Below are 57,671 nucleotides of genomic sequence, written 5' to 3' on the forward strand. Positions count from 1 at the left end.
TCTACCCAAGTATTAGTATCGTGAACATGCGCATAAATATTAGGATTCCCACCTGCCAGCCCAATGGGGTCTTGAGATATATAGGTTCCCGAGTCGGCAGAATAATATCTAAACCTGTTATAATATAATCCGGTCTCAGAATCCTCGTATTGTCCTTGGTAGCGGAATGGTATGAAGCATTTTTCTCCTTCTAAAGTTTTTATTTTACCATATATATCTAAGGTGCAATCCCAAACTTTTTCACCTGTTTGGTTGTACGCCTGTACTGGTGTGCCCAAATGGTCGCAGGCAATACTATAGGTGTTACCATCTACTATTTTAGCTGCGGGTACAAAAGAGTTATAATCAAAAACCCATGAGACAAGTTTGTCTGTGTTTACAGGTTCTACTGCATCACTTACCACAAAACCTTTTGCATTTACCGAGAGTTTAGGACGGTCTTCTAATGTGTACTCCCATTCATGCAACAGAACGTTACCGTCGTATACAAATCTAGTAAATTATGTCAAAGAACAATTTTTAATATTTGTTTATGCATGCTAGTCACTCGTTGCAAACGAGCGCTAGCGGGGGTTAGTTTTTGTAATTGTTGATAACTTTCTTTAGAAAGCTACAAATCCGTATAAATGGTATGTCCTTCTTCTATGAAATTGACACCTTTTAGGTTAGCTTCTTCACAACGCCTTTTAAACTCTTCTTTTACAATGATATAAGATTTATGTTCTTCCATTCTCGCAATAGAAGTCTTTAACCCATCAGGAATAAAATATGCTTTTTTTATTGAATAAAAACCATCTTCATCTACTTCATAAATTGACCTCTCTTTATCTAGCATAGGTATGGTTTTAAGAATATTAAAAACATAGAAGCTATCATTTTTATTACCTTTTTCATCAAAAATAGTAGAACTCAAAAATTGAGCATCATTTTTACCAATTAAATCTTCAAAAGTGTTTTTGAATTTTGTACTAACAAGTGGACTTGTGAATGTTGGTAAAATATCATATTCCGATATATAATCATCTATTTTATCAACATCAAACCTTATTGGTTCTTTTGCTTCAATAATTTTACTATTTATAAGGTCAAATCTATCTATCAAGTTATATTCATTGTTAAAAACAAAATACGTATCTCTTTTATAAAAATCTGATAATCTGTACATATTATTAATGGCATTTTATTTTACCTTTTCTAAGTTTTTGCCGTGTGTCAATACTTAGTTTCTCTACTTCTGCTTTATATTTTGCTTTATCCCACCCTTGCATCATTCCTTTTTGGTCTAATTTATTTAGCTCTTCAAGCATTCCTTGATTATATAGCTTATGTTGCTTATTCCAACCTTTATGTCTACTTCTTGTTGGGTGTGTGCCTTCTTCTTTTGGCAAATAAATAAGATTACTTGGTTGATTTACATCAAAACCAGCTGCTTTAATTGCAGGATGATTTGCCATTGATTTTGGAATAACATGATGGTTTTGATAACCATCTATTGCAGGCATATTCCCATAGTTCCAACCGTTTTTAGGCATGCTTTTTCCTAGTGCTAAACCTAGAGGGTCAATATATATATTTGAATTATTAGCGTAACTATAAATATTAAAGTTTCCACTTTCAAGCCCAATCGGATCCTGAGAGATGTAAGTTCCAGTATCGGGCGAGTAGTACCTAAACTGATAATATCTACGTTAATTAAAAACACTAAACTTTTAGGTCAGTATTTTTAAAAAGTACTTTTTACTTAATCCACACACAAAATCAACCACAAAAAAACAAAGAACATAAACGATACAAAAAACCGCAAAAAGCTAAATCTACTTTCTACAGTAAAGATAAAAAAGTACAATGGATTATCGGCTAACGATATGCGTATAAATTTGGGTACTGGTTAGGCTGTTATGTCCTAAAAAACGTGCAATATTTTCAATAGGCATACCATTTTGCAGTAAATGGGTAGCAATTGAGTGGCGCAAAATATGGAACGATAAACGTTTGTTTTGTATGCTCTCATTTTTGCATTGCTTGTGCAAGTGCTGTAAATCTTTGGTTATGGTTATTTGCTGTTGCACAAACAAACGATTATGCCCACATTTTACAAGATTACGGAAGTTGTAAAGGTAATTTTGTAAGGCTTTGTAAATGCCCTCGCTCATGGGTATAATTCTATCCTTGTAATTTTTACCTTGATTTACAAACAATGTCCGTTTATTAAAATTCAGGTCTTTAGCGGTAAGTTTAAAGCCCTCACTTAATCGTAAGCCACAACCATAAAACAACACAAAAACAAGCTGTAATTGTTGTTGTTTTAACTCTCTGTGTTTGTAATCATAATTTGGGTAAAGTTCGTTTATTGTAGCTTGTAAAATCTTTATTTCTTGGTTGGTAAAAGGGTCTATTTTTCGTACTCTTTTATCATTATCAATCGTTATTCTGTAATTGGTTGGGATTGGTGTATTTGTTGCTCCCATTTGGTGTAAGAACTCCAGTAATTTATCAATGGCACTAAAATAATCGTTTAAAAAAGAAGCACTTAAACGTCCTTTAAATTTGCTGTCTGTTCGTGTTTCTTGGTAAGTAAAAAAAGTGGTAATATGGTTTTGATTGAGTAGATTTATAACTGTAATATTTTGAGTATTCAACCACTTAAAAAACTCATTTACTCGGTTACCATAATTGAGTATTGTTTTTTGATTAAAACCTAAAGTATCTAACCAAAAAATGTACTCTTGTTGTATGGTTTTATAACTACTATTCATAAATAATTGGGTGTCGAGCTTCGACTCAAAATGGATTGAACTTTGTAATATCTTCGGCTAAATCTTCTATATTGTTGGGTACATATTCTTCAGTACTAACAATACTTTTATGCCCTGCCAAGTACTGTGCTTTTCTAAGTCCGTAGGTTTTTATCCAATAGGTTATTACCGATGCTCGTAATTGTGATAGATTACTAAAATTCTGATCTATTTTTTTAAGGCTTGCAGCTAATTTTAGTAGTGCTGTTTTTGCTGTTCTTGCAGGCTTTACACTTTGCTTTACAGGTAAAAACAAAAGGTTACTTTCTTCATTTTTGGCAAGCTGTGGGCGTATTTCGTTTAGATACTGCATTAACGCACCTATTTGTGTAGCGTGTAAAGGTAGAGTTCTTGCCTTTCCTCTTTGCTTGCCTTTTGGTATTTGTATCGTAGCTTTTTGTAGTTGTATATCGCTTGTTTGTAATTCTAAAATTTCTCTTGTATTTAAGCCTTGGTGTATAAAAAATAATAGCAAAATATAATTTCGTTGCCTGCTTAAAAAAGAGGCTTTGCGTTTGTTTTTTGGTATGTGGTTATCGCTATAATCTTGTATGAAAAGTAAATAATAATCATCGGCAAGCTGCGATAGCTCTTCTAAATTATAAATATGCTTTAGCGTACGTTTTTTTAGTCCTCGTAGTTTTATGAGTGTGGTTGGATTGACAGCTACTTTATTTTGTTGTAACAAATAATCAAAGTAATGGCGTAAAGGTATTAAAGCATTATTTCGGCTTATAGCTTCTAATTTTTTACTGGTTTTTAAATAGCCCAGATAGTTTAAAATATCTTTTTTTTGAACATGGATAATCTCGTAATTATACCAGTTTGTAAACAACTCTTTTTGACGGTTGTATTCTTTTGCAGTTATAGAACTATAATTTTTGGATTGTAGATAGTGGGTAAAGTTTTCCATTTTTTTAATTAGGTGTCGAACTTTTCGACTTTGGTGTCGTCCTAGTGGGTAGCACCCACGGGCATTGGGTTTATAAGTTAGACATAGGCTTTTGGCTAACTGACCAAGTGCCTCGGCTGTCCTTTTCTTTTTTGTACTGCTCTTGTATTTTTTTAAGGGTCTCTTGGAGACCTTTTTCAATTTTGTTTTGTACGTCTGTTTGGTTACCAAACTCCGTTATTTTATACCTAAATCCTTCACGGTGTTTATTCCCGCCAACTACTTTTACATAACTATACAATTTAAGTTCTTGTAAATAGCGGTTTAGTGTTCTCGGATGGATTGCCTTTGCTTTTCTAATATCTAATGCCGTAAACTGAGTTGTTTTTGCTTCGGCTAAAAATTCAGTAAGCCATTTATAAAAACCTCTTGCGGTAGTACTTAATTCGTCTGCACGTCTAAAAAGGGAGTTTTTTAATAATTTAAAAGCCAGTGCTATATCGTTTGGATGTGTAATTACAAATTCTTCGCCTGTTTCTTTATCTACTTGCTTGCATTGCTGATGCTGAAAAAAATAAGTGATTACTTCTATAAAATTGAGTAATAACAGAAGAGATTTTCTTGGATGCGCAACGTCTTTGGGTAATTCTATAAGGGTAGCAAAAGGATTGATAACGGTTACATTTTCTAAACTAGTAATCAGACATTTTAGTTGGTATTGTGTTTCTTGTATTTCTTCGGTATTTAACAAACCTGCGGAAGCTCTACGCTGATAGTTCATTATGGCTAAGTCTTGGGCGTGGCTATGATTTAAATGCACCATTAAAAACGGAAGCGACAGACTTTCATAATTTTTGTCCGAATAGGCACAAGCTAGCAAACATAAATTACCATTTACTTCAAAAGTGGTAGAATGTAACATACCGTCTTTGTCTTTGGTGGCTCTTGTTTTTACCAATCTTCCCTGACTTTGTAAAGTAGCTAAAGGGGTAAGCATTTGCGTAGTCCATTCTAAATCTTCTATTAATAAAGCCTTATTACGTATATCGTGTGAATTAAAATAATACAACGCATTGGCACTTATTTGGGTGTGGAAGCTGTATGAACCATAAGGCATACAGTCCGCCAATTTTTGTAACATATAACTTTTACCTATACCACTTTTAGCTAAACACAATACCGAAAAAGGAGTACGGTATTTATGCGATGCCAAGGCTAAAAATAAAATCGTAGCATTTTCATCCTCGCCGATAATGCCTGTGGTATTTAATTTTTGAATAAGCTGTTTTAGAAGATTTTTGGATTTTAAAAGCTTTAAAGCTGCTTTTTTGTCTTCTATAGATAACTCAAACTTTGGTTTGCGGTGGATACCCTTAAATTGCAACTGTTCTAATCGGTAATCTTCCAATTGTAAGGTAAGATGGTATAAGGTCTTGGAAACATCTAATAATTTTACTTCCCACTTATCGCAAAGGGTTCGTATTAGTTTATCCGTTTGGGTATCGTTATAAAGGTCTAAAGTGGTTCTAAAAATACCTTGTTTGGCATGGGTAATACGAAGGGTACAAACCATACGTTCTACTTGGCTTAAATCTACACCAGCCAAAACATCAATCGTTAAAAAAGCATCTTTATAAACAATATAATTAGCGTTATGTATAATTAAATTCTTCATGGTAATTAACGTTTAAAAAACACAATTACGGAAGAAAATAAGGAGTATTAAAACGGAACTATTAACAATGTAAAACCCTGTCTATCTCTTATTTATACGGTTTTTTAGAGGGGTTTTATAGGTGTTCTTCTAGCGTTATTTTTTTGTTATCGTAAATTTTTCGGACTTAGATTGGTTGTTTTACTGCCATTGCAGTAAAAGGTTTTTTACCGCTTTTCGGTGGGCTTTTCTTTTTGCTTTATCAAAAAAAGACCTTTTATTTAGATAGGTATTATGGTGAACTTATGGAACTGCTTTTTTATGAATGTAAGAACTACAAAACAGTATTTTAAAAGACATTTATTAGGGTGCAAAATCCATTTTCTACACTTTTTTAGCAGAATTTTTAACATTGGTATTTGGAAGGCAAATTTTTAGCAGTACTGCATTACTAAAATTACAAGAACCTTACACAGACTAGTAAAGATTGGTCGCCATATTATTTTACTTTTTAATTACAAGGCAAATGTAGCTACAAGGTATTTACTGCTCAAAACTATACAAGTTTGCACATTTATTTTGTACGCATAATGTCTTTTGGTATAAATAACAAAGGCATTAAAGAATTGTTTTAACCAAAGACCTCTTAAGGGTAAAAATAAATGCGCAAAGTTTTGTGCTGTAAATACCTAGTAGCAGATAAGAGCCTATTAATTTAAAAAACAAAATAATATGGCAACAACAACATTTTTTCTAGTCGTTTCAGGTTCTTGTAATTTTAGTAATGCAGTACTGCTAAAAATTTGCCTTCCAAATACCAATGTTAAAAATTCTGCTAAAAAAGTGTAGAAAATGGATTTTGCACCCTAATAAATGTCTTTTAAAATACTGTTTTGTAGTTCTTACATTCATAAAAAAGCAGTTCCATAAGTTCACCATAATACCTATCTAAATAAAAGGTCTTTTTTTGATAAAGCAAAAAGAAAAGCCCACCGAAAAGCGGTAAAAAACCTTTTACTGCAATGGCAGTAAAACAACCAATCTAAGTCCGAAAAATTTACGATAACAAAAAAATAACGCTAGAAGAACACCTATAAAACCCCTCTAAAAAACCGTATAAATAAGAGATAGACAGGGTAAAAAACTAAAACCACTAAAAACGCTCGAAACTACCATAAATAAAGAGATTGAAGCATTTTTGCTTACTGTTAATAACTTTCTCGGTTTGAGCCTAAAAACAGCCTTTTTAGACTTAAAAACTTCATTTTTTAATATAAAAACGAACCTTTAAAGCACAAAAAAACCACAGTTTTTACGCTGTGGTTATGGTTTTTTATAAAATGAACTAGAAGTGCAGAGATACTACCAAGAAACATAATGTAGCAATACTGCTACATCTGATGAAGCATAATTATACCATTTACGCTTTACAGTCATAATATGTTTAAAATCTGTCGGACTTAATTTTAGCACATCTATTCCATCATTTCCACTCAATGTAAGACCATCTCCAACATTGGGTATTAATTGTTTCTCAGTAAGGTATATGCTTGTTTCAGGAAGTAACTTCCAATCACTACCTTCTTCTGAATAATATGCTTCTATTTTTAAACTCATAGATTATCCTTTATCCTTTGTTCTATTTGATTTGGAAACCAAACCCTCCATGATTCATACTTTTCTGCCTCTATCTCTGAGATAGGGACACTTTTATTAGTTCCTAGATTGACCAATTTTAAATCATCTCCAAATCCTGATACTAAATAAACTTTATCATAATTAGAATCTTCATTTTTATTATAAGAACTGTCCGAACTAATGACTCTCCACCTCTTTTTCGTAAACTCTAATCCCGAAACAGAAACAGGGGAGAAAAGCCTTCCTGAACCAGTGATTTCTTCAAATGAAAAATCATCCAAAGTTGAAGTTTTAGAAAAAACCTCTATAATTACACCACTTCCCTGCCTATCTTCTATAAATCGACCAAAAGCATAATGCTTGTCTAAGGGGAATTTAGTTCTGCTATAACTTTTAGTTGGTTTTTCATTAAAGTCTATGGTAAGAGGTATGAAAAAAATATCCCCTGACTTTAAAATATCTTTATAGGTATCGCTCATAATACTATCCGCACTTGATTTTTGGTTTGTCTGTTGCTTTTGCTTTGTCGTATTCCGATTTAAAGGCTTTACCTCGGGTATCGGTACGGGTCGTGTCGAAAGAATTAACTTTGTTCCCCTTATTATTCGGACCGATTTCCTGACCTATCGTTCCCGTTTTCGTTCCGTGTTTTTCAATAAGGTGTTGCTCTTGTCCTCTAGCTTGTGCATAAGTCAAATCAGTATCATTAAAAACTTTCATACTAGTATTCATATCCGCTCTTCCCGTGTCAATATGTTCACCAAGTCTCCGATTAGTGTCATAACTGATACCTATGTAATATGGTTCTTTTGCGCCAGCTTCAAAGAGTCCATAAACGGAGAATCCTTCTTGTCCTAAAGGAGTCAGCCCAAGAGGATCTATAAGTACATTGGAGTTTCTTGTATATGCGTAGAGATTGTCGCCACCACTAAGCTTTATAGGGTCTTGGGATATATAGGTTCCCGAGTCGGCAGAATAATATCTAAACCTGTTATAATATAATCCGGTCTCAGAATCCTCGTATTGTCCTTGGTAGCGGAATGGTATGAAGCATTTTTCTCCTTCTAAAGTTTTTATTTTACCATATATATCTAAGGTGCAATCCCAAACTTTTTCACCTGTTTGGTTGTACGCCTGTACTGGTGTGCCCAAATGGTCGCAGGCAATACTATAGGTGTTACCATCTACTATTTTAGCTGCGGGTACAAAAGAGTTATAATCAAAAACCCACGAGACAAGTTTGTCTGTGTCTACAGGTTCTACTGCATCACTTACCACAAAACCTTTTGCATTTACCGAGAGTTTAGGACGGTCTTCTAATGTGTACTCCCATTCATGCAACAGAACGTTACCGTCGTACACAAATCTAGTAATTTTTTGGTTATAAATTTTGGCAGTTCGCCTTCCTAAGGCATCATACTCAAAAGAAATTTCTTTTCCATTGGGTTTTGCTATGCTTTTAAGCATACCGTTGCCATAGTACTTATAGGTTTCGGTGCCTTTTAGGGTTTGTTTGTGGCTTAAGTTCCCTTCGGCATCATACGTATAGGTTGTTTTTTCGTCTTTTAAAAGCTGCCCGCCTTTGCCATAGGTACGGTCTTTTCTGCCTTTGGTTTTAAAGAGGTTCCCCACAGCATCTGGCATTTTATAAATGGTTTCGGTATTGCCTTTATAACTTGCTGCCAGAAGACTTCCTGCGGTATCGTAACTGTAGTTTACGGTTTTACCTGTTAGTTGGTCTATGGTACTTCGTAAACGGTCGCCACTTGCCCATTGGTATTGCATGCTACGACTTTGGGTAGTTTTGCCGCCTTCTACATTTTTTGCTTGTATGTTTTGTTGGGTTACACGTCCTTTTTTATCTCTTTCGGTACGCATGTCTAATAGGGTAGTGCCTTGGCTTTGTACCATACGACGGAGTTCTAGTCCTAGGTCGTCGCGTTCAAAGGTTGCTCCCCATGTCTCGACTCCGCTCGACACAGGTTCTTTTCCGTTTAATGCAATAGTGTCCTTGTTTTTAGTAAGGTTATTTAATGCTTCGATACGGGTTAGTTGTCCGTTACTATTAAAAGCGTGGGTAATATTGGCTCCTAAAGAGCTAGTAATTGCTGTGCGGTTACCCTGACGGTTATACTTACTTTGTACGGTATGGCCGTTTTGGTTTTCTTCTATTAGTCTGCCTTTACTATCATACGCATAGGTAACTGTAGCTTCTGCATTGGTGGCTTCTACTAATTTGCCATCGGTATCGTATGCAAAGTACTCGCCAGTACCATCGTAATGGTCTGCTGCCAGAATATTACCTACACCATCATACATATAACTGGTATAGCGTTCGTCTGGGCGTAGTACTTTTATAACTCTACCTGCGCGGTCTCTTATATATCTACGTTGTAAACCATCAAAACCCCATTCGCTGGCAATTTGCCCTAGTGGGTCTAAACTAAAACGATAGGCTTCTCCGTGTTCATTTACAATGCCGGTTAGTTGTTCTTCGGTATCGTAATTAAAATAGATGGTTTTTTTGTTTTCGGTACGCGATTTTAGGTTACCTAATCCCCAATAGGTAAAAGATACATCTCTATCTTTATCATAGGCTCTGGTAATATTACCCGAAGGATCATAGGTAAAATCGTGGATATTGTCTGCTTCTTTTAATTGGGTTACATTACCTAATACATCATAGGTATATTCGGTAGTACTTCCTTTTACATCTATATGTTTTTGTAGTTGTCCTAGATCATTATAGTACCATACTGCCCAACGCCCATCATGCAAGTTTATACGTTCTAGTTCTCCTTGTTGGTTCCAGCTGAGTTGGGTTTCTTGATCTAAATCATTGGTAATAGAACTTATTTCATTACCGGTATAATTGTATGTTGTTTTTGTACCATCGGGGTAGGTGCGTTCTACTAATTTTCCTTCTTCATTATATATCCAACGTGCTGTTGCGCCCATTGGAGAACGACTAGCAATTAGTCGGTCTTTTTCATCGTACTCTAAAATAGTTTTTCCGCCATTGGCATCTTGTAAAAGTACCAAATTACCACGGCGGTCATATTCGTACTTTACGGTATTCCCAACAGGGTCGGTAACCAACATTAAATCTTGGGTGCTGTTATATTTTTGGTAGGTTTCTCCACCACGTGCATCTGTAATACGGTAAATGAGATTGTCTTCATCATAATAGTACGTAGTGCTGTGCCCAAGGGAGTTGGTGGCTATTGTTTTTCCTTTTTGGTACTGTGTCCAATATTCTAAAATGCCTTGGTCTCCCCAGGTATGTATACATTTAGCATTAGCACCTTCGCCCTCGTACTCCCAATAAAAATTTAGCCCACTTTGGTTGGTAAGTTGTACCAATAGGTGCTTTTTGTATTGAAATATTTTGGCTACTCCTTTGGCGTCTGTTACCTTGGTAAGGTTGTCGTTAACATCAACTTCGTACTGAATTAAGGATACTTTTTTGTTTTCGTTTTTTGTAAATACTTCGGTAATTCTGCCGTCTTTTGAGCTTATGGTAAGCGTACGTCCTGCACTATCTATAATCTCGGATAAAATACCTTTGTTATATTGAAAGGTAATAGTATGTTGTAGTTCGTTTTCTATTTTATGAATAGGGAATAGGTCGTTGTCTATGCGATTAGAAAGAAATTTATAAGTGAGTCCGTTAGCATCTGTATAGGCATACTTTCCTTGCTCGTCTTTAAACCACGTAATACGTTCTTTACGGTGGTAAAAGCTATCGCCCTCATGCAGTGCAGGGAGTACAATTTCTCTACTATCGGCAAGTAAAAGGGTTATGAAACCGTTTTCCATTTCCCAGTACCCCATATGGTAACTATGGTGCCAGTTGGTGCCAATTGGGCTTGCTATTTCGCCATCGCTATGGTAATAACGTGTCCATGTAATAGGGATTGGCCCTGGAAGGGTAAAATCATCATTCTCTGCAAATACTCTTCCAGTTGCAGCATCTACAGGTTCTCCAAATAGTTTACACTTTACTTTTTGTAATCGTTTGGCTTTGGCTGGGTTTTTAGGAAGAATATTATCGATATACTTTTGTAATTTATCGCCTCCTTTTTTAAATAGTTTCCCCATGCCTTTAAATGCTAAACCAACAGCCATAGCAAAAAGGTCTATGGTTGGTGGTCCACCAACAAGTACAGGCATACCTCCAGGAATTACATTTATTAGTGCTGCCGTAGGTGCCATAAGACTCACTTTGGCTTTGGGTTTTTTTACCCTAAAAGGTGCCGGCATACCTACAAGGTTACAAGATAGTGCTGGTAAAAATTGATATGAAAATGGAGCGCCATCTGCCATTACGGTAGAACTACCCATAAACATTTCTGAGGATGCCATTGGAGCTACCGATGGTAAGGCATGGAGCACAACTCCTGGAAGGTGTTGTATGCTAATCCCTGCATTGGCAATAAATTTGTTATTTACCATTACACTGGGAGCCATAGCTTGTACAATGGAAACCGCTACACTAGATACGCTAATGGGTTGTGGTACAGGCTCGCCATCTTCTGCATATTCTGGTTCTGGTGGCGGTGGTACTACAGCGTTTATTGCAGCAAAAATAGCACCAAGAATGTCAAAAACCATACCTACATGGGGTACTGGTAATAATGGCGAAGGAGGAAACATGGTAGGGTGAAAATCAATCCCTATAGATATGTCTTGAAATTTACCTGCTGGTTGTCCTGGAATAGATGGCATTACAGAAGCCATTTTGGCTTGAAAATTATCTAATGCCGATTTTCCATCGGCAATCATGTCTAAAAAGCCACCTTCTTCACCATCTGTTGAGCCGGCTTTACTTGCTTTATTGTTAAAGTTGTTTATTGCCATTGCAGTATTTTGTTTTTAGTAAGCCATGTACTCCTATTTAAGTATTTAGTGTCTATAATCTCTGTTCCTTGTAAGAGTGTATCCCAGTCTTCGCCTATGCTTTTTTCATAACGTTCTGTTAGTTTTTGTACTATTGTAGAATCCATACGGCTGTCTTGCACTACTTTTAAGGCAAGAGCTGCTGTAAAAAGATAGGTAGATTCTCTACGAATTTCTATGGGTAGATTAGTGCCAGCTTGTAAAGAATACACACAAGCTTCCCAGGCATCTTTTTGTTTTCCTTCTTTAAAATGATAAAACGCTTGCATACGATAAGCTTCCATTATATGAAAAATATCTCCTTTATTTACAGCTTTCGTGGCAACTGCTCTATAACATTTTAAAGCGGTGTTTGTATCTTCTTTTGCAATAACCAAAGCTGCTTTTAAAAGCATGGCAGAGCGCCACATAGGATAGGCATCTTCCGCAACACTGTCATCCTCGGTCATTTCTAGCGTTTTTTCTATGTGCTCTATGGCTAAGTTGTCTTCTTTTACACTATAAAATGCTATTGCTGATACTAAGTGGGAGGTTGCTTTTGTGTTTAATATATTTAGTTGGTATCCTAATTTTAAAAGTTCTTCGCTTTCATTGGAGACAGACATTTTTTTGTCTACTGTAGCTTCCATAATACGACGAACTTGCTTTTGAAATTTAGCATTTGGAGAATGTGGGCGACTTTCATTACTATCTGCATCCATAGCATTTTTCATTGCTGCTGCCATGTTTAAGGTTACAGATAGTTCTTTTACAATTGCTTTTTTATGCTTTACTAAATTGCCAAATTTTCGTCCGCCAATTGGGTCTATTGTGGCAAAACGAATACCTTTAGGAATGCCTTGGTCCATTTTTTCTAAGAACCATTTTTCAAACCCATCACTATGCACTCCTGGAGGGAAGTAAAGAATAAAAGCTTCTTCTTTTAAAGGGAGTTGTTCTTTTAAGCGTAATAGTTCTTTTAAAACACTTGCAAAGGTAGGCGGTAAGCTGAGGTCTACGGTGTAGTTTTTATCTAAATAACCATCTTTTTTTAAGGCTCCAAGCATATCATACCTTTCTTCTTTAGGAGGAATAAACCAATTGGTAAATTCTTTCCAAAGTTCTTCTTCAAAGGTTTTTTCCGAAATATATAGGGTGGTTATCCTAAAGAAAATATCGTTAAACATCCCGATAGGAGATGTTTCTGTTTCCATAAATTTATCTAGAATATCAATATCATGATAGTCACAAGCCCAAATGGCCATATCCCATTTTTTTCCATCAATGGTTTTCCAAGTATTTCTAATTTTATAGAATTCTTGGGCTATTGTTGCATCTTGCATAAAAGAAAATGTTAGGAGTTTAGTTTAACCATTGCACCATTAATTAAGGTGTTTGCTTTAGAGTTAGCGGTAAGGTTGGTAGATGATATTTTAGTTTCATCCCCTTCAATACTTACTTCTGCAGATTTATGCATAACACTATCTGGAACTACAGATATACTAGAATTTCCGGATTGCGCGGTAAATGCTTCTGAAGAAACATTTTTAGTGTTTTTAGAATGAAATTCTATATCATCTGCATGCATGCTAATAAACTTAGATGCTATGATGATTTTTTCTTCACTGGCAATAGTTATTGTTTTCTTTTGCGTATTGTAGTTTATCATAGAACCGTTTTTATCGGATATGGTAATACTTTCGGTACCATCTAAATCGTTTAGTTCAATAGTATGCCCACTTCTAGTGCGTATAGATTTTATGTCGTTATTATCACTCATAAAACCATTTGCTGCGGCTTTACCATGGTATAAACTTCCCATCATATAAGGACGTTCTGCATTACCACCTTCAAAACCTACGAGTACTTCTTCGCCAATTTCTGGTATAAAATGAAAGCCTTTATCGCCACCGCCATGTGGGGTTACTACTCTGATCCATGGGGTAGTTTCTCCGGTTAGTTTTTGCCATGGGAATTGCACTTTTATACGTGCCATACCTTCTGGGTCTGTATTTTCCATAACTACCGCCGTTTGGGTATCGCTATACGGTGTTGCTTCGTAATTGGTGTGCGGAAAAACATCTAGTTGGGTACTTATAGCAGTAAAAATATTAGAATAATTACCTAGGTAATCTTGTTTATGTACTACTTGGGTTACTCTAAATTGTCCGTGGTTGGTATCTCCCCCCTGAATACTTATTATTTTTCCAAGGCTTACTCCTGGATTATCGCTAGCACCATCTAAAATTACTTGCTCCTGTTCTGCTGCTTTTTTTTGTATTTCTACTTGGTTATCTAGTACCGCTTTTAGCTGTTCGCCACCTCCATTATTAATCCATACATTAGTTTCTGCGGCGTATAACTGGTTGGCTTTACCACTAGTAAAACTATGGTGTCCGTTTACCCCTGTATTTACTTCTGCAGTAGTTTTGCTATGGTGTTTATCGGTAATATAATCGTTAGTAAAGTATTTAAATTTATTAGGGGTTGGGCTTAGGTTTAATGCAAATTCTTTTAAGTCAAAATTATGGGTTAAAACCACTTCTTTTTGATTCTCTGGTAAACCAAAAATTACATTTTTACCATTATAATATAACCACTCTCCGTACTGCATAGCTATGCGGCTAACATAGGCCCAATTACTTTCTCTATGTTGTACCGAATAGGGGATAGGGTTACTATATTTTGCTTGCGTGGTAGCACTTAGTTTGCTACTATTGTATTTAGAAAAAGCACTTTTTACTATGGCGTTTAAATCTTTATCTACAAAAGAATGGTAATGTGGCCCATCGTCTGCTAAAATAGTAGGGCTATTTGCAGTAATGGTGACTATATTACTATCTAAATAACCTTTAGAATTACGAATAGAAGTGACAACGCCAAAGAATTGTAATTTGTCTTTAATATCTTTTTTGTCTTTAGGAGCTATTTCTAAAGTAATATCTTCTCCTAGAAAATTTTTGGTTTTACTCGCTAATTCTCCCGTTACTTTTTCTAGTACGTTCATCTGACATTTTAACTCTAATATGTGGTGGTTATTAATGTCTTGTTTTAATACTATTTCTTTAAAAGAGGAGATTGGGGTTCCTCCAATATATACAGAGGTTATAGATTGTGCTGCCATGTATTACGCTTGGTTTTGTGTTTATGAATCGTAAACATTCATTAAAAAAGTACTACTTATTTAAAATGAATTTTCCTATGGCAATATAGGGCATTTATTGTAGGAATAATAATGTGTATTGTGTAGTTGGTCGAAAATATTACGTACTTTCTTTGTAAGATACGTTTTTTTCGTTCTGTTGTTACTTTGTTAACGTTCTAGAGACTTTAATGTAACAGTTAGAGTATGTGTTGATTGTAAAAATTATAGAAAAACTACTTTGTAAATAAAAAATAGAGAAGGTATACTTTCACTATTTTTCTAATTTATAAACAATTATAACTAATAAAGAAAGAAGAGCTATTGAGAAACAACATTTCCTGATTTATAAAAAATTTCTTTTTGGATATTTCCATTTATATTATATTCTTTCCAAGTACCATTTTTTCTTCCATTTAAAAATTCCCCTGTTCTTTTTGGTTTTCCATTTTCGTAGTATTCTTTATAAGCGCCATGTTGGGTTCCATTTTCATACTCTCTTTCTATTTCTAGCTTACCATTATCATAATACCTGTATTCTATGCCGTCTTTCTCGCCATTGGTATAGTTTACAATTCTAGTTTTTTGCCCATCTGCATTATAAGACTCTTCTTTTCCGTGCTCTCCCATTTTATTATAAGAACATGAAAAACCTAAAGTGCCATTTTCATAGTATTTTTTTTCTTTCACTTTTACGTCAGCAATATATTCTCTTACATTCATTTTTTTTCCGCTCTTATAATAGTATCCTACTAAACCATGTAATTTATATGATTTATAGGTTTTTAATGCTTCTATTTTTCCATTCGAATAATATTCTTTTTCTATATATTCTTCTGGTCCTATATAATCTTTAGTTTGTATTTTATCTCCGTTCTCCCAAGCTTCTAACCAGTTTCCTATGGGTTTACCATCTTTATAATGCTCTGTAGTTGTTGCTTTTCTATCATTCTGCTGGGGTGATCTAGTGTGGTGAACCCAAGTACCATCTTTTTGCCCTAGTTTGTATGACTCAGTCCTAGTTAGATCTCCTTTAGAGTTGTAGTTTTCAATTTTGCCATGGAGCTTTCCTTCTTTCCATCTATATATACTTGCAATTTTACCATCCTGATAAAAAGAAGTAGTAGTACCATCTGGAAGTCCGTTTTTAAAACTAGCTTTACTAGTTAGGTTTCCAAGGTCGTCATAATAGTTAGAGATGCCATGTCTTTTACCATCTACATAAGTTGCCTCGTTATAAGAGCCATGTCTTTCTGCTATTTTATATTTTCCATTTAAAACAGCACCATCTTTACCATAATATATGGTGGTCATTCCAAAGTCTACTGTTCTAACTGTTTGTATAGATATTGTTTTGTTTTGTCCGTTTATTAAGCATGGAAATAACATACTTATTATACATAGGAATTTTATAGTAATAAAAATTTTGCGCATTGTATTATGTTAAGTTATGGTGTAAAATTTGGTTTAAAAATAAGATTCTTTGTTATTATTTTGTAAGTATTTACATAAATTTTATTTATTGTTGTAATTGTAAGGAATACTAATCTTTACAAATTAAATGCTTGGGAAATTCTTTCCGCCCTAATTGGGGTGCAACTAGTATAGTATCACAAATGGGAAGAGCTAAAAGTAACTCTGAATTTTCTGGATTTTCTTTTGAATATTTAACGATGAATCTATCCCCTACTTTTTGTTTTTTATTTGATGTGCCTGTTACCTTAAATTCTTCATTATTATATTTAAAACAATAATCATAAGCAAAATATCCAATAATAGCATACGATTCTTCTATACTACTTATTGAGTAAAGAATGGGTTTTTCCAATAACTCCATTTTTCTATTATGCATGTATAAATAAGTTCCGACTAATACTAAAAAGCCAATTATAACCACTGGAATTGATTTTTCTTTATTATTTATATTCATCTTGTAAAGTTCTATTTATTCCTTTAGCAGTTATAGCGTAATTTTTTTGAATCATGAATTTAACAATATTTTGAGCCATCTAAACCAAAACTATAAATGTTTCTAGACTTAGCAGTTGTAGTTTAACAAAACACTTGTTTTATTTAATTCTGTAAACTAATCTTTACAAATTAAATGCTTTGGAATTTCTTTCCACCCTAATTGGGGTGCAACTAGTGTAGTATCACAAATAGGAAGGGTTAAAATTAACTCAGAATTTTCTGGATTTTCTTTTGAAAATTTCACAAGAAATCTCTTGTTTATTTCTTGTTTTTTACTAGAAGAACCTGTTTTAGTATATGATTTATTTTTGTAAACGTATACATAATTATAATCAAAATAACCTATTACAGCATATGAATCATCTATTTTGCCAATTGTATAATTAGAAGGCTTTTCTAATAATTCTATTTCTTCATTTCTTATATAATAAATAGCATAAACGATTGAAAAAAAAGCTGCTAGAACTACAATTATTGATTTTCCATTGTTTTCCATTATTTCTTATTATTACTATAATGTTCTTGTAAACCTTTATTTACTCCCCGACCAACAAGTGAGTAGTTTTTAGTAATCATAAGTCTAGCCATGTTTTGCATAGTATTCGATTCTATATAACCTATTGAAGGTGTAATTCGAGCTCCTAATGCATATCCAATATAACCAGCTCCTGTTTCAATAGTGGCGGACATTAACGACTTCTCACTATTTACACCTAAAATAGCATATTGTTTTGTTTTTGGCCTTACGTCAAATACTGTTCGCGCAAATGGTGCAACCCCAGGTGTTAAAATAGCATCTAAACCTACATCGGCGACATCAACATTTCCGTTATTTATAATTGCCTGCGTACCACCACTAATAATAGCTTTTCCTCCCCAGAACTTTGTAGATATAAGAGAACCAGATTTCTGTACCAACCAATTTACGCCACCAGCGGCTGCAAATTCAGCACTACCAATTATTACACCAGGTACTGCTAAAGTACCTATAATTACTTTGTAACTCATAGAGTGTAAGCCTGCATAATACTCCGCTTTGTGTTGTGCAACCTTAATATCCCACTTTTGCTCTCTATAGGTATGCATGTCATCTTGCCAATCTCTATAGGTATATGGGCCGTTTTGCGTCATAATTACACTATCTAATTCTTCTATGGGGCAATGTGTTCCATCATTGAAAAACATAGTGGTTTTATTACTATTTTCTAAATATTCATAACCAATAGGGCAAGTAATAGCATTAGATTACCCTAATTCTTTATCGGGAATATAATACATGATATTTTATTCTATATTATTTAGATATAAAGGAAAAGAAGCATAGTCAAAATAGTTAATATTATTTGATTTAAAATAATTCAATAGTTTTTCTTCAATCACTGATTTTTCTTTTGGTTTTATATTTTGTGGGCATAAAATTTTAAATTCTTTTTTTCTATTTATAGAGACCAATATTTTATTTTTATTTTCATTCAAATTGGTCTTTAGTTCTTTTGTGCAAAATTTAAATAGGGAGTTTTTAAAATTTTCACTGAAAGTAGTGCCAATTAAATTTTCTGTTCCATTAAATAATTGTATTCCATTGAAAAGTTCTTGTAGTTTTCTTTGACTAACTTCTGATGGGCAAATGATATTGGTGTTTTTAATATTTAATAATATTATATCATTATTACTAAAAAAGTCTAAAATGTAATTGCCATTTGTTATAGGTACTGCATTTAAAAATGTTTTGTTATAGGAAGGTGAATTATAAGGGGTGTATTCCATTTTATTATCTTTTTTGTCTGTGCCAAAACAGTATATGTTAGAACTGTTGGTTAGTGAATCATATTTAACATTATAGCCTAAATCTAAAAAATGATAATTGTAATCGGCATCATTTTCTTTAGACCACTCTAGCATAAAATCTAAATCTTTTTTATTTTTAATAAAACTTTCGAAATAGTTTTTATGGTAACGGGTATAAGCTAATTTTAGTTTATTAGAATCTGCTCTTAATTGTTGTAAAAAAAAGATATTCCTATATATAAAATAAGAACATAAGATTATTATAGAAAGTAATACTATTATTGTTTTTTTCATTTCTTAGTAATTGAACCCTATATAATTTTGAACAGCATAATAATCATCTTTATCTTTAAATGTAATTACGAAGATGTCTTTTCTATATTTATTGTTTCCAAATAAAATTGAAAAGTTGTCGAATCTGTCCATTACTGTACGATATTCTGAAGATCCATAACTAAATTTATTTATATATTCTTGATGACTATGCATTCTAGCATAAGAACCAATAGCTGGAATTAGTTTTCCATCCACAGAGATATTGAATTGGAATTGGACGGAACCAGCGTCTAAGCTATTTCTTAGTCTTGGAGTATTTCTTAATTCTATACTTGTAAAAGATTCTACAGTAGGGGATAACTTATCTTGCGAATACCTATTTCTTTTATTAAATTCTAAATCACTTGGGCTTAAAGGAATTATTTTTCTATTTTTTTGTCTTTCAATTAGTTTTAAAGAATAGGATTTTAGTAATGGAGTGTAATAACTATTCCAATTGACATTTTTTGGACCAAGATTCCATAATTTTTCCCACGGATTTCTGTTTTTCCATGCATGCTTATAAGCATCATATTTTTTTGGACCAATATATTCTCTTCCATTTAAATCTTTATCCGTTGCCGATGTTACATTTTCATCCCAAACATATTTTCCATCTTTTCCTAAAACCCAATCATAGGGGTTAGAGAAACTAGCGTTTAAATTTCTCTTAAAATAATTACCAATATAGTTCTGCATCATCGCATTAGACCACCCTAATTCTTTTTGTATGTTCTTAGAGTGAAATAAAGCATTTTTTTGAGACTTTTTTAAGCAAGCTACTAAAATCCTAGAAGAAATATTTTTTTGATCATTAACAATACTATGATCTATACTACGCTTTATAGCAGAGTTTAACCTTCTTTTTAGTAGGCGGTTTAGTTCTCTAATTTTTACATCGCTCCTCATGCTATATTTTATTGTGCCATTGGCCAGTTATTCTTATGGTCATCGTCGCCCACTTTAATTTCTTTTGCATTTATAATTAAATCTATAGTATATGGTTGCGTGTCATCATGATCATAACTTTCTTTATAAAAAGTGCAGTACGCATTTGAAAATTTTATGGTTCTAAGAATACCACTTAGATTGTTATTATAAAAAACAATTCTACCTTCTTTTACTCCAGTATCATTTAACGCCCAACGAGAAAATTCTTTTGTATGTTCGCTCATTTCTAAAGTTAAACTAACTTCTCCTGCTATTACTCCTGCGGTAGGTCTTCCTGTTATATCTGTTTGCTGTTTTACCTCTAATGAAAAGTTAAGTACTGTAATTATTTTTCCGTCTAATTCTAATTTTGCTTTAAAAGACATAGGTATATTTTATTAAAGATTATGTTTTAATTATTGTCTTGTTGTACTATAATGGTGCAATCTTCGCGTATGCCATTCCATTTTACGGTTTTGGTAGTATCTATATGTTGTATAGGGCTCCACCAATTGGGTTTAAAGTAAAAAATGTATCCGTTTGGTTTGTTGTTTTTATCTTGTACTTGTATTTTTTGCTCTGGGTGTAGTTGGTTGTAGTCTTCTACAAAGAAATAGAACAGTCTGCCAAATTCCATATCTTCCGGGGCTTTGGTGCGTAGCCTGCTTATGGTAGTGTCGCCATCTTTTTTACGTAATTGAAACGTAATTACCAATGGGTTGGCTAGCTCATTTTGCGAAGGCTCTCTAAGTTCTACTCCAATTGGGAATGTCCATTTTTTATAAATGGGTACTGGTATTAAAGCAGAGAGTTCATACATTTTTAATGCAAGTGTGGGCAGTACAAATGCTACAGAAACGCCTAAATAGTATAGTGTAAATTCTTCTTTAAAGCGGCCCACAATATTGGTAAATACTAGGAGGGCTACACAAAGAATAACTACCGTAAAAAGTATTTCTTTAAAAAACTCATTCTTGTCTTGGAACCATTCTTTAAATAGGGTTCGCAGCACATAAATATGCCCAATACCCATAAGAAAAACTACTATTTCCATTCCTATAAAGGAATTTAAGGGGTCGTTATTTAATACTTTTTTATGTGCCATTAAGGCGGTAAGAGCAAATAGGAGTACTACCGAAAAGAGGTATACAAATGCTTTTAGTTTATTTTTTTTAAATATGGTGCGCACTTTAGAGGCTAATGCCATAATAAAACCGCTGACAAGCATTAATAACATGCTTACTTTAAAAATGTTGGGACCTAAGAAATTTGTCATCATTGTGTTACTATTCTAATTTTATTATGCGCCTAGTAGGGTAGACATACCCAAATAAGCTCCTTTTTGTTTATCTACTATAAATCCTTGTGTTTGTGCTACATCTATTTTTGTGGTTACTTTATATTCTATGGGTAAAAAATAATCATAGAATACATTGGCAATTTGTAATAAGCCTTCCTCTTCTATACATTTAGGAATACCATCTTCATGTTTAGGGTGCAAAACAACCTCCAAAGCGGGTTGCGGAAGCACTTGGTAAGCATAATCATCTTGTTTGCTTTGTATGGCTTTTTGGTAGTTACCTTTTATAGTTGTTGGCGCTTCTAACAAAAAGTTTACCCCTAATTGTACATTTTCTGTTTTTTTCTTTTGTTTGGGAATATCTATAAAAGTAGTGGTATAACTTATTTTTATTCTTAATAACAATTCTAATGCGTAAAAGGTTTGCTCTAAATTACCTGCTATATTTTTAGCATGTGGTAATAGCCTTATTAAAGGTGCTGCATATGCTTTGGGAAAATTTTTGGGAATGCCCCAAAAATTATATAAAAAGCCATCTTCTAAGCTGGTTGTATGGCTAATTTGTTTTTTTCTTTGTTCTTCAGTGGCTACTTCGGCTCTAAAAAAAGCATTTTCTATTGGGGCAAAAAGTAAGCGAGCGTCTTCTTGTTCTTGTTTTTGTTGCCTTCTAAAACTGCCAAATTCTTTTTTAGTATTTGTTTTTGCTGTTTTATGAAAAAGACCTTCTGGTAAACGGTCATAAATACCGTTTCTAGATAAGGAAATCTCTATGTGTTGATCGTTTTTTTCTTTTGCCAGTTTATAGCTTAATATATCTTCTTCATAGGCACGTTTAAAACTTCCACGGTGGCGAACCACAATTTGATCTTGGTGTATATTGGCTTGCTCTTTAAATGCAGATACAGCAACTTCTGCTTTAAGTTGTGTGTGCAATGTAGAAAGTGCATTTACTATATGTGGTAGTTTGGTATTCATTATTGCTCTACTACAGTATTAGGGGCTTGTGCTTTATCTTTTCTTTTACCAGCAGCTATAAAAAGTTTTTGCCAATAGGCATTGGTTATATCGCTAATTTGAACGCCGTTTTTTTTGTTTTTTCCTTTGTTAGAGGTGCTGTGTACAAATTTGTTGTTATCTAAATATATGCCTACATGATCTATATACCCGTCTACATTGTTTGGATGCTGAAAAAATAATAAATCGCCCTCATTTAAATAATCTAATCCTCTAAAACGGTTTAATTCTTTACTGGTAAATTGTTTGTGTGCCGTACGCTCTATATATAGATTATAGACCTTACTATATAGCAATTGTGTAAAAGAAGAGCAGTCTATTCCTTTTTCTGTTTCACCGCCCATTTTATATGGTTTTCCTACCCAGGAATCTATAAAATTATATAGGCGCGTATTGGTAACAGAATCTGGTACTACTCCCAAAATTTTGCCATATTTAATTTGTATTACAGACGGCGCTTTTATTGGTATTGCTATTTCTGTTTTTTGTGGTACAATAGCCGCTTTTTTACTACCACAACTAAAAGCAAAAAGAGCAATTAGTAGTACACTTATATATTTACTACCTTGTAAAAATGTAATATTTATCTTCATATATAAATTGACTAGTATTCTACTTTTATAGGAAAAATCGTTTTAAAATACATCTTTTTTAGATTAATCTTACAATTATAGTATCAAGTATTTGTTAAATTCGTTCTATGACCTACTTTTGGATTATTTGACTAAAAAATAACAAGAAATTACCTTCTTCTAGAAACTCTTAAGATGTCTAAATCTCGTTTTGCTTGTTCAAGTTCTTGTTGCGTTTTTTCTAATTCGGATTGGAATTCTTCAATCTGATTTTTAGCATCAGATAAAGCATTTAATTCCTTTTTACTTTTTTGATAATCTACCAAAATATCTAAAATGTTTTTATACATGGTATATTTAAAAGTAGAATCTTTGGCAGGTAAACTTCCTTGAATACCAACAAGTTTTTGACTTATAAGGTCATTTAAATAAGAAATATTTTGCCCTTTTAAATCTAAAGAATCTAGTAAGTTTCTGGTTCCTTTAATTTCCGCAGCAAAACCTCTTTGAAATTCGGTTTCTTGTTCTATGAGTTTGGCACGTTCTCTAAGTAATTCATTTTCTTTATGAGGTACTCTATAATTTAAGAACACTGCTCCCATAATTAATAGTGTTGTAACGACAAATAGTGCCAAGAATTTTAAAAAGCTTTTATTCCTTTCTTTTTCGTTTTTTGCTTTCATAGATAATGGGTCTTTTTATGTATATTTTTTTAGTAGATGGTGTGTTTAAATAGAAATTACTCTTCCACAAAAAACTTTCCTGTAGTTTGTGTTTTTTCTTCTTCTATAATATCTTCTTTTACAAAAAGTTTAGAGTTCGATTTTTTACCTATATACTCTAGCTCTTCTAACTTTCTAAATAATTGCACTAAAAGGGTAGTGCATTTAGATATGGTATGTAAGGATTCTGTAATATGGTAATGTTTGTATTGTAATTGCGATGCCTTAGTTAAAGTATCTTCAAACTCTCCTTGGTTTAGCTGACACCATTCTGTTAAATAATTCAGCAATGCTTCTTTACCTGTGCTTGCATAAATATTTACACTGCCTTGAATGGTTCTGGCAAGTCCCATAATACGACTTATCATACTTGCTGGTTCCACATATTTATCAATCATTCTATACGTGGGTATTGCATGGGATGTATACAGCTGTATATCTTTAGTAATGGCTAATACCATACGTGCTAAATCATTACTTTGTTTTTTACGATATATTTTTTGAATAATTTTTAAGCTTAATTCTTCTATAGTATTAAGGGCGTTTCCAAAGTTTTCATAATGTTCTAGTAAATTGGTATGTGCATTTACCGTAGCGCAAGGCGGAATATAATCTGCTATTAAATTAGGAGTGCCATTTTTAACTTCTATTAGGCCTATAGTTAAATGGTAAGCACCTATTTCTTCTGGTTGTTCCTGTTTAATAGGTACTATAGAAATTTGGTATTTTTGCACAACAAACGGTTTGCGTAAGGGTTGTTCTTCTGGTTCCGCAGAACCTATGGCAATACGTTCTAATGGGCTTACGCCTAAAACCACCTGAAATAAACCATTTTCTTCTTTATCCCATTCTTTATGGCAAGAGATGGTGGTGTTAGAAAGTTCTAATAAGCTCGTTATTTCTTCATTAATTTGTATGGGAAAACCACCACGAGTTATAGCATTACAATTGGTAAGTGTTACGGTTGCACCATTGCGCCCATCTAAAGATAATTGTATGTTAAATCCTTTTTCTCCTTCTATAGCTAATAAACCATAATTAGTATTGGTTATAGCATGTATGTTACTGCGTGTAATTTGTTGTAGTAATGCATCTTCTAATCCTATAAAATGATCTTTATTCATTTTCATCCCATCTACCCAATTAATGCGATGTATTGTTGTATTTTTCATAGTTTACTATTTATAGCTATTATTTTTTTACTTGTAACCATTTGCGTTTTAAACTTAATTGTACATATTTTATACAATTAGAGCCTTCTTCTCTAAAGAGTTCTAGTTTTGTTATTTTACGTCTTTTTCGTTTTTTAAGGTATGTGCATAATTGTAAGAAAGGCATACTTTCCCCATCTACGATACAGTTTTTGTTAATTTCTCCGCAGAAGTATTTTGCAAATAGTTTAGGACTGGCGTCTTCTTTTACCACTTTTTCGAGCTGCATTTTAAAGTCGTCTTCACTAATGTATGGTCCCATGTCCTTTTTTAATTGGTTTTCTATCCAATTGTCTGGAATAATAGGAATGGTGTCTAATATTACGGCAGGGTTATTTGTCCTTCTTCGTCTGCGACTTGGTGTTGGAGGAGGGTTATCTTTTAAGTATACGGTTATTTTTTTACTAGCCATATGCCTAATGTCTCCATTAGTAATTAAGGAAACAGTTCTTATACCTGGTTCTTTATAGGTGTATTCTGCTTTTTTATCAGTAGAATTAGCTTCGGACGTATCTCCAAATCGCCATTCCCAACTGTATGATTTGTTAACGGTGTCTTTTACTCTTAGCTTTTCCCCTACAGCAATACTTTCAGGTAGTTCAAAATTAGGTACTTTACTAGGGTCTAAAACGAACTTTTTTTCCTTAATAGTTATTTCTTCTAGCCGTTCGCATTGCCCGTTTACCATTAAACGTATCTCATAGGTGCCGGGTTCATCATAAATATGGTATGCTTTGCGCTTATCTACAGTATCTGTGCTGTCTCCAAAGCTCCATACCCATTTTTCTCCTTTTTCGGTTAGATCTGTAAATTCTATAAGCTCGCCAACTCTATAGTCCATTGCAGAAATATCTATTTCTACATATTCACAGTCCATACTGCTTGCTACTTTAAAGCCTACGATTGTTAATGAAATAACAATAATTGCAGCGAAAAAATAACGAACCATATTATCTAAATAAGGCGTTTGGTCAGTTTTATTTTTCATTCGGTTTGTTTTGTTTAATGGTATATGGTAAAATGTTTAATGCTTTTTGTTTTAGATGGTATAACAAATCTTCATGAAGGTGCTCCCAAGCTTCTTCTGTAATTGTATTTTGTGATGAAGGAGTAATACTAATTTCCATACACGGTATACGTCCTTTATTTCTATCTACTTGTAAAGTGGTTCCTGGTTGTATGGTTACATTGGTAATGGTTTTACCATAATGCATATAACAAAAAGCTTTTAAATCTTCTTTAGTTACTAATCGATCTCCGGAAAGTGTTTTACTTCTGTATCGATTTAATCTTTCTTTTTTACTTGGTTTTGTTGTTCCTCCGTGAACTAAATTTAAAAAGCGACCACCTTTTAAAAGCGAATAATCATCTTGGTAGGGGGTTAATTCTGCTCCTGTAGGAATGCCATTTGCTAAATCTCCACTTGTAGTCCAATAAGTTACTATTAAATGTTCATTACTATCATAAGGGTTAAGTTGTATGTAATGTGTTTGCCCATTTAAGACCTCGCTATTAGTGAGCTTTTGATCCATAGCAGTGAGTATTTTGGTTAACTGCGTAAGGTTGTTTTTTAAGAATTCGCGATTCATAAAAGTAAAAGCAGCACTTTCGTCTTGTAATAGATCTAATAAGTGTGTTACCTGTTCTTTGGCTTTTTGTTTCTCTAGCTTGCCCATGCCATGATCCCAAATAAAATAGCTGCCTTTTAAGCCAGTATCATTTGAAGATTTTTCATGTATTTGTTGTGGATAATATTCTTTTCCTGTAATATTCTCTAAAGAGGCAATATCTAAAAAAGGGTTGTTTGTTAAAATGGGGATTACATTTAAGTAATCTTTCATTTGGTAAGTGTCTTTATGTCTTTTTCTATTTATTACAGGATACGCATTAATACTAACAAATAGGTTTTCTAAAATAGACTCTGGAACAATACTATTAAATTGAACTTTAATCCAGAATATATTTTCTTTAGTATCTAAATCGGATTTGTTTACTAAAGTTTCTATTTCTTTATTTTTAAAGTAAGAAGGTTCTTTTTCTTTGCCAGATGCATCTTTTTCTGAAGATACAAGTAGCGTAGGGCCTTCTAAAGTAATATAGTTTTTCTGGTACGCACGTTCTACAGAATTGCAAATGTTATGCATTTTTGTAGTGTTTGCATTATAATCTTTTTCTATTGTTTTTTGTACACTTTTGGCTTGGCTACTTAAACCGTTTGTAGTTTTTAATTGGGTATCTCCCAACCACCAACTTGCTGTTTTTAGGTAGTGGTAAAATAAATGAGATTCGTTACCATGTGCCTTTAAGTAAATAGGTAGTTTAGTTAAGTTTAAACTCTCTTGTTCTGTAGTTATGCCAAGGTAGATGCTATGTGGGGTTACTGGCTTTTTTGTAGAAGCTATTTTTTCATTTCTTCCTGGTTTGTTTAATTTTAATAGAGAATTTCCAGAAATTAAATAGTTTGCTTTAGCGTTTAATAAAAGGTAGCTATCTATGCTAGAAAAGAAAAATTCTTTCGCAGATTTTTTTGTTTCAAAATCATTATAATTACAAATTAATTGCTGATTAGGTGCTAAAGTTCCTTGTTCTATTTTTGGAGAAAACTGAACAATACCATGTGCAGGTAAAGCACTTCTACCATAGTCTGGTTCCATAAGTTCTACTAAACTTTCCGTAATAGAGGAACTCATGTTATGTAGCTTTCCATGTAATTTCTCTAACTCGCCAGCACATGCTTTTATAAGCAATACAACCAAGGGGTCTATAGAAGACTCCGATTCTGCTAGTGGAATATTCCATAGCTTAGCAGCTTGCTTAAGCATCTCTTGGGTAATATGTTTTTTATTGTAATGTTCCATAATTAATAAGACAATGGTCCAATGTAAAAATGTTCGTAATAGATGAATTCATCATCAATTTGTGTTAGTAACCCTTTAATGGTTATATGTACTAATTTTCGGATGCGACTTTTTTTGTCATCCGTAGCACTTTCTTCTTGTTCTACATCTACCACTACTTCTATATTAGATAATCTTTTTTCTTGTTTTTTTAAAGATTTTAAAATGGCATCTGCAATGTTCTCTTTTAGTTTAGAGTCGCTAGTAACGTTATTAAAATCTATATTCCATAATGCACAACCATAGCTTTTATCAAACTGGCATTCTCCGTAGCTTGTTGTCATTACTAAATGTAAATGTTGGGCTACAGATTCTCCTAACAGAATTTTTTCTGTTTTTTTACCGCTAATCATGCGGTTCGTATTTAATGGTAAACTGTAGTAGTTTAGTTTCATTTATTTGGTCGATTTATGACAATCTATTTATTTTATGCTACTTCGTAATTTGTGTTCCAATTACTATTTAATGCATTGTTTTTTCCATACATGCGAATTAAAAAGTTTTTTGCAGGGAAATATGGGGTTATGTTTAAATTAAGAATTACCTGGTCTTTCTTTTTAGGGTCGCGTTCAAATTTTAGAACCGAAAAGTTGCTTATAAGTTTATTGGCGCCCACATGTTTATCTAAAAATTGAATTATTTCTTCCATGGCTTGTTTGCGAACATTAATATTAAAATTCTCAAAAGTTCTTTGGTTGAGGTAATCTACAAGTACCTTGGACAAATAATCGAAAACTCTAACCACACTATAGGTTTGTAATCCTAAATTATTGCCGTTAAAAAGTGTTTTCGCAGAATATGCAATAGTACTTCCGTTAGCATAATACATAGGAATAAGTCCTTTTTGTTCTATAACAGATAGATCATTCTTGGTCATTAAAAAGCGTACCCCTCTTGCGGCGTCTATGGTTCCAAATTGAGTGCCAGCACAGGCCTGAGAAAGTAAACTGGAATATAGTTTTCCTGCTAGAGCAGAGGAGGGTGCAATGTATAGGGGTTCTGTTTCCCCTAAATCCCTATTTGCTCCACGTGCTACTAACCAATTACAGGTCATAATAGTATTGGCCATAGGCAAGTCTGCTCTTACATGATTCGCTTTTTCAAAAAGTTCAACTACATCGTCTGGGGTATCTAAATGTCTAAAATCTGTAATTAATAGTACTTTGTTATCGCTTGCAATTTTTGCCCATTGTTCTAATGTGGTATGGCTGCCTAAATATCCTGGAATAACCATTAAACTATAATGTTCCATTAAATCTAAACGGTCATAATTATCTGTAAACTCTTCTTTAACGGTATTTAAAAAAATAGGGTTATCTAAAGCTTTACATTCTTCTATATCTGCATTTAGTAGTGTAAGGTTGTTTACTTCTGTTGTATTCGTGTTTTTTAAAAATGAATCTAATGCGTAATAGGCAGATTCTAAGGGTTTAGATGCTTCTAAAATAGTATGCAAATTTTTTTTAATTCTTAGATCTAATTCTTTGTAATAAGATTCTCCTTTACGTACAAACTCTGTTATATTTTGAATATCCGAAAACAAATAATACCATAAATAATGTTGTGCCTGTAGTTTTGTTTTTAAAGCTTTTAAAAAAATAGAATCTTTACTATTAGTTTCTTGCGCTTTAATAATTCTATACCATTCGTGATCATTAGATAGTAATACATTTAAAGCTGCATTTTTATTATTTAAAGATTTTTTAATGAACTTAATTTCGTTATTGGTGTCTAAATGCTCTTTAAAAGAATTTAGTGTTGCTATAAAATTATTACGTTTTGTTTTTTTCTGAATTATCTCTTGAAAGCCGATATTTTTTTTAGCAGCCTTTAAAAGTTCTAAACACTCTAATTGCTGTTGTTTAAGTTGTAGCAGTACGTTGCTAGATTTTAATATGTTTTCTGGATTAAAATCTTTAAGCTCTTTATATACAAAGATTTCATTTATAAAAGCACCTAGGTAGTCTTCAATAATTATTTCGTTAGTAGGGGTGTAATATTTAAATATTTGGTTTAGCTTTTTAAGCCCTTTAACTAAATTAGGTTTCGTAGGAGCTTTAGCGGTAAATTGATTTATGTATATAGTTTTATTCGTTGGAATATTACTAATACCATTTCTAGAATCTTCTTGCTTACGCTTTATATGTTGTGAACCGAAAATTTGGGCCATAATGACATTAATGATTTATTACAAAATCATTTTCTTTTAGTTAAAAAAATACTGAAAAACTATTGTTATGTTGAAGAGGAATAATGCTAAGAACTAGCTATAACAATTTTTTTTCTAGGTTTGGTTTGTTAAAACGTATGTGGTGAAATACGTTTACTTTTTTTTAGGTACAATACTAACAACATTTAAATACACTCCTTAGAGTGCATTTAAATATTATTTTGTTAGTTACCAGAATAAAAAAACTACTGTATCTTAAATGTATTTAGTAGGTGTTTTATCCTTTAATAATTTAAAAAATTATTGTTGCTCGTATTCTGCTTCCCAATCATTACCATCGTCACCTTTTTGTCCGTCTAACTTAATTAAGAAGTTTTTAGCAGGGAAATATGGTTTCATATGAATGTCTAAATGAATGCGATCTTTTTGGTTTGGATCTTGTTCAAAACGTTTAATAGTAAAGTCTTCAATAAGTTTTCCTGGACCAGATATTTTATCTAAGAATTTTACAATTTGACTATTAAGTTCAGATCTTGTTCTTGCATTAAAGTTTTCAAAAGCTCTTCTGTTAAGAAAATCCATTAATACTTTTGTAACATAGTCAAATACACGAACTACAGAATAGGTTTGTAGACCAAGATTATCGCCGTTAAAAAGAGTTTTAGCAGAAAATGCCATTACTTTTCCATATTCATCAACCATAGGGACTAATCCAACTTTTTCTAAGTTGGTAATTTCACTTTTTCTAAGGTCAAAACGAACACCACTAACCTCGCTCATACCACCATATTTTTTACCTGCAGTTACTTGCGACATTAATGTTTGGTACATTTTACCAGCAAGTGCTCCTGCAGGTGGTACATATAAATCGTCTTGCTCGCCTACATCACTAAATCTATCGCGACCTTTTAACCAGTTACAAGTCATCATGATATTGGATCTATGATTTTCGCTTCCAGTTAACTTAGCGGCTTCAAACATTTCTAGAACATCATCTGGCTCATCTAGATGCTCAAAATCTGTAACAAGCATTACTTTATTGTCGTATGCTATTTTTGCCCATTTTTCTACTACTGCGTTAGATCCTAAATAACCAGGGATTACAAGTAAACCATAATTGTCTCTTAAATCTAAACGGTCAAAACTATCTCTTAATTCTGCGGTAACAGCATCTGTAAAGCTGGTGTTATCTAGATCTTTAATTTGATCTAGTTCTGCATTTACGATAGTTATGTTTCTTATTTTTTCTTCTTCAGCATTTTTATAGAATAATGCCATAGAGCGGTAAGAACGTTCTAAGTCTCTGGTTTCTTCTAAAGCTTTACCAACGTTTTTATCTAAGGTTTCATTAGCGATTTTAGATTGCTTTTCTGCATTTTCTATCATCTCCGAGATATCATCAGAACCATTAAGTATAGAAGACCATATTTCTAATGTCTTTTTTACCGTTTTACGCTCTTGACTTTTAGAACTCTCTGTTAAGAATATTTTTTTTCTTGCTTTACGCTCAGGGTTCATGTTTTGACTTCCATCTATGGTTGCCTCTACTAAATCAAATCCGCCATATTTTACAAGGCTTTCATTGCTTTTTTTAGCTACTTGTACATCTTGTACTGCTTCTTGCTTTGCTGCGTTACTTGTATTTGCCATGTCTTATTTTGTTTCTAGTTCGGAGATTAAATCTTGAATGGTATTTAATAAAGCCTCTTTAGCGTCTGGATCACTTAAAGCAGCTTTTAGTATTTTATTTGTCTTTAATTGTTTTATAACTTTTAAATACTGATCTTTTTCTGTGTCTAAATCTTTAAGAAATTCACTTTGATTTACAATTCCTTTTTTTCCAAAGTCACCTAAATTATTAAAGTTTAAAGTGGTTTTAGATTCCATACCCTCACTATCTTCAAAAGCAAGTTCAATATTAGGTTTGTAATGATTAAAAACATCATCAATTGTTTTTAAACCTTTTGCCATTTCTGGTCGCAATGGTTGGTTTTGGGTAAGTTTTTCTACAAAAATTGTTCTGTTTTGTGGAATTTCTTGAAGAGATTCAATGCTTTCTCTCTTCACTTCTGTACCACCTAAGCCATATGTTTTATCACTCATAATATATTTAATTTTTAGTGTACTTTTGGTTAATAAAAATTTTAGTTATAAACGGGTTCTGGATGTTCTATTTTCCATTTCAGTTTTTCATCTTCAATAGAAACTAGTATAGTATTTCCTTTTTCTAGTTTACCAGTAATTAGCATTCTAGATAAAGGTCTTCTAAGTTCATTTCTTATAATACCACGTAATGGTCTTGCGCCGTATTTTGGCGTAAATCCTTTATTTGCCAGATGTATTTGCGCCTCTTCCGTGATTTTTAGTGTTATATTTTGCTTTTCTAACGCTTTGAATAAATCTTTAAGCTGAATGTTAAATATTTGAACAATATTTTCTTGCGTTATTGGTGCAAAAGGTACTATTTCGGTTAATCTACCTAGAAATTCAGGTCTAAAATGTAGTCCCATTAATTCTAGTAATTCAGAAGATTTAGGTATGGATCCTTCTGTAAAAGATTTAACTACATGCTCACTACCTATATTAGAGGTGAATAAGATTACAGCATTAGAAAAATCTCCAGTTTTTCCTAATCGGTCATTTAATTTTCCTTCATCTAAAATTTGAAGAAATATATCGAAAACAGAAGGGTGTGCTTTTTCTATCTCATCGAAAAGTACAATTGAATATGGTTTTTGACGTATTTTATTAACTAATATTCCTCCTTCTTCATACCCAACATATCCTGGTGGAGCTCCATAAAGTAATGCTGCAGAATGTTCTTCTTTGAATTCAGACATATCAAACCTAATTATAGAATCTTGGGTTTGAAATAAAAATTCTGCCAAAGCTTTTGCGAGTTCAGTTTTTCCTGTTCCTGTAGGTCCAGTAAAGAAAAAAGAACCAATTGGTAACCCAGGTTTGCTTAAGCCGGATCTAGATTCTAAAACAGCTTCACTTATTGTTTTAACGGCATAATTTTGTCCAATGACACGCCTTTTTAAGACATCTTCAATAGCTAACAATCTTTCTTTTTCATTAGCCTGTAACTGACCTACAGGTATTCCTGTTTTATTAGCTATAGTGGAAGATACATCATTTTTAGTAATGCTGTATTTTTGTTTAATACCCTGTTCTTTTAGTGTACTTAATAATGTCTCTAGTTGTATTTTTAAATCTATATACTCAGACTCTTTATCTTTAAAATCTTCTTCATTTATAGCAGTAAATAGTAAATAACTTAGCCTGTTGGTTAAATTATCATAAATCCACTCTAGGGCACTATATTTTTTATTTTCAGATAATTCACTATTGCAAATAGCGGTAATTTCTTCTTCTATTTTATTGGCTACTGCTTCTGTTGTTTCTACCATGTATTTACAAGCAGACATGGTGCGGTCTAATAAATCTATGGCAGAGTCTGGCAAACTACGATCTTTATTAAACCTTTTAGAAAGTCGTATTGCTTCTTTGATTGTATTTTGGGTAACTTCTAAACTATGATGATTGCTATATTTACTTATAGTATTTTCAATCATTTTAAGGGCTTCTTTTTCAGAAGGCTCTTCTAAACGAACTTCCTCAAATCTTCTAGATAGTGTTTCATTATTTTCTATATTTTTTCGGTATGCATCGTTTGTAACGGTTGCGAGTATGGTAATCTCTCCTTTGGCAAGTTCGGACTTTAGAATGTTTATTAATCCTTTGTTAGGACCATCTTTGTCTGTTAAGTTATGAAGCTCATCTATAATGAAAATAGGTTTGTTAAATTCCTTAATAGCAGCAATAATTTTTTTTAAGCGATCTTCTACTTCGCCATTATAACTGGCTCCAGAAACTAATTCTATATAATCTAACTCATAAATTTGTGCATCTGCTAATGCATCTGGTACGTGTTCATTAATAATTACTTGAGAAAAACCATTAAGTAGAGCCGTTTTGCCTACACCTGGTTCACCAATTATTAGAACATTAGGTTTAGAATGACGCCCTAAGATTTCGACAATCATTTTTAATTCGGCATCACGACAGTGTATTTTTTGTATTTCCTGATTCTTGGCCTGTATGGTTTTGTCTATACAGTACTTAGATAATACAGAAGTGTCAATTTTATTAAAACTTCCTTTGTCGTTGCTAATATTCTTTTGAGAAATATTTTGAGGACTATCAATAGAACTTAGTATTTGCTCTCTTGTAATAGGTAGTGTTTTTAGTTGTTCATAAGAAAAACCTACACCAGGAGTACAAAGAGCTGCTAGTATGCAAATAGGAGTTATTTCATCTAATCCTAACTTTAATTTTATCATATCTGCTTCATTAAAAACAGAGGCGATAGAAGCATCTCCCGTAATAGTATCTTGTACTTTTGATGTTCTAGGTAAAGATTCCATGCGAACATCTGACCATTCCTCTATGTAGTAAACATCTCCATCTATTTGTTCTATGAAAGAGCGAATACCAATTTCTTTATGCAAAATAGCTCTTAATAAATGTGCGGCTCCATAAGTGTCATTGAAATACCCTTTAGCATTAGCTTCTGCAATATGGATAGAATTTTTGACTTCTTGCGAGAGTTCGTAATTCATTTAGATTAGTTTTAGTGAGTAATTATAACTTATTTAGTAAGTTTTTATTATTAATATAAATTAAATTACTTTGTAATATTTAAGTTTATTCTTATTGTTTTAGTGGTGCTAAAATGAGAGTATTTTTCTCATTTTTAGGTAATTACATTCATTTTTTCTTTCATTTTTTTGTGATATATAAGGTTTTTTTAACTGGTTTTATTAGGTAGAAAAAGGGAGATACATTTAAGTACTCCCTTTTAATTAGCATTACAAGTAATGCATAATTTTAAGCAATTTATTCTGGCCAGTCATTCATATGCTCTCCTGATCCCATTGTAATTGAACGGGCAGAAATCATGAAAGTCTCTGTCATTGGATTGTCTCCAACGTGATCAAAACTTTCAGCATACTTAACCATATAGCCTTCAGTAAATTTAAGTTCTTTAGCTGTGGCTTCATTGTCACGCTTTAAGAACTTAACTGCACCATCACGACGCTCAAAGTTGTTGAACATCCATTCTGCAAGACTTGTGTCTGCAGTAGATTCTACAGTTAATTTAACTCTACCACCTCTTGTTACAGAAGAAGGTCTTCCTGTTGCATCTACTTCTTGAAAAAGATCGTAGCTACAATTTAGAACGTTAAATTCTTTACCTGCTAATTCTAATTTTGCTTTAAATGACATAATAAATGTGTTTTTAGATTAAATGGCAATATTGCCCAATTTATTAATGTGTGGTAAATGTATAAGAATTATTCTTACAAAAAACGAGGTAATGTTAAGTATTTGTAAATATTCCTTTATATTAGATGAAATACACTCCTTATGTTGTTTTTTTCGATGAAATACACATTGGATTACTCGATAAACTTATTTTTTTGCTGCCATTTTAATCAATTTGGTAATTTTTTGCACGAGCTTAGAGAGCTTATGTACTCCTTTTTTCTTTTTAAAAGACATTTTTTTGTAAGTTATATGTTTTAAAAATCTATTTTTTCCTACTATTTTAAATAATACTTATAATAGCTAAAGAAAATAGTAGTATGTTAGTACTAATTTTTGTGCTCCTTTTTTCTTGTTATTTTTTATTGGGAAGATTTTTATTTGAGATAAAAAAAAGTTTTAAAATTTTCTATCACTTCTTATGCAATGAAAAGGTCAATTTTGAATATCTTAGCGAAATTCTAATTTTAAAACTAAAATTTTAGAAGAACACTTTGAAAACAATTAATTTAAAAAAAGTATTTATTTACAAATATTTTTTTAACAACCAATTTTAATTAAAATTTATCTAGAATGGAATCAGCAATTATTCTTGTATTTGTGTTAGGATATCTAGCAATAACATTAGAACATAATTTAAAAATTGACAAACTAATACCAGCTTTGGTAATGATGGCTATATGTTGGGCATTAATAGCTTTGGGTATTGATGGTTTTGGTACTTGGTTTGATTCTAGTGCACATGCCCTTGTTGATAATTTTGGAGGCATGGAACACGAAAGTAAGCTGCATTTAATGGAGGAGACTTTATTACATCATCTCGGTAAAACATCGGAGATATTAGTTTTCTTACTTGGAGCTATGACTATAGTGGAAATTATAGATTATTTTGATGGTTTTGCAACAATAAAAAGTTTTATAAAAACAAAAAGTAAGAGTAAAATCTTATGGATATTTTGCTTCTTAGCATTCATTTTATCTGCTATTATAGATAATTTAACAGCAACTATTGTTTTAATATCTATTTTACAAAAAATAGTTAAAGAAAGAGATGTAAGAATATGGTATGCAGGTCTTATAATCATTGCTGCTAATGCTGGTGGTGCTTGGTCTCCAATTGGAGATGTAACAACAACTATGTTGTGGATAGGAAATAAAGTGTCTACAGGGAAATTAGTGAGTTTTCTTCTTTTGCCTTCTCTTGTTTGTATGTTGGTTCCAGCATTTATTGCTTCTTTTTTACCAGCGTTTAAAGGAGATTTAAATGTTTCTGAAGAGGAAGGTAAAGCGCCAGGAAAATTTAGCGCAAGAATGCTATATCTAGGTTTAGGAGCTATAGTTTTTGTTCCAATATTTAAAACCGTAACTCATTTGCCTCCATATGTAGGAATGATGCTTTCTTTAGGTGTAGTTGCAACTTTTGCAGAAATTTATAGTAACAGTAAATTTAATATAACTAGTTTAGATGAGACTGATGGAGAACATATGGCGGCTCACCATAGCCCAGTTCATTCTTCTTTATCTAAAATTGAAATGCCAAGTATCCTTTTCTTTTTAGGAATATTAATGGCAGTTGCTGCATTAGAGTCTTTAGGACAGTTATTTGGTTTTGCTAGCTGGTTACAAGAGTCTACACCAATGTTAGGAACAGAGTTAGCTGGTACACGTGTTTCAGACTTAGTTGTATTACTATTAGGAGTTGGTTCTGCTGTAATAGATAATGTACCATTAGTTGCTGCTAGTTTAGGAATGTTCTCAGAAAGCTTGGATAATCAGTTGTGGCACTTTATTGCCTATGCTGCTGGTACTGGTGGTAGTATGTTAATAATAGGTTCTGCAGCAGGTGTTGTAGCAATGGGTATGGAGAAAATAGATTTCTTTTGGTACCTAAAGAAAATTGCTTGGTTAGCTTTCGTAGGATTTTTATCTGGTGCAATAGTATTTATTATATTAAGACAATTTATATAAGTCACATAATTTAATAGATAAATTACCGTTATAAAGGCAACTCCTATAAGAGAAATTATATGTTATTATTTCAAGATTTAGCGCAAGATTCTGCCGCTGGAGATGTACTCTCCGAAGAGAAAACATTATCTGTAATAGATTTAATTTTTAACGGTGGTACAGGTAGTGTATTAATTATATCTGTACTGTTTATTATGCTTGCAGTTGCTTTATATATTTATTTTGAAAGATTGTTAGCAGTAAATGCAGCTTCTAAAATAGATAAAAATTTCATGAACCAAATTCGTGATCATGTAACAAATGGCAAACTAGAAGCTGCCAAATTGTTATGTGCACAAACAGATTCCCCGGTAGCAAGATTAACAGAGAAAGGAGTTTCTAGAATAGGAAAACCTTTAGATGATATTAATACTGCAATTGAAAATGCAGGCACATTAGAAGTATATAAGTTAGAAAAAAATGTAAGTGTTTTGGCTACAGTCGCTGGCGCTGCACCTATGATTGGTTTCTTAGGTACCGTTATTGGTATGATTTTGGCTTTCCATGAAATGGCAAGTAGTGGAGGGCAAGCAGAGATGGGGTCTTTAGCATCAGGTATTTATACCGCTATGACAACAACTGTAGCAGGTCTTATTGTAGGTATTATTGCTTATATGGGTTATAACCATTTAGTGAATAGAACAGATAAAGTAGTGCATAAGATGGAGGCTAACGCTGTAGAGTTCTTAGATTTATTAAATGAACCTCTATAGAATTTAAAAGTATGAAATTAAAAGGAAGAAATAAAGTAAGTCCAGACTTTAGTATGTCTTCAATGACAGATATAGTATTTCTGTTGTTAATATTTTTTATGCTTACTGCTAACTCCCCTAATGCTTTAGATTTATTATTACCTAAGGCAAAAGGAAAATCTACTAATACGCAGAATGTATCTGTTAGTATAGATAAGAATTTACAGTACTACGTTAATAATGAAAGAATTAACGGAGAATACATTGAAATTGAATTAAAAAAGGCACTAGAAGGACAAGAAAAACCCACTATTATTCTTAGAGCAGAAGAAAGTGTTGCTATTAAAGAGGCAGTAAACGTTATGGATATTGCAAATAGAAATAGTTATAAGGTTATTTTGGCAGTGCGACCAAATTAATGGCATTTTTAGACACTAAACACAAGAAAAATTCTTTTACAATAACCACACTTTTATTAAGTGTACTATTGCTTGTGCTTTTTTATATAGGTCTTACCTATATGGATCCTCCTGAGGAAAATGGAATTTCCGTAAATTTTGGAACTACTAGTTTTGGTAGCGGTAAAGTACAACTTAAAGAAAAAATTAGGTCAGAACCTTTAGATAACCCACGAGAAGAAACCATGCAAGAAGAAGTTGTGGAAGAACAAATTCAAGAGAAGGTTCCCGAGCAGCATATTGCCGAAGAAACTCCAGCAGAAGAAGTATTAACGCAAGAGAGTGAAGAGTCTATAAGGATTAAGCAACAACAACAAGCAAAGAAAAAAGCAGATGATGCAGCAAAAAAAGCAAAAGCAGAAGCAGCAAGAGTTGCTAAAGAAAAACGTGAAGCTGAAGAAAAAATAAGAAAAGAAAAAGCAGCAAAGAAAGCAAAGTTAGATGCTATGATGGGTGGCTTAAATAAATCTGACGGCACTGCATCAGGAAGTGAAGGAGATGATAATAGAGCAGGGGATAAAGGGCAGCCAGATGGTGATCCTTATGCAACTAGTTATTATGGTAACCCAGGTTCTGGAACCGGAACTGGGGGTTATGGGTTAAACGGGAGGTCTTTAGTTAATAAAGGTAAAGTTGCGCAAGAGTGTAATGAGTCTGGTAGAGTAGTTGTTAAAATTATTGTAGATAGAAACGGTAAGGTTATAAGTGCAACACCTGGTGTTAAAGGCACAACAAATAATAGTGATTGTTTACTAGAGCCGGCAAAAAGAACAGCATTTATGCATAAATGGAATTTAGATTCTAATGCGCCAAGTAAACAGGTTGGCTTTGTTGTTGTTAATTTTAAACTAGGAGAGTGACCTATTTAGAAACACTAGATTGGATGTTTGCACAACTTCCAATGTATCAAAAAAAAGGTAAATCGGCCTTTAATGGAAAGTTAGATAATATTAAGAGTTTAGCATTCCATTTAAAAAATCCGCATAAAAAATTTAAAAGTATTCATGTAGCTGGGACTAATGGCAAAGGTTCTAGTAGTCATATGTTAGCTTCTGTTCTTCAAGAAGCTGGTTATAAGGTTGGTTTGTATACATCACCACATCTAAAGGACTTTAGAGAGCGTATTCGTATTAATGGAGAGCCAGTATCAGAAACGTATGTTGTAGATTTTATAGAGGATAATCAATCTTTTTTTGAAGTTAATAAACTTTCTTTTTTTGAGATGACAGTAGGTATGGCTTTTGCTTATTTTGCTAAAGAAAAAGTAGATATAGCTATAGTTGAAGTTGGTTTAGGTGGGAGGTTAGATTCTACGAACATAATTAATCCAGAAGCTTCTTTGATTACAAATATAGGCTTGGATCATACCGATATGTTGGGAGATACTCTACCGAAGATAGCCTTTGAAAAAGCAGGGATTATAAAAGAGAATATTCCAGTTGTTATTAGTGAATACCAGGAAGAAACGGCTAATGTTTTTAATGATAGAGCAAAAAATAATAATGCCGAAATAATCTTTGCATCTACTTTAGAAAGTAAAGAATATATTACAGATTTATTAGGATCGTATCAAACAAAAAATATAAAAGGGGTAGTAACTCTTTTAAAGGTTTTAAAGGCTTTTAAAGTCACAGAAGAGAATATTGAACAAGGTTTAAAAAATGTAGTAGGTAATACAGGTTTATTAGGTAGATGGCAAGTGCTAGGTTCCAAACCTTTATTAGTTTGCGATACTGCTCATAACCAAGAGGGATTAAAATTAGTTGTTGATCAGATAAAAAAGCAAAATTATACAGATTTACATATTGTTTTAGGTTTTGTAAAGGATAAAAGTTTAGAAACAGTATTGCCGTTATTTCCAAAAAGAGCAAAATATTATTTTTGTAAGCCAAATATTTTTAGAGGATTAAATGAAGGCGATTTAAAAAGTAAAGCGGAACTTTTTGGTTTAAGAGGAGCTGTATATAACTCAGTCTCAGAAGCTTTAAATACGGCAAAGAAAAATGCAAAAGAATCTGACTTTATTTTTGTCGGAGGGAGTAATTTTGTAGTTGCAGAAATAGTTTAAAATTTTTCTTTTTTTCTTTGGGTAAACCAAAAACTATTATATATTTGCACACCCTTAACAAGGGCTCTTAGCTCAGTTGGTTCAGAGCACCTGCCTTACAAGCAGGGGGTCACTGGTTCGAATCCAGTAGGGCCCACAGTAATTAAAAAGCTTCCAAAAAAATTGGAAGCTTTTTTTGTTTACATTGCTTGTGTTTAAATAACTTATTATTTACAATCATTTAGGAGTTTAAACGTTATTTATAGCAAGAGTTTGGTTTACAGTTAAAAACTCGGAATAAGTAAAAGGTATGCTCAATAAAAGCATTAAATTTTTAATAGAAAACAAGCTAGTAGCTCTCATACTCTTGTTTTTGTTTTTTGCTTGGGGAATTATACATGCGCCATTTAATTTGGGGTTTGGAATATTTCCCAGCGACCCTGTGTCTGTAGATGCTATACCTAATATTGGGGAAAATCAACAAATAGTTTATACGGAGTGGGAAGGGAAATCTCCACAAGATATAGAAGACCAAATTACTTATCCATTAACATCTAGTTTACTTGGGACACCTGGAGTAAAATCGATAAGAAGTTCATCTATGTTTGGTTTTTCTAGTATTTATATCATTTTTAAAGATGATGTAGATTTTTATTGGTCAAGAAGTAGACTATTAGAAAAATTAAATGCCTTACCTACTAATCTATTACCAAATGGAGTAAAACCAACATTAGGTCCAGATGCAACAGCTTTAGGTCAAATATTTTGGTATACTTTAGAAGGTAGAGGTGAAAAAGGAGAAGTTACTGGAGGTTGGGATTTGCATGAAATAAGATCTATACAAGATTTTTATGTTAAAAATGCTCTTTTGTCTGCAGATGGAGTTTCAGAAGTTGCTTCTATTGGTGGGTTTACACAAGAATACCAAATAGACATTAATCCAGAGTTAATGCGACAATACAATATTACTATTACAGATGTTGTAAAAGCAGTAAAAGAAAGTAATAAAGATGTAGGAGCAAAGACCATTGAAATAAATCAGATAGAATATTTTGTTAGAGGATTGGGTTATATAAAAAATAAAGAAGATTTAGAAAATACCCAAGTAACAAGCAAAAACTTTATTCCAATAAAAATTAAAGATATAGCTAAAGTTGCTTTTGGTCCAGCAGAGCGTAGAGGTGTTTTAGATAAGGAAGGAGCAGAGGTGGTTGGAGGTGTTGTCGTAGCTCGTTATGGAGAAAATCCAATGAAAGTTATTTCAGAAGTTAAAGAAAAAATTAATGATATAGCTTTAGGGTTACCTGTAAAAACCTTAAAAGACGGAAGGGTATCTCAACTTACAATTGTGCCTTTTTATGACAGGACTACGTTGATAAAAGAAAGTATAAATACACTCGGAGATGCGTTAACTTTTGAAATATTAATTACAATATTAGTTGTAATAGTGATGCTCTTTAATCTTAGAGTTTCAATTCTTATTTCTGGATTAATGCCTATTGCTGTTCTAATGGTGTTTATAGCAATGAAATTTTTTAGAGTCGAGGCTAATATAGTAGCCCTTTCTGGTATTGCTATTGCAATTGGTACAATGGTAGATATGGGAATAATATTATCAGAAAATATTATTCGCCATTTAGAAGCAAAACAAGAGAATGAAACTGTAGATAAGTTAGTTTATAATGCTACGATAGAAGTTTCGGGAGCTATTATTACCGCAGGTTTAACTACTATTGTAAGTTTTATTCCAGTTTTTACTTTAACTGGAGCTGAAGGGAAATTATTTGTGCCGTTAGCTTTTACAAAGACGGCTGCGTTAACAGCTTCTATGATCGTTGCGTTATTTGTAATACCACCTTTTGCTGCAAAGTTATTTCAACCATACAAAGAGGTAAAGAAAAAAATAGTAATAGCAGGTAATATAGTGTTTGCAGGATTAGGAATAATTACAATTATTTTTGGTTATTACATTGGAGCCTTGTTATTAGGTTTTGCAATTCTAGGGATAATAAAAAAACTAGGTAAAATAACAAAAAATCAATTTAAGAACTATCAATTACTATGGAGTAGTTTTGTTATTTTAATTCTATTAAGTTATTATTGGAGACCATTAAGTTATGGTAATACAATAGTAAGTAATTTATTCTTTGTTGTAATAATTTGCCTTTTGGTTTTAGGGGTCTTACTCATATTTCGAAAATATTACGAGGTTATTTTGGTTTGGGCACTTGCAAATAAAGTTAAGTTTTTAAGTATTCCTATCGGGTTATTATTTTTTGGTGCATTGATAATGATAAATACTGGGAAAGAGTTTATGCCGTCCTTAGATGAAGGGTCTTTTTTACTTATGCCTACTTCTTTACCACATTCAGGAACATCAGAAAATAAAAGAGTTTTAACACAGCTGGATATGGCTGTTGCTACTATTCCAGAGATAGAAACAGTAGTTGGTAAGGCAGGAAGGGTAAGTTCTGTATTAGATCCAGCTCCTTTGTCAATGTATGAAAATATTATTTTATACAAACCAGAATTTATTTTAGATAAACAAGGGAGACCTATTTCTTTTAAAGTTAATGAAGAAAATCTTTTTGAAACTAGAAGAGGAGATTTTGTAAAATCAGGAGAAGGTTATAATATAAAAGATTTAATTATAGATGATGAGGGAGAGTTTTACAGAAATTGGCGACCAGAAATAAGAAATATAGATGATATATGGAAGGCAATTGTAAATGTAACTAAATTGCCGGGAGTAACTACAGCACCTAAATTACAGCCTATAGAAACCCGTCTTGTAATGTTGCAAACAGGAATGCGAGCTCCAATGGGTATAAAAGTTAAAGGAAATAATTTAAAATCTATTGAGGCATTAGGAATAGCTTTAGAAAAGATACTCAAAAGTGTTAAGGGGGTTAAAAAAGAAGCTGTATTTGCGGATAGAATTGTAGGTAAACCGTATTTATTGGTAGATATAGATAGAGAAAAAATAGCCCGATACGGTGTTTCTATTTTAGAGGTTCAGGAATTATTAGAGGTAGCTGTAGGGGGGGAAGTTTTAACACATACAATAGAGGGAAGGGAGCGCTATAATGTTCGAGTTAGATACCCAAGAGAATTAAGAGCTACCCCTGAGGATATAGAAAAAATATATTTATCGATAGGGGAAGAAAACTCTATACCACTTTCAGATGTAGTTACAATACGCTATAAAAAAGGACCGCAAATTATAAAAAGTGAGGATGGTTTTTTAGTTGGCTATGTTCTTTTCGATAAAGAAGAAGGCTTTACAGAGGTTAGTGTTATTAATAATGCTAAAGAAAAAATAAAAAACAAAATTACGGAAGGAGAATTAAAAATAGAAAAAGGACTTAGTTATAATTTTTCAGGAACATATGAAAATCAATTACACGCAGAGAAGACATTGTCATTTATTGTTCCATTAGTACTTTTAGTTATTTTCTTAATACTATATCTACAATTTAAGTCCGTATCAATATCTTTAATGGTATTTACTGGTGTTGCAGTTGCGTTTTCAGGAGGCTTTATTTTAATATGGTTATACGGACAAAGTTGGTTTATGAACTTTAGTATAGGAGCTATTAATTTAAGAGAGCTTTTTCATATGCAAACAATAAACCTTAGTGTGGCTATATGGGTTGGTTTTATAGCTTTGTTTGGTATAGCTACAGATGATGGGGTGATTATGGCGACCTATTTAAAACAAACATTTGATAAAAATAACCCAAGAAGTATTTTAGAAGTTCGAGATTCTATCTTAGAGGCAGGAAAAAAAAGAATTAGGCCTTGTTTAATGACAACAGGAACTACTATTTTGGCATTATTACCTATTTTAACAGCAACAGGAAAAGGAAGTGATATAATGATTCCAATGGCTATTCCTAGTTTTGGAGGTATGTTGGTGGCATTAATTTCACTGTTTATTGTGCCAGTTTTGTTTAGTTGGTATAAAGAAAGTAAATTAAAATAAAGAGAAGTGTAATGAAAAAAAATAAGCTAAAAAAGTATAGTGTTTATCTTGTTGTTTTAATAACGGGTATTGCTTTAGGTTATATTTTTTCTGATTACAAACCAGACAATGCTACTAAAGAAGATATGCCTGTGTCCAAGAAAAAAGTTAACTGGACATGCTCTATGCACCCCCAAATAAAAACCAAAGAAAATGGGAATTGCCCTTTATGTGGTATGAACTTAACAATTATTACTGAAGATGGTGAAATGGAACCGCACCAATTTAAAATGACAAAAAATGCTTTAGCTTTAGCAAATGTAGAAACTACAACAATAGGCTTAGGGAATTTAAACTCAAACACAATCTTATTGTCAGGAAAAATTACTGCTAATGAAAAAACTAATGCAATCCAAACCACTTTATTTGATGGTAGAATAGAAAAATTAGATGTTAATTATGTTGGTCAATATATTAAAAAAGGTCAGTTGCTCGGCTACATATATTCTCCAGAATTGTATGCGGCTCAAGATAAATTGCTAACATCTGTTACATATAAAGACACTCATAAGAAATTATATAATGCCGCAAGAAATACATTAGGTTTGTGGAAAATGACAGATGAACAGATTGATGCAATGATTGCTTCTGGTACTCCTATGATGCGTTTTCCAATTTATGCAGATGTTTCAGGAACTGTTACAGAAATTATTGCAGCAGAAGGAAATTGGTATAAACAAGGAGATTCCCTTTATAAAGTAGCTAATTTATATACAGTTTGGGGAGTTTTTGATGCTTATGAAAATCAACTTCTGGCATTAAAAGTAGGGCAAGATATTACTATAACTTCTAATGCTTTCAATGGCGAAGAATTAAAGTCTAAAATAGCATTTATAGAACCCGTGTTAAATGTAAATAGTAGAACTGTAGCTGTAAGAGTTACGTTAAACAATAAGGATAAACATTTTAAACCGGGAATGTTTTTACAAGGAAAAATTAATGTAGTTAATGCTGATGAAGAAATGTTAACTGCGCCAAAATCTGCAGTTTTATGGACAGGGAAACGATCTATCGTTTATGTTAAATCAGAGCCCCAAGAACCTGTTTTTGAAATTAGAGAAGTAACTTTAGGGGGTGCTTTAGGAGATGCATATATTATTTTAGATGGATTGGTTTCTGGAGATGAGGTGGTAACAAACGGTGCTTTTACGGTTGATGCAGCTGCGCAATTGCAAGGTAAAAAATCTATGATGTCTAATTCTTTAAGTCAAAGTAATGTAACAGTGTTAAATAATGAAAGTGATAAATTAATTTTTAATACTAATTTACAATCAGAGTTACCCAATATAATTAATGTTTATGTTGAATTGAAAGATTTTCTGGTTGCTACAGACTCTCATAAATCTATGAGAAAGGCAAAAGAATTAATGAGTGTTCTTTTAAGGGTAAATGAATCTGTTTTAGACAAAGAAACGAAACAATGTATAGTTGCTATTAGAACTATATCCGAGAAAATTTCGAAGTCTAAGGATATTGAAGAACAACGAAAACAATTTAAAAATCTTTCTAAAAATATGGTTGTTATTGCTGAAAATTTAAGTGAATTAGATCAGCCAATTTATGTGCAATTTTGCCCAATGGCAGACAATAATAAAGGTGCTACATGGCTAAGTTTTAGTGATGAGGTTTTTAACCCTTATTATGGAGATAAAATGTTACATTGCGGTAGCGTTAAAATGACTATTCAGTAATTTTGTTATATTAGACTAAATCTAATATCCTTTCTAAAGCCATCCCTCTTGAACCTTTAATTAGTATTGTAGAATTTTTAGGTAAGTTATTTTCTTTTAGATATAATTTAAGGGATTCAAAAGAATTAAACTTTTGTAAATTAGTTTTGGTTTGATTAAAATTTTCACCAATTAAGAACACAGAGTTAAAATTTAAATCTTGTGCTAAATCAGCAATATTTTGGTGTTCTTCCTGAGAGGTTTTACCAAGCTCGAACATATCGCCTAAAAACAATATTTTTGTATTTTCTTTAAGAGTGCTAAAATTTTCTAATGCAGCGGTCATGCTAGTTGGGTTGGCATTATAAGCGTCTAGAATAATTTTATACTCTTTTTTCTCTATTATTTGGGAACGATTGTTTTCTGGAGTATAACTCTCAATAGCTTTTTGGATTGCAGGTAAAGTAATGGAGAAATATTTGCCAATAACTATAGCGGCACAGCTGTTTGTAAAATTATATTTCCCTATAAGTTTAGTATTAATAATAGTCTTTTCAACATGAATAGATACGAAAGGAGAGGCACTTAATAGTTTTATATTGTAATATTCTTTTTGTTCTTGAGAAAAACCAAATTTTTGGATATAAGTATCTAGCTTTTCTTTTTGTATAGGGTCATCGGCATTTAAGAAAATATTTTTTTTGTTAGTGGTTAAATAATCATATAACTCACTTTTCCCTTCAATCACGCCTTCTAAACTGCCAAACCCTTCCAAATGCGCTTTTCCAAAATTTGTAATATAACCAAAATCTGGCTCAGCAATAGAACATAAAAAGGCAATTTCCTTTTTATGATTAGCGCCCATTTCTATAACGGCAATTTCTGTGTCTTCTTTAATAGATAATAAAGTTAAAGGAACACCAATATGGTTATTTAAATTTCCTTTAGTAGCAATAGTTTTATATTGTGTAGATAATACAGCGTGTATAAGTTCTTTTGTTGTGGTTTTTCCATTACTGCCAGTTATGCTAATGATTTTTGCTCTACAATAATTCCTGTGATAATTGGCAAGTTGTTGTAATGTTGTAAGAACGTCATTAACTAAAATAACGTCTTTATTATTAGCATATTCTTTTTCGTCTACAATAGCTAAAAATGCTCCTTTAGAAAGGGCTTCTTTTGCGTACGTGTTACCGTTAAAGTTGTCCCCTTTTAAGGCAAAGAAAATACTGTTTTTGCTTATTTTTCTTGTATCCGTACTAACTAATTTAAAATCTAAAAAGTGCTCGTGTAATTCTTGTATTGTCATGATTCGAAGATATTAAAAAAGCCCTTTTTTAAAAGGGCTTTTTTAATCTATTTATTTTAAAGAAGTATTATTTTGCTTTCTTACCTCTTATTGTTTTGTTTTTTGTTTTAGATTTAGAACCAACTCTAGACATTGCACATCTAAATCCAATATAATCTGTAGCCATATATTGTGGCATATATCTTCTTTGTGCTGGATCTAACCAGTATGCTCTATCTCTCCAAGAACCTCCTTTAAAAACTCTTACTTCATCATTAATTAAAGACGTTCTGTTGTTAGATTGGTCGTATTGTCTTGTAACTACACCAGCAGAATCTCTTTGTACGGAGTGCTTAGGAGCATCATACATTTTTCTTTGATTTTCATCATCATCACTAAATCTATCATAGAATCTTGAAGAACTAGCATCACCATCTCTATAACCTCTATTGTCACTAGAAGAGAAGTTTGTTCTTAAATAAGTTTCTTCTTCATCAACAGGAACCATTTTAATTTCTCCTGGTAAATTTAAAGCAACTATTTTTCCGTTTGGTAATGTGTCATAAACAATAGAGTCTCTTAATACGTTTACTTTACCATCTTTTCCAATAGCAGTTTTCATGTAAATATTTCCTCTGTAGTAGTTAAAATCACTTACTTCATCATCTACTATAGGTCTGTATACATCAGAAACCCACTCGGCAACATTACCAGCCATATCATATAAACCTAAATCATTTGGTTTGTAAGACATTACTTGTGCTGTAATATCTGCTCCATCATCAGACCATCCAGCAATTCCGCCGTAATCACCTTTACCTTGTTTAAAATTCGCTAACTGATCTCCACGACCAACACGTTGTCCGTTTCTAGTATAATCACCATCCCATGGATATTTTTTTCTACCTCTATAGTTATTGTATTCTCTAGTTCCAGATTGTGCTTGTGCAGCATATTCCCATTCTGTTTCAGTAGGTAGTCTATACTCTGGCATAATAACACCACTACTCCTGTTTGCAAAAGAGCTAGTACTATCTTTTTTCATCTTTCCTTGTAGAGAATCTATTTGACCGTTATAAACAGATTCTGGTCTGTTTAAGTAAGCTTCTGTATTAAAAGTACCTGCATCTTCTCCAGTTAAAGCTTTGTATTTAGCATCTTTAGCTAAATACCCTTCTCTCTCTAGCATAACTTCATTAACTCTGTCAGTTCTCCATTCTGCAAATTGTGTAGCTTGGATCCAGTTAACACCAACTACAGGGTATTCGGCATATGCTGGATGGCGTAGGTAATTATTTGTCATAGTTTCGTTAAAACCTAGTCGATTTCTCCAAACTAAAGTATCTGGTAAAGCACCTTTATAAATATTTGCATATTTAGGATTTTCAGGTGGGTACACACTTTTTAGGTAATCTAAGTATTCTAAATACATAACATTAGTTACCTCTGTTTCATCCATATAAAAGGACTGTACATGCTGAGAAGTAGGAGTGTTGTTCCAATCGTGCATTACATCATCTTGTACTTTACCTTTAGTAAAGGTTCCTCCTTCAATAAACACAAGGCCAGGAGCAGTTTCTTGCTCTTTAAAGTCTGAGTTGTATTGGAAACCTCCTTCTTTAGCATTTATTTTCCAGCCGGTAGCTCTCGATACATTCTTTGATGATGAAGATTTTTTACAGCTGGTAACTGAAAAACTTCCCGCTATTACGGCACATGAGAGTACAACTTTAATAAACTGTTTTTTCATAATTAGGACTTGAGTTCAAATTGTTTACCACATTATATGTGCGGTATTGAAATTTGTATTTAGATTAATTTTAGGCTCACTTTCGGCTAATAAAACGATGATTTGTATATAATATTTTACAGATTGAAAATATTTTTGAAATCATTTTAAATTATAAGCATTAAAAGACGTGGTTTAAAATTGATAACGACTTTAAATCTTTTATAGTATTAAAGAGCTTATTCTTTTTCAATAATGCTGTTTAAGGAATAATAACTTGTTTTGCGCTGTAAATAGTGGGGTGATGTTCCTTTTTAAATTTTTGAAATATTTTTCTTACATAATTATTTATAAAATGTTAAGTAATTATACAAGATATTTTTAAAATGGTCGTTTACCATTTGTATACATATGTTTTAATGTTATTAATCCATAATTATACAGTATTACATATAAAATCAACCCCTTTATAAAATGAGAAGATTTTCTTTACTTTTTTTACTAGTTTTTGTGACTAAAATAAATGCGCAAGACTCAGACCGTGTAATAACCACGGCAGTTCCTTTTTTAACAATTGCTTCTGATGCAAGAGCAGCAGGTATGGGAGATATGGGTGTGGCAACATCTACAGATGCTTTTTCTCAACAATGGAATCCAGCAAAATTTGCATTTGCGGAACGTAAAATGGGTATAGGTGTAAGTTATACACCATATCTAGAAAGTATAATTACAGACATAGCATTGTTAAATGCTAGTTATTATAATAAACTAAATGAGCGTAGTGCTTTTGCAGTTAGTTTACGTTATTTTACTTTAGGAGAAATAGAGTTAAGGCAATTTGCAAACGATCCAGGAACCCTTGCAAAGCCTAATGAATTAGCAATAGATGGTTCTTATTCTTTAAAGCTAAGTCAAGAGTTTTCTATGGCTGTTGGGGGTAGGTATATAAGGTCTAATTTAAAAATACCACAAACATCAGGTTCTGAAGATTCACAAGCGGCAAGTGCTTTTGTTGTAGATATAGCAGGATATTATCGTTCTAAAGAAAAGGCCTATGAGAGTTTTGATGGTCGTTGGAGAGCAGGTTTTAATATTTCTAATCTAGGAGGTAAAATTCAATATGACGCTGGCGGACAAGAAAATTTTTTACCAACCAATTTAAAGTTTGGGCTAGGGTTTGATTTTATATTAGATCAAGATAATACTATAGGGATAACATCAGAATTTAATAAATTATTAGTGCCAACTCCGCAAGATTTTAATAATGATGGAGAGGTTAATGGTTTAGACAATGACGAATACCAAAATATAGGAGCTTTTCAAGGGGTCTTTAAATCTTTTGGAGACGCGCCAGATGGTTTTGGAGAAGAGTTGAAAGAGTTTACATGGGCTTTAGGAGCAGAGTATGTGTACCAAGATTCTTTTATGATAAGAACAGGTTACTTTAATGAGAGTGAAGAAAAGGGTTCTAGAAAGTTTTTTACTTTAGGAGCAGGTTTTAGATTTAATTCTGCTCAGATAGATTTATCTTATTTATTTTCTACTTCGCAGGTAAGAAATCCTTTGGAAAATACATTGCGTTTTTCTTTAACTTTTAATTTAGGAGAAGAGTTTTATAATGATTAAAACCTCAGTATAAATTATAAAAAAAACCACACAATTGTGTGGCTTTTTTTTGCGCTAATTTTAAGACAGCTTGCTATTTTGAAAAAAATATAAGCTAACTTGTATTATAAATTTTAAATAAGAAGTATTCTTTATGATAAAGAAAAAAGTGAGTTTTGATATTTCTGTCTTTTCTTCTATTAATGAGTTGGAAAATAGAGATAAAAAATTAATGAAACGAGCGATAGAAGCAAGAAAAAATGCGTATTCCCCATATTCTAATTTTACTGTAGGTGCAGCCGTTCTTTTAGAAAATGGCGAAATAGTATTAGGTAATAATCAAGAAAATGCAGCATATCCATCAGGTTTATGTGCAGAACGTGTAGCGGTTTTTTACGCAGGAGCTAATTATCCAGGAGTTAAAATAAAAGCTATAGCAATTACAGCAACATCAATTAATTATAAAGTAGATACACCAGTGGCTCCATGTGGAAATTGTAGGCAAGCAATTTCAGAATATGAAATAAAACAAGAAAGTCCTATAGAATTGTTTTTGATGGGAGAAACAGGTAAAGTAATAAAATGCAAAGCAATAGCAGATATTTTGCCATTGGCATTTACAAGTAGTTTTTTGTTGTAGGGTATCCTTAAATAGTTTATTATTTAAAGGGATAAAGCATTTTTTAACAAAAGCTATTTTAAAGGTTAATTTTTATCTGTACGTTTTAGTTTATTTTTTTTTATCCATTAATTAATATGTGTATTTTTGCTCTCTGTAACTGGATAGCCAATAAGTTTATTCAGCCAATTATATAGAATCCTAATTAAAGACCTGATTAATGGAAAAGATTACTAAAGAAACCTACCTAAATTGGTACAAAGACATGCTTTTTTGGAGAAAGTTTGAAGACAAACTAGCAGCAGTATATATACAACAAAAAGTAAGAGGGTTTCTTCATTTATATAATGGACAAGAAGCGGTTTTAGCAGGAGCTTTACATGCTATGGATTTAACTAAAGATAGAATGATAACTGCTTACAGAAATCATGTACAGCCAATAGGAATGGGTGTAGACCCTAAAAGAGTAATGGCAGAGCTTTATGGAAAAGTTACAGGAACATCTAAAGGTATGGGTGGTTCCATGCATATTTTTTCTAAAGAACATAGATTCCATGGAGGACACGGTATTGTAGGTGGTCAAATTCCATTAGGAGCTGGTATGGCTTATGGAGATAAGTACCATGGTAGAGATGCTGTAACATTATGTTATATGGGAGATGGTGCTGTTAGGCAGGGTTCATTACATGAAACATTTAACTTAGCAATGCTATGGCAGTTACCAGTTGTTTTTGTTTGTGAGAATAATGGTTACGCAATGGGAACATCAGTTGCTAGAACTTCACATACAGAAGAAATTTGGAAATTAGGTTTAGGTTACGAAATGCCTTGTGGACCAGTAGATGGTATGAATCCTGTTACGGTTGCGCAAGAAATGAGTAAAGCAATAGAAAGAGCAAGAAGTGGTGGTGGACCAACTTTCTTAGAAATGAAAACATATCGATATAGAGGACATTCAATGTCTGATGCCCAACATTATAGAACAAAAGAAGAGGTAGAGGAGTACAAGAAAATTGACCCTATTACTCAAGTTCTAGACGTTATAAAAGAAAAGAAATATGCTACAGACGAAGAAATTAAGCAAGTGGCTAAAGATGTTAAGGCATTAGTTTCTGAATGTGAGAAATTTGCTGAAGAGTCTGATTATCCTCCAGTAAACCAATTATATGATATGGTTTATGAGCAAGAAGATTTTCCTTTTGTAGAACATAAAAAATAAGTAAAATGGCAATAGTAATTAATATGCCTCGCCTCAGCGATACAATGGAGGAAGGTACAGTGGCCAAATGGCTTAAGAATGTAGGAGATAAAGTAGAAGAAGGCGATATCCTAGCCGAAATAGAAACGGATAAAGCTACAATGGAGTTTGAATCTTTTAACGAAGGTACATTACTTCATATAGGAATTGCCGAAGGTGATGGTGCTCCAGTAGATACTTTATTGGCTATTATAGGGGAAGAAGGAGAAGATATTTCTGGGTTATTAAACGGTGGAGGAGCAACAGAAGCTGTTTCTGAAGCTATTACTGAGGAAGCTCCTATAGAAGAGACACCAGCTGCTACATCTATAGAAATTCCTGAGGGAGTTGTAATCGTAAATATGCCAAGACTTAGTGATACCATGGAAGAAGGTACTGTTGCTTCATGGTTAAAAAATGTAGGAGATAAAGTAGAAGAAGGGGATATCTTAGCTGAGATAGAAACAGATAAAGCTACTATGGAATTTGAGTCTTTTAATGAAGGAACTCTATTGCATATTGGTGTTGCCGAGGGAGAAGGTGCTCCGGTAGATACTTTACTTGCTATAATTGGCCCAGCAGGGACAAATGTAGATGGTTTGTTAAATGGCGCTCCTGTAGCTGACGCTCCTAAAGCAGAATCTAAAGAGGAAAATCCTGTTGCTAAAAAAGAAGTAGCTCCAGCAAAAGAAACCCAAACGGTAAATGACGGAGGAAGAGTTTTTGCTTCGCCATTAGCTAAAAAAATAGCGAAGGATAAAGGAATTAACTTAAGTGAAGTTAAAGGTTCTGGAGATCAAGGAAGAATAGTTAAAAAAGATGTAGAAGAATTTACTCCTTCTAAGTCTACTTCAGTTGCACCAGCTGTTGCATCAGTTGCAAGTGTTGCCCCTGTTATTTTGCCAGTAGGAGAAGAAAGCACAGAAGAAGTGAAAAATTCTTCTATGCGTAAAACTATAGCAAAAGTATTAGTTAATTCCAAGACATCTGCGCCACACTTCTATTTAACAATAGAAGTAGATATGGATAATGCAAAAGCATCTAGAGTACAAATAAATAGTTTGCCAGACACTAAAGTATCTTTTAATGATTTAGTAGTAAAGGCATGTGCTATGGCTTTACAAAAGCACCCACAAGTAAATACTTCATGGAATGGAGATACTACTAGATATAATAAGCATATTAGTGTAGGTGTTGCAGTTGCGGTAGATGAAGGTTTAGTAGTTCCAGTATTAAAGTTTACAGACCAAATGAGTTTATCTCAGATAGGAGCTTCTGTAAAAGAATTGGCTGGTAAAGCAAGAAATAAAAAGTTAACTCCATCAGAAATGGAAGGAAGTACTTTTACGGTTTCTAACTTAGGTATGTTTGGAATTACAGAATTTACTTCTATAATAAATCAACCAAATTCAGCAATTTTATCAGTAGGAGCTATTGTGCAAAAGCCTGTAGTTAAAAACGGAGAAATAGTTGTAGGGAATACAATGAAAGTTACTTTGGCTTGTGATCATAGAACTGTAGATGGCGCTGTAGGAGCTCAATTCTTAATGACGTTGAGATCTTATTTAGAAAACCCTGTAACTATGTTAGCATAAAACCGCTAAAACATAAATAGTCTTAAAAAGCATTCAGGTTTATCTGAATGCTTTTTTTATCTTTAAAACTTAAAAAAAATATGATGTATAGACTTGTTGTATTATTTTGTGTGATGCTTTTCTATGGTTGTGGCGCAACAAAATTAAAAGAAACTAATATTTCTAATATTGAAAGCATAAATCCTACGGTTACTGAAAATAATAGTATAGAAGAAAAAACTAAGGGTACAATTTTAACTTCTAATACAGAAGAGGTTTTTAGAATAATGTCATATTTAGCTTCGGATGATTTGCAAGGGAGAGATTCTGGAAGTGAAGGAATAGAAAAAGCTGCAGTTTTTATAGAAAATGAATTTAAAGAAAATGGAATTGCACCTTATTTTTTAACCTATAGAGATACTATTTCTAATTTTAAAAAATCTGCATATAATATTGTAGGTTACCTAGAGGGTAATGACCCAGAACTAAAAAAGGAATTTCTTATAATAGGAGCGCATTATGACCATATAGGGCAAATACCTGGAACTACAGATGTAATTGCAAATGGCGCAAATGATAATGCCTCTGGTACTACAACAGTAGTAGAGATTGCTCGTTATTTTGGAAATTCAAAGAAAAATAAACGTAGTATATTATTTGTTTTATTTACCGCAGAAGAAAAAGGTTTATTAGGGTCTAAACATTTGGCGAAAAGGTTAAAAGAGGAAAATTTTAATTTATATACCATGTTAAATTATGAAATGGTAGGAGTGCCTTTAATAGGAAAAGATTACTTAATGTATGTTACGGGTTACGAGTCTTCTAATTTAGCAGAGGTAGCTAATATGTATACTAAAGAGAAATTAATAGGTTTTTTACCAAAGGCAAAGGAGTTTAATTTATTTAAAAGATCGGATAATTATCCTTTTCATCAAGAATTTAATGTGCCATCGCAAACTTTTTGCACTTTCGATTTTACGAACTTTAATCACTACCATAAAGTAGGAGATGAAGTTGAGTTAATAGATTTTAATCATATGGTGAACGTTATAAATAAATCAATCCCTATGATTGAGGCTATTGCGAACTCTACTACTAAAGAAATAAAATATTAAAATGGCAAATGTTATAATAACAGGAACAAGTCGTGGTATAGGATTTGAGCTTGCAAAACTTTTTGCAAAGGAAGGTCATAATGTTTTAGCATTATCAAGAAATAGTAAATCAATTAATGATTTAAACCATAAACAAATAACTGCCATTCCTTTTGATTTAAATAGAAAAGAGGATTATACACTTGTAACAGAATTCTTAAGTGAAAATTGGAAGACTGTAGATGTTTTAATTAATAATGCAGGAGCTTTATTAAATAAGCCTTTTTTAGAAATTTCTACAGAGGAGTTTATTAATGTATACAAAGTAAACGTTTTTGGTGTTGCAGAAATAACCAAAACAGTACTGCCTTTTATTAAAAAAGAAGGACATGTTTTAACTATAAGTTCTATGGGAGGTGTACAAGGGAGTGTTAAGTTTTCTGGTTTATCTGCATATAGTTCTAGTAAAGGAGCAGTAATTACATTAACAGAGCTGTGGGCAGAAGAGTTTAAAGAAAGCGGTCCATCTTTTAATGTTTTGGCGCTAGGAGCTGTACAGACCGAAATGTTAGAGGAAGCATTTCCTGGTTATGAAGCGCCAATAACAGCTATAGAAATGGCAACTTATATTAAAGAATTTTCTTTAAACGGACAGAAATTTTACAATGGTAAAATGCTTCAGGTCTCTAACAGCACGCCATAGGTATAATTTTCCTAGATTACTTTTACCTTAAATTATACTTTTAATTTAATTTTTGATCTTTTTATATATTATTTTTGATATAATGGAAAGTACACTAGTAAAATATTTGCCGGAGAGGGCTGTAACCTTGTGTGCGGAACTTATAAAAACTAACGAAGTTCATTTAAAAATAGTGAATGAGCGTGTTACAAGGCATGGGGATTATAGGAGATTAGCAAGCGGTCAACATCAAATTACCGTGAATGTTAATTTAAATAAATATCGTTTTTTAATTACGTTAGTACATGAGATAGCTCATTTAGTAGCTTTTGAGAAATATGGGCGTTCTATTAAACCTCATGGTTTAGAGTGGAAAAAAACATTTCAATTTCTAATGCTACCATTTATAAGACCTGAGATTTTTCCGTCATCAATTTTGCCATTAATTGCAAAACATTTTAAAAACCCTAAAGCAAGTAGTAGTACAGATGCTAATTTATCTATAGCATTGAAAAAGTACGATACACAACAATCAGAAAATTCCTACGTTTTTGAAATACCAATTGGAAGTATTTTTAGAATTTACAATGGTAAATTATACAAAAAAGGAAATAAGAGAGTTAAAAGAATAGAATGTATTGAAGTTGCTACAGGAAGAATGTTTCTTTTTCAGCCCAATGCAGAAGTAGAATTAATAAAAGATTAATAATGAATAAAAATTATTATGCCGTATTAATGGCTGGAGGAGTTGGGTCTCGTTTTTGGCCTATAAGTACATCAGAATATCCTAAACAATTTCATGATATGTTGGGTACAGGAACCACGTTAATTCAAAAAACGTTTCAGAGGTTAAATAAATTTGTGCCTACAGAGAATATTCTTATTTTAACAAATGCTAGGTATAATGATTTGGTTTTAGAGCAATTACCAATGGTTTCTCAAGAGCAAGTGGTTCTAGAGCCTGCTATGCGTAATACTGCGCCATGTATTTTATATGCTTCTTTAAAAATTCAGAAAATGAACCCTAATGGAGTCATGATAGTTGCGCCAAGTGATCACTGGATAGAAGATGAAGATGCTTTTGCAAAAGATGTTACGGCATGTTTTGAAAAGTGCGAAAAAGAAGAAGCTCTTTGTACTTTAGGTATTAAACCCAGTTTTCCTAATACAGGATTTGGTTATATAGAGTATAATAAAGAGAGTACTACAGATATTAAAGAAGTAAATCAATTTAGAGAGAAACCAGATTACGAAACTGCAAAAGATTTCTTAGCACAAGGGAATTTCTTGTGGAATGCGGGAATTTTTATGTGGAGTGTTTCTACTATTGTAAACGCTTTTAAGAACTTTCAACCTAGTCAATATGCTTTATTTGAAAAGGGGATAGCAGTTTATAATACACCTGAAGAACAAGGGTTTATAAATGAAAATTACCCAAAGGCAGAAAATATATCTATAGATTATGCTATTTTAGAACAATCTAAAGCAATTTATGTTTTACCAGCTACTTTTGATTGGAATGATTTAGGAACTTGGGGGTCTTTATATGATAAGTTAGATAAAGATTCAGAAAATAACGCAATTGTAAATAGTAAAGTAATTATAGAAGACGCTCAAGGAAACATGATAAGATCTCCAAAAGGAAAAATTGTTGTGGTTGATGGTTTAAATGATTATATTATTGTGGATAAAGAAGAAGTACTTTTAATTTACCCAAAAACTAAA

At 32.5% G+C, this 57,671-nt stretch carries 48 protein-coding genes, 1 tRNA gene and 1 pseudogene (1 of these 50 running past the window's edge); 16 read left to right on the plus strand and 34 right to left on the minus strand.

What is annotated here, in order from left to right; genetic code table 11:
- From Q0945_RS10625 to tssD (Q0945_RS10780), 32 genes and pseudogenes are all read right to left on the minus strand, one after another.
- The coding region (locus Q0945_RS10625) for an RHS repeat-associated core domain-containing protein (protein WP_299434329.1) at positions 1-467 on the minus strand (467 nt) is incomplete at its 3' end.
- Between the two features lie 143 nt (positions 468-610).
- Complete coding sequence (locus tag Q0945_RS10630; protein ID WP_299434331.1) at positions 611-1,165, minus strand: DUF1629 domain-containing protein; 555 nt, start codon at positions 1,163-1,165, stop codon at positions 611-613.
- Between the two features lie 4 nt (positions 1,166-1,169).
- Positions 1,170-1,532, minus strand: a complete 363-nt coding sequence (locus Q0945_RS10635) for an AHH domain-containing protein (protein WP_299434333.1) — start codon at positions 1,530-1,532, stop codon at positions 1,170-1,172.
- A gap of 27 nt (positions 1,533-1,559) precedes the next feature.
- Positions 1,560-1,670 (minus strand): annotated as a pseudogene (locus Q0945_RS10640) (RHS repeat-associated core domain-containing protein); the annotation flags it as partial.
- A 180-nt stretch (positions 1,671-1,850) separates the two neighbouring features.
- Complete coding sequence (locus Q0945_RS10645; RefSeq protein ID WP_299434335.1) at positions 1,851-2,756, minus strand: tyrosine-type recombinase/integrase; 906 nt, start codon at positions 2,754-2,756, stop codon at positions 1,851-1,853.
- Between the two features lie 25 nt (positions 2,757-2,781).
- The gene (locus Q0945_RS10650) at positions 2,782-3,708 is read right to left on the minus strand and encodes a tyrosine-type recombinase/integrase (RefSeq protein WP_299434337.1); all 927 of its coding nucleotides are present in this window, start codon (positions 3,706-3,708) and stop codon (positions 2,782-2,784) included.
- A 70-nt stretch (positions 3,709-3,778) separates the two neighbouring features.
- Positions 3,779-5,362 carry a hypothetical protein gene (locus Q0945_RS10655; protein WP_299434339.1) on the minus strand — a complete coding sequence of 528 codons (1,584 nt, stop codon included), beginning with the start codon at positions 5,360-5,362 and terminating at the stop codon, positions 3,779-3,781.
- Positions 5,363-6,703: 1,341 nt separating this feature from the next.
- The gene (locus Q0945_RS10660) at positions 6,704-6,958 is read right to left on the minus strand and encodes a hypothetical protein (RefSeq protein ID WP_299434341.1); all 255 of its coding nucleotides are present in this window, start codon (positions 6,956-6,958) and stop codon (positions 6,704-6,706) included.
- Positions 6,955-7,458 (minus strand): Imm26 family immunity protein, encoded by a 504-nt coding sequence (locus Q0945_RS10665; RefSeq protein ID WP_299434343.1) that lies wholly within the window; start codon positions 7,456-7,458, stop codon positions 6,955-6,957. Before Q0945_RS10665 ends, Q0945_RS10660 begins: the two co-directional genes overlap by 4 nt.
- Before the next feature lie 4 nt (positions 7,459-7,462).
- A complete protein-coding gene (locus Q0945_RS10670; protein WP_299434345.1) occupies positions 7,463-11,839 on the minus strand; it encodes an RHS repeat-associated core domain-containing protein in 4,377 nt (1,458 codons plus the stop codon).
- Positions 11,830-13,200, minus strand: coding sequence for a hypothetical protein (locus tag Q0945_RS10675; protein WP_299434347.1), 1,371 nt, complete (start codon positions 13,198-13,200; stop codon positions 11,830-11,832). The genes Q0945_RS10670 and Q0945_RS10675 overlap by 10 nt, the downstream gene beginning before the upstream one ends.
- A gap of 11 nt (positions 13,201-13,211) precedes the next feature.
- Positions 13,212-14,981, minus strand: a complete 1,770-nt coding sequence (locus tag Q0945_RS10680; RefSeq protein ID WP_299434349.1) for a phage baseplate assembly protein V — start codon at positions 14,979-14,981, stop codon at positions 13,212-13,214.
- A 339-nt stretch (positions 14,982-15,320) separates the two neighbouring features.
- Positions 15,321-16,433, minus strand: coding sequence for a toxin-antitoxin system YwqK family antitoxin (locus tag Q0945_RS10685; RefSeq protein WP_299434351.1), 1,113 nt, complete (start codon positions 16,431-16,433; stop codon positions 15,321-15,323).
- A 109-nt stretch (positions 16,434-16,542) separates the two neighbouring features.
- Positions 16,543-16,929, minus strand: coding sequence for a hypothetical protein (locus Q0945_RS10690; RefSeq protein WP_299434353.1), 387 nt, complete (start codon positions 16,927-16,929; stop codon positions 16,543-16,545).
- A gap of 156 nt (positions 16,930-17,085) precedes the next feature.
- Entirely contained in the window at positions 17,086-17,466 is a 381-nt protein-coding gene (locus Q0945_RS10695) for a hypothetical protein (protein WP_299434355.1), read from the minus strand.
- Positions 17,466-18,155: a hypothetical protein gene (locus Q0945_RS10700; protein ID WP_299434357.1), complete on the minus strand. Its 690-nt coding sequence runs from the start codon at positions 18,153-18,155 to the stop codon at positions 17,466-17,468. The genes Q0945_RS10695 and Q0945_RS10700 overlap by 1 nt, the downstream gene beginning before the upstream one ends.
- A 99-nt stretch (positions 18,156-18,254) precedes the next feature.
- Positions 18,255-19,052, minus strand: coding sequence for a hypothetical protein (locus Q0945_RS10705; RefSeq protein WP_299434359.1), 798 nt, complete (start codon positions 19,050-19,052; stop codon positions 18,255-18,257).
- A gap of 3 nt (positions 19,053-19,055) precedes the next feature.
- On the minus strand, positions 19,056-19,982 hold the full coding sequence (locus Q0945_RS10710; protein ID WP_299434361.1) for a hypothetical protein: 927 nt from the start codon (positions 19,980-19,982) through the stop codon (positions 19,056-19,058).
- A gap of 8 nt (positions 19,983-19,990) precedes the next feature.
- On the minus strand, positions 19,991-20,389 hold the full coding sequence (gene tssD, locus Q0945_RS10715; RefSeq protein WP_299434363.1) for a type VI secretion system tube protein TssD: 399 nt from the start codon (positions 20,387-20,389) through the stop codon (positions 19,991-19,993).
- Positions 20,390-20,415: 26 nt separating this feature from the next.
- The gene (locus tag Q0945_RS10720; RefSeq protein WP_366136240.1) at positions 20,416-21,282 is read right to left on the minus strand and encodes a TssN family type VI secretion system protein; all 867 of its coding nucleotides are present in this window, start codon (positions 21,280-21,282) and stop codon (positions 20,416-20,418) included.
- Between the two features lie 21 nt (positions 21,283-21,303).
- Positions 21,304-22,278 carry a hypothetical protein gene (locus tag Q0945_RS10725; protein WP_299434365.1) on the minus strand — a complete coding sequence of 325 codons (975 nt, stop codon included), beginning with the start codon at positions 22,276-22,278 and terminating at the stop codon, positions 21,304-21,306.
- Positions 22,278-22,910, minus strand: a complete 633-nt coding sequence (locus Q0945_RS10730) for a C40 family peptidase (protein WP_299434367.1) — start codon at positions 22,908-22,910, stop codon at positions 22,278-22,280. The genes Q0945_RS10725 and Q0945_RS10730 overlap by 1 nt, the downstream gene beginning before the upstream one ends.
- A gap of 149 nt (positions 22,911-23,059) precedes the next feature.
- Entirely contained in the window at positions 23,060-23,572 is a 513-nt protein-coding gene (gene tssO, locus Q0945_RS10735; protein ID WP_299434369.1) for a type VI secretion system TssO, read from the minus strand.
- 56 nt (positions 23,573-23,628) lie between these two features.
- Positions 23,629-24,783, minus strand: coding sequence for a hypothetical protein (locus Q0945_RS10740; RefSeq protein ID WP_299434371.1), 1,155 nt, complete (start codon positions 24,781-24,783; stop codon positions 23,629-23,631).
- A gap of 19 nt (positions 24,784-24,802) precedes the next feature.
- Positions 24,803-25,810, minus strand: a complete 1,008-nt coding sequence (locus tag Q0945_RS10745) for a PKD domain-containing protein (protein WP_299434373.1) — start codon at positions 25,808-25,810, stop codon at positions 24,803-24,805.
- Positions 25,800-27,680, minus strand: a complete 1,881-nt coding sequence (locus Q0945_RS10750; RefSeq protein WP_299434375.1) for a type VI secretion system baseplate subunit TssF — start codon at positions 27,678-27,680, stop codon at positions 25,800-25,802. The genes Q0945_RS10745 and Q0945_RS10750 overlap by 11 nt, the downstream gene beginning before the upstream one ends.
- A gap of 2 nt (positions 27,681-27,682) precedes the next feature.
- A complete protein-coding gene (locus Q0945_RS10755) occupies positions 27,683-28,114 on the minus strand; it encodes a GPW/gp25 family protein (protein ID WP_299434377.1) in 432 nt (143 codons plus the stop codon).
- A gap of 32 nt (positions 28,115-28,146) precedes the next feature.
- Positions 28,147-29,889, minus strand: a complete 1,743-nt coding sequence (locus tag Q0945_RS10760) for a type VI secretion system contractile sheath protein TssC (protein ID WP_299434379.1) — start codon at positions 29,887-29,889, stop codon at positions 28,147-28,149.
- A gap of 300 nt (positions 29,890-30,189) precedes the next feature.
- Complete coding sequence (locus tag Q0945_RS10765; protein WP_298479568.1) at positions 30,190-31,539, minus strand: DUF5458 family protein; 1,350 nt, start codon at positions 31,537-31,539, stop codon at positions 30,190-30,192.
- A 3-nt stretch (positions 31,540-31,542) separates the two neighbouring features.
- Positions 31,543-31,992 carry a type VI secretion system contractile sheath small subunit gene (locus tag Q0945_RS10770; protein WP_299434381.1) on the minus strand — a complete coding sequence of 150 codons (450 nt, stop codon included), beginning with the start codon at positions 31,990-31,992 and terminating at the stop codon, positions 31,543-31,545.
- Between the two features lie 41 nt (positions 31,993-32,033).
- A complete protein-coding gene (locus Q0945_RS10775; protein ID WP_299434383.1) occupies positions 32,034-34,514 on the minus strand; it encodes an ATP-dependent Clp protease ATP-binding subunit in 2,481 nt (826 codons plus the stop codon).
- A 277-nt stretch (positions 34,515-34,791) separates the two neighbouring features.
- Complete coding sequence (gene tssD / locus Q0945_RS10780; protein WP_298479560.1) at positions 34,792-35,181, minus strand: type VI secretion system tube protein TssD; 390 nt, start codon at positions 35,179-35,181, stop codon at positions 34,792-34,794.
- A 612-nt stretch (positions 35,182-35,793) separates the two neighbouring features.
- Here tssD (Q0945_RS10780) and nhaD point away from each other — a divergent pair.
- The 8 genes from nhaD to Q0945_RS10820 all read left to right on the plus strand — a co-directional run bounded on the left by nhaD (position 35,794) and on the right by Q0945_RS10820 (position 46,139).
- Entirely contained in the window at positions 35,794-37,188 is a 1,395-nt protein-coding gene (gene nhaD / locus Q0945_RS10785) for a sodium:proton antiporter NhaD (protein ID WP_299434386.1), read from the plus strand.
- 59 nt (positions 37,189-37,247) lie between these two features.
- A complete protein-coding gene (locus Q0945_RS10790; protein WP_299434388.1) occupies positions 37,248-37,940 on the plus strand; it encodes a MotA/TolQ/ExbB proton channel family protein in 693 nt (230 codons plus the stop codon).
- Positions 37,941-37,951: 11 nt separating this feature from the next.
- On the plus strand, positions 37,952-38,338 hold the full coding sequence (locus tag Q0945_RS10795; protein ID WP_121068890.1) for a biopolymer transporter ExbD: 387 nt from the start codon (positions 37,952-37,954) through the stop codon (positions 38,336-38,338).
- Positions 38,338-39,237: an energy transducer TonB gene (locus tag Q0945_RS10800; protein WP_299434390.1), complete on the plus strand. Its 900-nt coding sequence runs from the start codon at positions 38,338-38,340 to the stop codon at positions 39,235-39,237. Before Q0945_RS10795 ends, Q0945_RS10800 begins: the two co-directional genes overlap by 1 nt.
- The gene (locus tag Q0945_RS10805; RefSeq protein ID WP_299434392.1) at positions 39,234-40,445 is read left to right on the plus strand and encodes a folylpolyglutamate synthase/dihydrofolate synthase family protein; all 1,212 of its coding nucleotides are present in this window, start codon (positions 39,234-39,236) and stop codon (positions 40,443-40,445) included. The genes Q0945_RS10800 and Q0945_RS10805 overlap by 4 nt, the downstream gene beginning before the upstream one ends.
- A gap of 61 nt (positions 40,446-40,506) precedes the next feature.
- Positions 40,507-40,581: transfer RNA gene (locus Q0945_RS10810), tRNA-Val, on the plus strand.
- Between the two features lie 153 nt (positions 40,582-40,734).
- Positions 40,735-44,409: an efflux RND transporter permease subunit gene (locus Q0945_RS10815; protein ID WP_299434394.1), complete on the plus strand. Its 3,675-nt coding sequence runs from the start codon at positions 40,735-40,737 to the stop codon at positions 44,407-44,409.
- 11 nt (positions 44,410-44,420) lie between these two features.
- Positions 44,421-46,139 carry an efflux RND transporter periplasmic adaptor subunit gene (locus tag Q0945_RS10820; RefSeq protein WP_299434396.1) on the plus strand — a complete coding sequence of 573 codons (1,719 nt, stop codon included), beginning with the start codon at positions 44,421-44,423 and terminating at the stop codon, positions 46,137-46,139.
- Between the two features lie 10 nt (positions 46,140-46,149).
- Here the strand turns inward: Q0945_RS10820 and murF are convergent, their stop codons facing one another.
- Both murF and gldJ read right to left on the minus strand, forming a co-directional pair.
- Positions 46,150-47,427 carry a UDP-N-acetylmuramoyl-tripeptide--D-alanyl-D-alanine ligase gene (murF, locus tag Q0945_RS10825; protein ID WP_299434398.1) on the minus strand — a complete coding sequence of 426 codons (1,278 nt, stop codon included), beginning with the start codon at positions 47,425-47,427 and terminating at the stop codon, positions 46,150-46,152.
- Between the two features lie 67 nt (positions 47,428-47,494).
- The gene (gene gldJ / locus Q0945_RS10830; RefSeq protein ID WP_299434401.1) at positions 47,495-49,156 is read right to left on the minus strand and encodes a gliding motility lipoprotein GldJ; all 1,662 of its coding nucleotides are present in this window, start codon (positions 49,154-49,156) and stop codon (positions 47,495-47,497) included.
- Positions 49,157-49,609: 453 nt separating this feature from the next.
- Between gldJ and porV the strand changes: the two genes are divergently transcribed.
- The 8 genes from porV to Q0945_RS10870 all read left to right on the plus strand — a co-directional run.
- Positions 49,610-50,761 (plus strand): type IX secretion system outer membrane channel protein PorV, encoded by a 1,152-nt coding sequence (gene porV, locus Q0945_RS10835; protein WP_299434403.1) that lies wholly within the window; start codon positions 49,610-49,612, stop codon positions 50,759-50,761.
- 133 nt (positions 50,762-50,894) lie between these two features.
- Positions 50,895-51,380, plus strand: a complete 486-nt coding sequence (gene cdd, locus Q0945_RS10840) for a cytidine deaminase (protein WP_299434405.1) — start codon at positions 50,895-50,897, stop codon at positions 51,378-51,380.
- A gap of 199 nt (positions 51,381-51,579) precedes the next feature.
- The gene (gene pdhA / locus Q0945_RS10845) at positions 51,580-52,578 is read left to right on the plus strand and encodes a pyruvate dehydrogenase (acetyl-transferring) E1 component subunit alpha (RefSeq protein WP_121068899.1); all 999 of its coding nucleotides are present in this window, start codon (positions 51,580-51,582) and stop codon (positions 52,576-52,578) included.
- Positions 52,579-52,583: 5 nt separating this feature from the next.
- Positions 52,584-54,191: a pyruvate dehydrogenase complex dihydrolipoamide acetyltransferase gene (locus Q0945_RS10850; protein WP_299434407.1), complete on the plus strand. Its 1,608-nt coding sequence runs from the start codon at positions 52,584-52,586 to the stop codon at positions 54,189-54,191.
- Positions 54,192-54,274: 83 nt separating this feature from the next.
- Positions 54,275-55,285 (plus strand): M28 family peptidase, encoded by a 1,011-nt coding sequence (locus Q0945_RS10855; protein WP_299434695.1) that lies wholly within the window; start codon positions 54,275-54,277, stop codon positions 55,283-55,285.
- Position 55,286: 1 nt separating this feature from the next.
- Positions 55,287-55,967, plus strand: coding sequence for an SDR family NAD(P)-dependent oxidoreductase (locus tag Q0945_RS10860; protein ID WP_299434409.1), 681 nt, complete (start codon positions 55,287-55,289; stop codon positions 55,965-55,967).
- Positions 55,968-56,049: 82 nt separating this feature from the next.
- Complete coding sequence (locus Q0945_RS10865; protein WP_299434411.1) at positions 56,050-56,652, plus strand: SprT-like domain-containing protein; 603 nt, start codon at positions 56,050-56,052, stop codon at positions 56,650-56,652.
- A 2-nt stretch (positions 56,653-56,654) separates the two neighbouring features.
- On the plus strand, positions 56,655-57,671 hold the 5' portion of the coding sequence (locus Q0945_RS10870; protein ID WP_299434413.1) for a mannose-1-phosphate guanylyltransferase. Its footprint extends 63 nt past the window's final position; only the first 1,017 of its 1,080 coding nucleotides appear in the window; the start codon lies at positions 56,655-56,657; the stop codon falls past the right edge of the window.

Origin of the sequence: uncultured Maribacter sp., assembly GCF_947500405.1 — a bacterium.
Taxonomy (GTDB): domain Bacteria; phylum Bacteroidota; class Bacteroidia; order Flavobacteriales; family Flavobacteriaceae; genus Maribacter_B.

What these genes read in the sequence shown, in the direction of transcription:
- Q0945_RS10630 (WP_299434331.1), bottom strand. Translation starts at nt 1,165, where the DNA reads ATGTACAGATTATCAGATTTTTATAAAAGAGATACGTATTTTGTTTTT.
- Q0945_RS10635 (WP_299434333.1), bottom strand. Translation starts at nt 1,532, where the DNA reads ATGCCTAAAAACGGTTGGAACTATGGGAATATGCCTGCAATAGATGGT.
- Q0945_RS10645 (WP_299434335.1), bottom strand. Translation starts at nt 2,756, where the DNA reads ATGAATAGTAGTTATAAAACCATACAACAAGAGTACATTTTTTGGTTA.
- Q0945_RS10650 (WP_299434337.1), bottom strand. Translation starts at nt 3,708, where the DNA reads ATGGAAAACTTTACCCACTATCTACAATCCAAAAATTATAGTTCTATA.
- Q0945_RS10655 (WP_299434339.1), bottom strand. Translation starts at nt 5,362, where the DNA reads ATGAAGAATTTAATTATACATAACGCTAATTATATTGTTTATAAAGAT.
- Q0945_RS10660 (WP_299434341.1), bottom strand. Translation starts at nt 6,958, where the DNA reads ATGAGTTTAAAAATAGAAGCATATTATTCAGAAGAAGGTAGTGATTGG.
- Q0945_RS10665 (WP_299434343.1), bottom strand. Translation starts at nt 7,458, where the DNA reads ATGAGCGATACCTATAAAGATATTTTAAAGTCAGGGGATATTTTTTTC.
- Q0945_RS10670 (WP_299434345.1), bottom strand. Translation starts at nt 11,839, where the DNA reads ATGGCAATAAACAACTTTAACAATAAAGCAAGTAAAGCCGGCTCAACA.
- Q0945_RS10675 (WP_299434347.1), bottom strand. Translation starts at nt 13,200, where the DNA reads ATGCAAGATGCAACAATAGCCCAAGAATTCTATAAAATTAGAAATACT.
- Q0945_RS10680 (WP_299434349.1), bottom strand. Translation starts at nt 14,981, where the DNA reads ATGGCAGCACAATCTATAACCTCTGTATATATTGGAGGAACCCCAATC.
- Q0945_RS10685 (WP_299434351.1), bottom strand. Translation starts at nt 16,433, where the DNA reads ATGCGCAAAATTTTTATTACTATAAAATTCCTATGTATAATAAGTATG.
- Q0945_RS10690 (WP_299434353.1), bottom strand. Translation starts at nt 16,929, where the DNA reads ATGAATATAAATAATAAAGAAAAATCAATTCCAGTGGTTATAATTGGC.
- Q0945_RS10695 (WP_299434355.1), bottom strand. Translation starts at nt 17,466, where the DNA reads ATGGAAAACAATGGAAAATCAATAATTGTAGTTCTAGCAGCTTTTTTT.
- Q0945_RS10700 (WP_299434357.1), bottom strand. Translation starts at nt 18,155, where the DNA reads ATGTTTTTCAATGATGGAACACATTGCCCCATAGAAGAATTAGATAGT.
- Q0945_RS10705 (WP_299434359.1), bottom strand. Translation starts at nt 19,052, where the DNA reads ATGAAAAAAACAATAATAGTATTACTTTCTATAATAATCTTATGTTCT.
- Q0945_RS10710 (WP_299434361.1), bottom strand. Translation starts at nt 19,982, where the DNA reads ATGAGGAGCGATGTAAAAATTAGAGAACTAAACCGCCTACTAAAAAGA.
- tssD (WP_299434363.1), bottom strand. Translation starts at nt 20,389, where the DNA reads ATGTCTTTTAAAGCAAAATTAGAATTAGACGGAAAAATAATTACAGTA.
- Q0945_RS10720 (WP_366136240.1), bottom strand. Translation starts at nt 21,282, where the DNA reads ATGATGACAAATTTCTTAGGTCCCAACATTTTTAAAGTAAGCATGTTA.
- Q0945_RS10725 (WP_299434365.1), bottom strand. Translation starts at nt 22,278, where the DNA reads ATGAATACCAAACTACCACATATAGTAAATGCACTTTCTACATTGCAC.
- Q0945_RS10730 (WP_299434367.1), bottom strand. Translation starts at nt 22,910, where the DNA reads ATGAAGATAAATATTACATTTTTACAAGGTAGTAAATATATAAGTGTA.
- tssO (WP_299434369.1), bottom strand. Translation starts at nt 23,572, where the DNA reads ATGAAAGCAAAAAACGAAAAAGAAAGGAATAAAAGCTTTTTAAAATTC.
- Q0945_RS10740 (WP_299434371.1), bottom strand. Translation starts at nt 24,783, where the DNA reads ATGAAAAATACAACAATACATCGCATTAATTGGGTAGATGGGATGAAA.
- Q0945_RS10745 (WP_299434373.1), bottom strand. Translation starts at nt 25,810, where the DNA reads ATGAAAAATAAAACTGACCAAACGCCTTATTTAGATAATATGGTTCGT.
- Q0945_RS10750 (WP_299434375.1), bottom strand. Translation starts at nt 27,680, where the DNA reads ATGGAACATTACAATAAAAAACATATTACCCAAGAGATGCTTAAGCAA.
- Q0945_RS10755 (WP_299434377.1), bottom strand. Translation starts at nt 28,114, where the DNA reads ATGAAACTAAACTACTACAGTTTACCATTAAATACGAACCGCATGATT.
- Q0945_RS10760 (WP_299434379.1), bottom strand. Translation starts at nt 29,889, where the DNA reads ATGGCCCAAATTTTCGGTTCACAACATATAAAGCGTAAGCAAGAAGAT.
- Q0945_RS10765 (WP_298479568.1), bottom strand. Translation starts at nt 31,539, where the DNA reads ATGGCAAATACAAGTAACGCAGCAAAGCAAGAAGCAGTACAAGATGTA.
- Q0945_RS10770 (WP_299434381.1), bottom strand. Translation starts at nt 31,992, where the DNA reads ATGAGTGATAAAACATATGGCTTAGGTGGTACAGAAGTGAAGAGAGAA.
- Q0945_RS10775 (WP_299434383.1), bottom strand. Translation starts at nt 34,514, where the DNA reads ATGAATTACGAACTCTCGCAAGAAGTCAAAAATTCTATCCATATTGCA.
- tssD (WP_298479560.1), bottom strand. Translation starts at nt 35,181, where the DNA reads ATGTCATTTAAAGCAAAATTAGAATTAGCAGGTAAAGAATTTAACGTT.
- nhaD (WP_299434386.1), top strand. Translation starts at nt 35,794, where the DNA reads ATGGAATCAGCAATTATTCTTGTATTTGTGTTAGGATATCTAGCAATA.
- Q0945_RS10790 (WP_299434388.1), top strand. Translation starts at nt 37,248, where the DNA reads ATGTTATTATTTCAAGATTTAGCGCAAGATTCTGCCGCTGGAGATGTA.
- Q0945_RS10795 (WP_121068890.1), top strand. Translation starts at nt 37,952, where the DNA reads ATGAAATTAAAAGGAAGAAATAAAGTAAGTCCAGACTTTAGTATGTCT.
- Q0945_RS10800 (WP_299434390.1), top strand. Translation starts at nt 38,338, where the DNA reads ATGGCATTTTTAGACACTAAACACAAGAAAAATTCTTTTACAATAACC.
- Q0945_RS10815 (WP_299434394.1), top strand. Translation starts at nt 40,735, where the DNA reads ATGCTCAATAAAAGCATTAAATTTTTAATAGAAAACAAGCTAGTAGCT.
- Q0945_RS10820 (WP_299434396.1), top strand. Translation starts at nt 44,421, where the DNA reads ATGAAAAAAAATAAGCTAAAAAAGTATAGTGTTTATCTTGTTGTTTTA.
- murF (WP_299434398.1), bottom strand. Translation starts at nt 47,427, where the DNA reads ATGACAATACAAGAATTACACGAGCACTTTTTAGATTTTAAATTAGTT.
- gldJ (WP_299434401.1), bottom strand. Translation starts at nt 49,156, where the DNA reads ATGAAAAAACAGTTTATTAAAGTTGTACTCTCATGTGCCGTAATAGCG.
- porV (WP_299434403.1), top strand. Translation starts at nt 49,610, where the DNA reads ATGAGAAGATTTTCTTTACTTTTTTTACTAGTTTTTGTGACTAAAATA.
- cdd (WP_299434405.1), top strand. Translation starts at nt 50,895, where the DNA reads ATGATAAAGAAAAAAGTGAGTTTTGATATTTCTGTCTTTTCTTCTATT.
- pdhA (WP_121068899.1), top strand. Translation starts at nt 51,580, where the DNA reads ATGGAAAAGATTACTAAAGAAACCTACCTAAATTGGTACAAAGACATG.
- Q0945_RS10850 (WP_299434407.1), top strand. Translation starts at nt 52,584, where the DNA reads ATGGCAATAGTAATTAATATGCCTCGCCTCAGCGATACAATGGAGGAA.
- Q0945_RS10855 (WP_299434695.1), top strand. Translation starts at nt 54,275, where the DNA reads ATGTATAGACTTGTTGTATTATTTTGTGTGATGCTTTTCTATGGTTGT.
- Q0945_RS10860 (WP_299434409.1), top strand. Translation starts at nt 55,287, where the DNA reads ATGGCAAATGTTATAATAACAGGAACAAGTCGTGGTATAGGATTTGAG.
- Q0945_RS10865 (WP_299434411.1), top strand. Translation starts at nt 56,050, where the DNA reads ATGGAAAGTACACTAGTAAAATATTTGCCGGAGAGGGCTGTAACCTTG.